General features: G+C 40.7%; 47 protein-coding genes, 1 pseudogene and 1 other annotated feature (1 of these 49 cut by a window edge). Of the genes and pseudogenes, 28 read left to right on the forward strand and 20 right to left on the reverse strand.

The features are described 5' to 3' along the window. Positions 1–753, forward strand: the 3' portion of a protein-coding gene (locus tag PTET_RS07055; RefSeq protein WP_016899912.1) for a DMT family transporter. It extends 123 nt beyond the left edge of the window; only the last 753 of its 876 coding nucleotides appear in the window; its start codon lies beyond the left edge, outside the window; the stop codon is at positions 751–753. Here the strand turns inward: PTET_RS07055 and PTET_RS07060 are convergent. The 7 genes from PTET_RS07060 to PTET_RS07090 all read right to left on the reverse strand — a co-directional run bounded on the left by PTET_RS07060 (position 740) and on the right by PTET_RS07090 (position 7,392). After that, on the reverse strand, positions 740–1,435 hold the full coding sequence (locus tag PTET_RS07060) for a M15 family metallopeptidase (protein WP_016899913.1): 696 nt from the start codon (positions 1,433–1,435) through the stop codon (positions 740–742). The two genes, PTET_RS07055 and PTET_RS07060, sit on opposite strands and share 14 nt — an antisense overlap. Continuing rightward, on the reverse strand, positions 1,435–2,565 hold the full coding sequence (dapE, locus tag PTET_RS07065; protein WP_013464786.1) for a succinyl-diaminopimelate desuccinylase: 1,131 nt from the start codon (positions 2,563–2,565) through the stop codon (positions 1,435–1,437). Before dapE ends, PTET_RS07060 begins: the two co-directional genes overlap by 1 nt. Then, positions 2,565–2,909 (reverse strand): ArsC family reductase, encoded by a 345-nt coding sequence (locus tag PTET_RS07070; protein WP_013464787.1) that lies wholly within the window; start codon positions 2,907–2,909, stop codon positions 2,565–2,567. The genes dapE and PTET_RS07070 overlap by 1 nt, the downstream gene beginning before the upstream one ends. A gap of 4 nt (positions 2,910–2,913) precedes the next feature. Then, the gene (locus PTET_RS07075) at positions 2,914–3,411 is read right to left on the reverse strand and encodes a PTS glucose transporter subunit IIA (RefSeq protein ID WP_096038405.1); all 498 of its coding nucleotides are present in this window, start codon (positions 3,409–3,411) and stop codon (positions 2,914–2,916) included. 3 nt (positions 3,412–3,414) lie between these two features. Then, positions 3,415–3,801, reverse strand: a complete 387-nt coding sequence (locus tag PTET_RS07080) for an ACT domain-containing protein (protein WP_024602576.1) — start codon at positions 3,799–3,801, stop codon at positions 3,415–3,417. A 221-nt stretch (positions 3,802–4,022) separates the two neighbouring features. Next, complete coding sequence (pta, locus tag PTET_RS07085) at positions 4,023–6,176, reverse strand: phosphate acetyltransferase (RefSeq protein WP_016899915.1); 2,154 nt, start codon at positions 6,174–6,176, stop codon at positions 4,023–4,025. 1 nt (position 6,177) lies between these two features. Next, a complete protein-coding gene (locus PTET_RS07090; RefSeq protein ID WP_016899916.1) occupies positions 6,178–7,392 on the reverse strand; it encodes an acetate kinase in 1,215 nt (404 codons plus the stop codon). Positions 7,393–7,645: 253 nt separating this feature from the next. On the opposite strand from PTET_RS07090, the gene yfbV reads away from it, so the two are divergent. After that, a complete protein-coding gene (yfbV, locus tag PTET_RS07095; protein WP_016899917.1) occupies positions 7,646–8,092 on the forward strand; it encodes a terminus macrodomain insulation protein YfbV in 447 nt (148 codons plus the stop codon). Here the strand turns inward: yfbV and rlmA are convergent. From rlmA to xthA, 3 genes are read right to left on the reverse strand one after another with little or no spacing between them, the layout of a single operon-like run. Further along, entirely contained in the window at positions 8,076–8,879 is an 804-nt protein-coding gene (rlmA, locus tag PTET_RS07100; protein ID WP_013464793.1) for a 23S rRNA (guanine(745)-N(1))-methyltransferase, read from the reverse strand. The genes yfbV and rlmA overlap by 17 nt on opposite strands. Then, entirely contained in the window at positions 8,876–9,523 is a 648-nt protein-coding gene (locus tag PTET_RS07105; protein ID WP_016899918.1) for an energy-coupling factor ABC transporter permease, read from the reverse strand. The genes rlmA and PTET_RS07105 overlap by 4 nt, the downstream gene beginning before the upstream one ends. 5 nt (positions 9,524–9,528) lie before the next feature. After that, on the reverse strand, positions 9,529–10,335 hold the full coding sequence (gene xthA, locus PTET_RS07110) for an exodeoxyribonuclease III (protein WP_013464795.1): 807 nt from the start codon (positions 10,333–10,335) through the stop codon (positions 9,529–9,531). Positions 10,336–10,575: 240 nt separating this feature from the next. Here xthA and PTET_RS07115 point away from each other — a divergent pair, with 240 nt between their 5' ends. The 4 genes from PTET_RS07115 (at position 10,576) to rluB (ending at position 13,340) form a co-directional block, all read left to right on the forward strand. Beyond that, the gene (locus PTET_RS07115; RefSeq protein ID WP_013464796.1) at positions 10,576–11,007 is read left to right on the forward strand and encodes a hypothetical protein; all 432 of its coding nucleotides are present in this window, start codon (positions 10,576–10,578) and stop codon (positions 11,005–11,007) included. A gap of 203 nt (positions 11,008–11,210) precedes the next feature. Continuing rightward, entirely contained in the window at positions 11,211–11,732 is a 522-nt protein-coding gene (locus tag PTET_RS07120) for an EF-hand domain-containing protein (RefSeq protein ID WP_013464797.1), read from the forward strand. 151 nt (positions 11,733–11,883) lie between these two features. Then, complete coding sequence (gene scpB, locus PTET_RS07125; RefSeq protein WP_013464798.1) at positions 11,884–12,474, forward strand: SMC-Scp complex subunit ScpB; 591 nt, start codon at positions 11,884–11,886, stop codon at positions 12,472–12,474. After that, the gene (gene rluB / locus PTET_RS07130) at positions 12,471–13,340 is read left to right on the forward strand and encodes a 23S rRNA pseudouridine(2605) synthase RluB (RefSeq protein WP_008110001.1); all 870 of its coding nucleotides are present in this window, start codon (positions 12,471–12,473) and stop codon (positions 13,338–13,340) included. Before scpB ends, rluB begins: the two co-directional genes overlap by 4 nt. A gap of 61 nt (positions 13,341–13,401) precedes the next feature. Here the strand turns inward: rluB and PTET_RS07135 are convergent, their stop codons facing one another. Further along, positions 13,402–14,148 carry a YciK family oxidoreductase gene (locus tag PTET_RS07135; RefSeq protein WP_016899536.1) on the reverse strand — a complete coding sequence of 249 codons (747 nt, stop codon included), beginning with the start codon at positions 14,146–14,148 and terminating at the stop codon, positions 13,402–13,404. Between the two features lie 207 nt (positions 14,149–14,355). Between PTET_RS07135 and PTET_RS07140 the strand changes: the two genes are divergently transcribed. Further along, positions 14,356–16,791 (forward strand): VolA/Pla-1 family phospholipase, encoded by a 2,436-nt coding sequence (locus tag PTET_RS07140; protein ID WP_096038406.1) that lies wholly within the window; start codon positions 14,356–14,358, stop codon positions 16,789–16,791. 100 nt (positions 16,792–16,891) lie between these two features. Then, entirely contained in the window at positions 16,892–17,908 is a 1,017-nt protein-coding gene (gene sohB, locus PTET_RS07145; RefSeq protein ID WP_016899535.1) for a protease SohB, read from the forward strand. Between the two features lie 201 nt (positions 17,909–18,109). On the opposite strand, the gene PTET_RS07150 is transcribed toward sohB, so the two are convergent. Both PTET_RS07150 and PTET_RS07155 read right to left on the reverse strand, forming a co-directional pair. After that, a protein-coding gene (locus PTET_RS07150) for an IS3 family transposase (RefSeq protein WP_236613520.1) occupies positions 18,110–19,329 on the reverse strand; the annotation gives its coding sequence in 2 pieces (ribosomal slippage) (positions 18,110–19,041 and positions 19,041–19,329; 1,221 coding nt in all). Beyond that, positions 18,935–19,051 (reverse strand) — a sequence feature (AL1L pseudoknot). Its footprint overlaps the gene before it by 117 nt. Then, positions 19,292–20,635 carry a dicarboxylate/amino acid:cation symporter gene (locus PTET_RS07155; RefSeq protein ID WP_244186380.1) on the reverse strand — a complete coding sequence of 448 codons (1,344 nt, stop codon included), beginning with the start codon at positions 20,633–20,635 and terminating at the stop codon, positions 19,292–19,294. The genes PTET_RS07150 and PTET_RS07155 overlap by 38 nt, the downstream gene beginning before the upstream one ends. 185 nt (positions 20,636–20,820) lie before the next feature. Between PTET_RS07155 and PTET_RS07160 the strand changes: the two genes are divergently transcribed. Both PTET_RS07160 and topA read left to right on the forward strand, forming a co-directional pair. Then, positions 20,821–23,532: an Ig-like domain-containing protein gene (locus PTET_RS07160; protein WP_016899534.1), complete on the forward strand. Its 2,712-nt coding sequence runs from the start codon at positions 20,821–20,823 to the stop codon at positions 23,530–23,532. Between the two features lie 253 nt (positions 23,533–23,785). After that, on the forward strand, positions 23,786–26,494 hold the full coding sequence (gene topA / locus PTET_RS07165; protein WP_016899533.1) for a type I DNA topoisomerase: 2,709 nt from the start codon (positions 23,786–23,788) through the stop codon (positions 26,492–26,494). A gap of 166 nt (positions 26,495–26,660) precedes the next feature. On the opposite strand, the gene PTET_RS07170 is transcribed toward topA, so the two are convergent. Further along, complete coding sequence (locus tag PTET_RS07170) at positions 26,661–26,903, reverse strand: hypothetical protein (protein ID WP_016899532.1); 243 nt, start codon at positions 26,901–26,903, stop codon at positions 26,661–26,663. A 243-nt stretch (positions 26,904–27,146) separates the two neighbouring features. Between PTET_RS07170 and PTET_RS07175 the strand changes: the two genes are divergently transcribed. Then, positions 27,147–27,701: a TIGR00645 family protein gene (locus PTET_RS07175; protein WP_016899531.1), complete on the forward strand. Its 555-nt coding sequence runs from the start codon at positions 27,147–27,149 to the stop codon at positions 27,699–27,701. 53 nt (positions 27,702–27,754) lie between these two features. Here PTET_RS07175 and PTET_RS07180 read toward each other — a convergent pair whose 3' ends face one another. Continuing rightward, complete coding sequence (locus PTET_RS07180; protein ID WP_016899530.1) at positions 27,755–29,395, reverse strand: alpha-glucosidase family protein; 1,641 nt, start codon at positions 29,393–29,395, stop codon at positions 27,755–27,757. A 658-nt stretch (positions 29,396–30,053) separates the two neighbouring features. Here PTET_RS07180 and PTET_RS07185 point away from each other — a divergent pair. The 8 genes from PTET_RS07185 to PTET_RS07225 all read left to right on the forward strand — a co-directional run bounded on the left by PTET_RS07185 (position 30,054) and on the right by PTET_RS07225 (position 43,278). Beyond that, entirely contained in the window at positions 30,054–32,846 is a 2,793-nt protein-coding gene (locus PTET_RS07185; protein WP_016899528.1) for a TonB-dependent receptor, read from the forward strand. 118 nt (positions 32,847–32,964) lie between these two features. Then, on the forward strand, positions 32,965–34,458 hold the full coding sequence (locus PTET_RS07190) for a tryptophan halogenase family protein (RefSeq protein ID WP_016899527.1): 1,494 nt from the start codon (positions 32,965–32,967) through the stop codon (positions 34,456–34,458). 149 nt (positions 34,459–34,607) lie between these two features. Further along, positions 34,608–36,470, forward strand: coding sequence for an alpha-amylase family protein (locus tag PTET_RS07195; RefSeq protein ID WP_029609931.1), 1,863 nt, complete (start codon positions 34,608–34,610; stop codon positions 36,468–36,470). Continuing rightward, positions 36,460–37,947: an MFS transporter gene (locus PTET_RS07200; RefSeq protein WP_096038407.1), complete on the forward strand. Its 1,488-nt coding sequence runs from the start codon at positions 36,460–36,462 to the stop codon at positions 37,945–37,947. Before PTET_RS07195 ends, PTET_RS07200 begins: the two co-directional genes overlap by 11 nt. 14 nt (positions 37,948–37,961) lie before the next feature. Further along, entirely contained in the window at positions 37,962–40,367 is a 2,406-nt protein-coding gene (locus PTET_RS07205) for a glycoside hydrolase family 15 protein (protein WP_016899525.1), read from the forward strand. Positions 40,368–40,453: 86 nt separating this feature from the next. Continuing rightward, positions 40,454–42,166: an alpha-amylase family glycosyl hydrolase gene (locus PTET_RS07210; RefSeq protein WP_013464813.1), complete on the forward strand. Its 1,713-nt coding sequence runs from the start codon at positions 40,454–40,456 to the stop codon at positions 42,164–42,166. A 495-nt stretch (positions 42,167–42,661) separates the two neighbouring features. After that, a complete protein-coding gene (locus tag PTET_RS07220) occupies positions 42,662–42,898 on the forward strand; it encodes a hypothetical protein (protein ID WP_013464814.1) in 237 nt (78 codons plus the stop codon). A 113-nt stretch (positions 42,899–43,011) separates the two neighbouring features. Beyond that, positions 43,012–43,278: a DUF4177 domain-containing protein gene (locus PTET_RS07225; protein ID WP_013464815.1), complete on the forward strand. Its 267-nt coding sequence runs from the start codon at positions 43,012–43,014 to the stop codon at positions 43,276–43,278. Between the two features lie 37 nt (positions 43,279–43,315). Here the strand turns inward: PTET_RS07225 and PTET_RS07230 are convergent. Beyond that, a pseudogene (locus PTET_RS07230) lies at positions 43,316–44,269 on the reverse strand (IS110 family RNA-guided transposase). Positions 44,270–44,674: 405 nt separating this feature from the next. On the opposite strand from PTET_RS07230, the gene PTET_RS07235 reads away from it, so the two are divergent. From PTET_RS07235 to PTET_RS07245, 3 genes are all read left to right on the forward strand, one after another. Further along, on the forward strand, positions 44,675–45,325 hold the full coding sequence (locus PTET_RS07235; protein WP_013464816.1) for a YidC/Oxa1 family membrane protein insertase: 651 nt from the start codon (positions 44,675–44,677) through the stop codon (positions 45,323–45,325). Positions 45,326–45,352: 27 nt separating this feature from the next. Continuing rightward, on the forward strand, positions 45,353–45,778 hold the full coding sequence (locus PTET_RS07240; protein ID WP_013464817.1) for a GNAT family N-acetyltransferase: 426 nt from the start codon (positions 45,353–45,355) through the stop codon (positions 45,776–45,778). Between the two features lie 109 nt (positions 45,779–45,887). Then, on the forward strand, positions 45,888–46,127 hold the full coding sequence (locus tag PTET_RS07245) for a DUF3955 domain-containing protein (protein WP_013464818.1): 240 nt from the start codon (positions 45,888–45,890) through the stop codon (positions 46,125–46,127). Positions 46,128–46,139: 12 nt separating this feature from the next. Here the strand turns inward: PTET_RS07245 and PTET_RS07250 are convergent, their stop codons facing one another. Together PTET_RS07250 and PTET_RS07255 are read right to left on the reverse strand one after the other, a co-directional pair. Then, positions 46,140–46,769 carry a trimeric intracellular cation channel family protein gene (locus PTET_RS07250; RefSeq protein ID WP_013464819.1) on the reverse strand — a complete coding sequence of 210 codons (630 nt, stop codon included), beginning with the start codon at positions 46,767–46,769 and terminating at the stop codon, positions 46,140–46,142. A gap of 291 nt (positions 46,770–47,060) precedes the next feature. Beyond that, a complete protein-coding gene (locus PTET_RS07255) occupies positions 47,061–48,077 on the reverse strand; it encodes a LacI family DNA-binding transcriptional regulator (RefSeq protein ID WP_013464820.1) in 1,017 nt (338 codons plus the stop codon). 291 nt (positions 48,078–48,368) lie between these two features. Here PTET_RS07255 and glk point away from each other — a divergent pair, with 291 nt between their 5' ends. The 6 genes from glk (at position 48,369) to PTET_RS07285 (ending at position 55,527) form a co-directional block, all read left to right on the forward strand. Beyond that, positions 48,369–49,367: a glucokinase gene (gene glk / locus PTET_RS07260; RefSeq protein WP_013464821.1), complete on the forward strand. Its 999-nt coding sequence runs from the start codon at positions 48,369–48,371 to the stop codon at positions 49,365–49,367. Positions 49,368–49,396: 29 nt separating this feature from the next. Beyond that, positions 49,397–50,410 (forward strand): LacI family DNA-binding transcriptional regulator, encoded by a 1,014-nt coding sequence (locus PTET_RS07265; protein ID WP_008110549.1) that lies wholly within the window; start codon positions 49,397–49,399, stop codon positions 50,408–50,410. Positions 50,411–50,750: 340 nt separating this feature from the next. After that, complete coding sequence (gene edd / locus PTET_RS07270) at positions 50,751–52,601, forward strand: phosphogluconate dehydratase (RefSeq protein ID WP_013464822.1); 1,851 nt, start codon at positions 50,751–50,753, stop codon at positions 52,599–52,601. 33 nt (positions 52,602–52,634) lie between these two features. Further along, positions 52,635–53,267, forward strand: a complete 633-nt coding sequence (eda, locus tag PTET_RS07275; RefSeq protein WP_013464823.1) for a bifunctional 4-hydroxy-2-oxoglutarate aldolase/2-dehydro-3-deoxy-phosphogluconate aldolase — start codon at positions 52,635–52,637, stop codon at positions 53,265–53,267. Continuing rightward, positions 53,264–54,268 (forward strand): type I glyceraldehyde-3-phosphate dehydrogenase, encoded by a 1,005-nt coding sequence (gene gap / locus PTET_RS07280; protein ID WP_013464824.1) that lies wholly within the window; start codon positions 53,264–53,266, stop codon positions 54,266–54,268. Before eda ends, gap begins: the two co-directional genes overlap by 4 nt. A gap of 134 nt (positions 54,269–54,402) precedes the next feature. Beyond that, the gene (locus PTET_RS07285) at positions 54,403–55,527 is read left to right on the forward strand and encodes a sterol desaturase family protein (RefSeq protein ID WP_013464825.1); all 1,125 of its coding nucleotides are present in this window, start codon (positions 54,403–54,405) and stop codon (positions 55,525–55,527) included. 46 nt (positions 55,528–55,573) lie between these two features. Here the strand turns inward: PTET_RS07285 and PTET_RS07290 are convergent, their stop codons facing one another. Next, positions 55,574–56,851 (reverse strand): protein kinase, encoded by a 1,278-nt coding sequence (locus PTET_RS07290; RefSeq protein WP_013464826.1) that lies wholly within the window; start codon positions 56,849–56,851, stop codon positions 55,574–55,576. A 73-nt stretch (positions 56,852–56,924) separates the two neighbouring features. Further along, the gene (locus PTET_RS07295) at positions 56,925–57,638 is read right to left on the reverse strand and encodes a YebC/PmpR family DNA-binding transcriptional regulator (protein WP_013464827.1); all 714 of its coding nucleotides are present in this window, start codon (positions 57,636–57,638) and stop codon (positions 56,925–56,927) included. Positions 57,639–57,671 lie beyond the last annotated feature (33 nt).

The raw sequence follows: 57,671 nt of genomic DNA on the forward strand, positions 1-57,671 counted from the left end.
AGCGGGGCAGTGTGTTTGACCATTATTATGCTGCTCTATACTAGGCAGTTAAATAAAAAAGCGCAGTTAAGTAATCCTATTATTAACGATACTGGCAGTTGGCGAAGCAGTGCTAGCTTATTGATATATGCGCTGTGTTTTTCTGTTGCTTATATCGAGCTTGATACCGGCATGGGGGCGCTTATTTTATTCTCGGCGGTGCAATTTACAATGATTGGCTGGGGCATATATAAACAAGAGCGTTTAAGTGCTGTGCAATGGCTTGCATTTATAGTGGCGTTTGCGGCATTTGTTTACTTAATGCTGCCCTCACAGACAGCACCACCGCTGATGGCTGCATTATTAATGAGTATAAGTGGCATTGCGTGGGGAATTTACAGTATTCGTGGCAAGGCGTGTGTGTCGCCGCTAAGAGCCACTACCTTTAATTTTATTCGTAGTTTATTAGTGCTACCTATTTTAATTGTGGTGGGAATGAGCCAGCTTAAAAATATACGTATCGAAGGGGCGTTACTTGCAATAGCCTCAGGTGCCATCGCATCTGGCGTAGGGTACAGTATTTGGTATATGGCTATGCCACTATTAAAGAGCACGCATGCAGCCATAGTGCAGTTATGCGTACCCGTTTTGGCGGCTATTGCAGGGGCAGTGTTTTTATCAGAGACATTAACTGTACAATTTATGCTCCCCAGCAGTATCATTTTACTAGCGGTATTAGTTTTTACTTTAAATAAAAAGACTAAAACTGCCTAGCTGGTGGACTTACATTGATCACAAAGCGTTCATACAATGCAGGTAAGTGGGTTAAAATAGCGTCTTTACCTAATAAATCACTGTTTTTAATGCAGTCGTGCAACACTTCTGGCGTAAGGTGGCGAATAAGCTGCGCTGATTGCGCTATGTGGCTAATATGCCAAAGCTCAGGAGCTACCCCGCCCAAGTCATACTGGTAAGGTCGATAAAACCCAAATTCTGCTAGATGAGTGTCTAGCCATTGGCTTAGTTTAGCAAAAGGCCCACCTTGCTGATATTCAGTAGGGCTCAATTGCAAAACATAATCGTCACTCACTGCGCCTTTATCGTAAATATCTAAATCAGTCCCTAAATGATGGCGACTCGCCCCCGGTAGCGCAGAATAAAGCATGATGGCAATGCATTTATCAATATCACTGAGCGAATTAATATCAACGTGTTGCTGCGCTTTGTTTAATACCGGCCGCTTAGCGGAAAATTTAGCGTTCCAAATAGCTGATTGACGGTTAAAATCCCGAAAACTTGATGCAATACATAAATCAAAGCCTGCTGATGAAGCCGCTGTTTGCAGTGCAATAAAGTCATTTACAATATCGGCATGCAAAGAGTGATTTTGTATGGCAACTAAATGTGCATCACTTTGGCCAGTGATGCATTGTATGAGTTCTTTATTTGCAGTCATTAAGTTAACAGGTGCTCTAATATTTGTTCGTAAATATCGGCCAGGGCGATTAGGTCGTCGGTGCTAACACACTCGTCCACTTTATGAATAGTGGCATTACGTGGCCCTAATTCAATAACTTTAGCACCCGTTTGTGCGATAAAACGGCCATCTGAGGTGCCACCTGTTGTTTCTAAGTTAGTGGTTAACCCCGTTACCGATTTAATGGCGGCTACGGTGGCATCAACCAATGGGCCGTGATCGGTTAAAAACGGCAAGCCATTCACAATCCAATTGAGTTCATAATTTAAATTGTGTTTTTGTAAAATGGCATTTACTTTTTGTTGTAGTTGTTGATGAGTAACTTCGGTACTAAATCTAAAATTAAATTGTACCTCTAGCTCCCCAGGGATCACATTGCCTGCGCCCGTACCGCCATTAATATTAGAGATTTGAAAGCTGGTGGCTGGAAAAAAGTCATTACCCATATCCCACACAGTTTGGCTTAACTCGGTTAAAGCTGGCGTGGCTAAATGAATTGGGTTTTGTGCTAAATGTGGATAGGCCACATGACCTTGCACGCCTTTTATAGTTAAAAACCCCGTGAGTGAACCACGGCGGCCATTTTTAACCACATCACCGAGTACATCGCGAGAAGAGGGTTCACCTACAAGGCACATGTCTATTTTTTCACCGCGCTCCTCTAAAGTATCAATAACGCGGGTAGTGCCGTTAATAAACGGGCCTTCTTCATCTGAGGTAATTAAAAACGAAATGGAGCCTTTGTGATCTGGATGCTTAGTCACAAAGCGTTCGGTTGCCACAATCATCGCTGCTAATGAGCCTTTCATGTCGGCAGCGCCACGGCCATGCAATAAGCCGTCTTCAATTAGGCCTGCAAAAGGCGGGTGCTGCCAGTTTTTTTCGGGCCCAGTGGGCACCACATCAGTATGACCGGCAAAACAAAAATGCGGTGATTGGGTCCCTTTACGTGCCCATGTGTTTAGGGTATCGGTAAAAAATAGCGATTCAATATCAAAGCCAATGGCGCTTAGGCGTTCATTCATCATATGTTGGCACCCGGCATCTTCAGGTGTAACCGACTCTCGCTGAATTAAGGCTTGGGCTAGGGTAATTACTGGATGGGTCATTATTTAAAAATCTCATCGTATTGTGCTGCTTTAAAGCCTAAGTGATATTGCCCGTTATTAACAAGAACAGGGCGTTTGATCATCGCCGGTTGTTCAACGAGTAAATCTATAGCGGTTTGTTTAGTCAAGCTTTGTTTTTGCTCATCAGTGAGCGCTCTGTACGTTGTGCCACGCTTATTAACCAATTGTTCCCAATCAATATGTTCAGCAAAGTCGCTTACCATGTCGTTATTAACGCCGTCTTTGCGATAGTCGTGGAAAGTGAATGCAATGTCGTTATCGCTTAAGTATTTTTTTGCTTTTTTAATTGTATCGCAGTTGCTAATGCCATAGAGAGTGATCATAAATCTACTTCTTTTTAATAATAGTTAATAAGGTATCTACACCGGCATTAACTTGCGGGTGAGAATAATGAAAAGTGCCTAAATTATGGCCATTGAGAATTATGAGGCTGGCTAAAATAGGCGAGTCGAGCTCACGTAAATCAAAATAGGCAAGGCGTTGGCCTTTGGTTATTTTGCTGTCGTTAAGCTGAGCAATATGAGTATGCGTAAGTGTTTGTGAATCGGGCACCGCTAGGTTTATTAATACTTTTAAGCCGTTGTTGGCTTTTAAAATAAATTCACAACCGGCACTTTTTACCTGCAGTAAGGTGCCATTGAAGGGCGCTAATACTTTATGACTCGATAAACTAACAACAATACCTGGGCCGAGTGTGCCAAAACGAAAAAAGGGTTGTGGATGCTCTTCCATTGGCATCACTTTACCACTGAACGGACTCGTGATTTGTATCGCGTTTCGGCCAATTTTATTTTTAGTTAAATAGCTAACGTCTTCAGATTTCATTATTTATTCAGTTACCACGTTGTAGCCATCGGCTTTAAGGGCTGTAATTGCTTTGGTGACCGTTTGTTTTTTTACTAAAATATAGTCGGTATCATATGTGGATATCGAAAAAATGGACACGCCAGCTCTGGCTAATACGCCTGACAGATTTGCCATAATGCCAGTTAACGAAAACCCTAAAGGACCTATTACTTCCAGTGCTTGCCAATTAGATTCAGTGTCTTGGCTATCAATAATAAAGTCGACAGGGCAAACAACTGACAGTTCATCATGCGTTTTTGAGATAAAAAATAACGGTTGCTTTAACAGCGCAGGCGGTATGTCAGCATCAAGGGCTAAACTATGAATAGATAACACGGTGCTGTGTAATTGTAATGTTTGTTTTGACATTAAACGTATCGCCAGCAGCAAAATAATAGCTTTATAGTATAGAGTATTGAAGCTAAATTAAAGGCTCAAGTTTAGGCAGTGCTATATTTTTATTAGCTAAAAAATAATTGTCCACAATTTCTGTGGATAAGCTTGGGGGTTGTGAGGTATAAATAGCCTAACCAGTTAATTATTAAATAAAAAATGGCTAGGCTATAAAAAGGGCATGTTAATTACAGGCCTTAATTAAGCGCTTCTACTTGCGCCGCCTGAATGGCTGTTAAAGCAATGGTATACACAATATCGTCAACTAATGCGCCACGGCTTAAGTCGTTAACAGGTTTGCGCATCCCTTGTAACATAGGACCAATACTGATCAAATCGGCACTTCGTTGCACTGCTTTGTAGGTGGTATTACCCGTATTTAAATCAGGGAAAATAAACACGGTTGCTTTACCGGCAACCGGGCTATCTGGCGCTTTTTTAATAGCTACACTTTCCATAATGGCCGCATCGTATTGCAATGGCCCATCGATAATGAGATCTGGGCGCTTTTGTTGGGCAATTTTTGTTGCTTCGCGGACTTTTTCTACATCAGCGCCACTGCCCGAATTACCCGTGCTGTAACTTATCATTGCTACACGAGGTTCTATGCCAAATGCGGCAGCAGAATCGGCAGATTGAATTGCAATATCGGCTAGTTGTTCAGCATTAGGATCAGGGTTAATAGCACAGTCACCATAAACAAGCACTTGATCAGGCAATAACATAAAAAATACCGACGAGACTAATGATGAACCCGGTGCGGTTTTAATCAGCTGTAAAGGCGGGCGAATGGTATTGGCCGTGGTATTGACTGCCCCTGAAACCAGCCCATCGACTTTCCCTTGTTCTAGCATCATGGTGCCCAGTACCACGTTATCTTGCAGTTGTTCCTTTGCAATAACGTCAGTTAAGCCTTTGTTTTTACGAATTTCGACCATAGGTGCTACGTAGTCATTAATAATACTACTTGGCTCTATTACAGTCACATGCTCGTTCAGTTCAATCCCTTGTTGCTCCGCGATTCGAAATATTTCATCGCGATCGCCAAGTAAAATTGTTTTAGCTATGCCGCGCTGGCCACAAATAGCAGCGGCTTTAATGGTTCTAGGCTCGTTACCCTCAGGCAACACAATCGTTTTATCCGCTTTACGGGCTTTATCGGTTAATAAATACCTAAAGGCAGGGGGGGATAACTTGCGGGTTTTTCCCACACTTTTTGCTAATGTGTCCAGCCAATCAGAATCGATATGTGCAGCGTTATGATCTTTTACTTTTTCTATGCGTTGTTCATCGTCGCTAGGCACTTCTAGGTTAAAGTTATGCAGCAATAAAGAAGTGCGCCAGGTATCGCCCTCGGTTGCCAAAATTGGCAGACCAGTTTGCATAGCTTGTTCGCATAGCGCCATAATGCGCGGCTCAGGTTCAAAACCACCGGTAAGTAAAATTGCACCTAGTTTTGTGCCATTCATGGCCGATAAGCAAGCTGCAACGAGTATATCTGAGCGATCGCCAGGGGTAACCAATAACGCACCTGGCGTAAAATAGTTTAAAATATTGGATACGGTGCGGGCACAAAATGTAATTCGTCTGAGTCGGCGGTGTACCATATCGCCTTCGTTGATAATAGTGGCTTTTAAATAGGCACTTAAATCTTTAACACGTGGGGCAACCAGTTCAAAATCCCACGGAATAGCGCCGAGTAACATAAACGGGTTTTTTCTAAAAATAGGTAAAGAAGCTAAGCGGTTTAATTCGTTATCAAGCGCTTCTGGCTTATAGGTATCGACTAAATCGGCGCGAGCTCGACCTTCCTCATCAAGGGGGGCGTTTACTTTATTAAAAATACAGCCAAGCACGCGAGGGTGGTCAATGCCACCATAGTTGCCAGCGGCTATTTCAAGTCGGTCTTCAATTTGAGTAATGTTGTAATTGCCAGGGGTAAGTACAAAAACGATATCGGCCCCTAAAGTTTGTGCGATTTCGCGATTTACTCTCCCCGCATATGGTTGGCGACGGGTAGGCACCATGCCTTCAATAATAGCCACTTCATCATCGTTAATTTTACTTTGAAAACGCTCTACAATTTCTTCTAGCAGGTCATCGCCTTTGCCATCGCCAATCATTTGCTCGGCGTAATCCAGCGCAAATGACGTGGGTGGATCAATAGGCGAGCCTTGGGTAACAATTTGTGTTGACTTTTCTGGGCCTGTTTCACCCGCGCGTGGTTGGGCTATAGGTTTAAAAAAATTAACTTTAACAGTTTTTTGTTCCAGCGCCCTTACCAAACCCACCGATACTGAGGTTAAACCAACCCCAGTAGAAACGGGGATCAACATAATACGACGAGCCATATTATAACTCCTTGGTGATGTTTGCGGCATCAAGTGCAATCACCCATTCTTCGTTAGTGGGCATAACAACCGCTTTGCTACGTGAATCAGCTGTACTAATTAACCCAGCTTGGCCAAAACGTGCATCAAGGTTTGCTTGTGGGTCTAAATTAATACCTAAAAAGGCCAATTGTTTAAGTACTTTATCACGGATAATATCGGAATTTTCGCCAATACCGCCGGTAAAAATAACTGCGTCTAGCTGTTGCAGCGGAACCATGTAAGCGGCTATTTGTTTTGCGAGGCGGTAACAAAACATATTAAGTGCCAGCATAGCTTGCTGGTTGCCTGCAATAGCGGCTTCTTCTATGGTGCGACAATCGTTAGACAACTCGCTTATGCCTAATAAACCACTTTTTTGATTGAGTAAGTCATCAATTTGCTGAGCAGTGTAATCGAGTTGCGTGGTTAAAAAGTTAAATATGCCCGGATCAATGTCGCCACAGCGCGTACCCATAACAAGCCCTTCAAGCGGGGTTAACCCCATACTGGTATCAACACTTTTGCCATTTTTAATCGCACACACTGAACAGCCGTTGCCTAAGTGAGCGCTAATAAAGTTACTGTTTTCAATAGGAAGTGCCAACAACTTCGCAGTTTGCCCTGCCACATAAAAATGGCTGGTGCCATGAAAACCATAGCGCCTAACACCAAAGTCTTTATAAAGCTGATAAGGAAGGGCATAAAGATAAGCGACTTCATCCATCGTTTGATGAAATGCCGTGTCGAACACGGCTACTTGCGGTAAATTTTTAAATGATGCTTGCGCTGATGAAATACCCAGTAAGTTAGCGTGGCCATGCAAAGGTGCTAGCGTAGCTGCTTGCGTGATACCTGCAATAACGCGTTCGTCAATTAATACTGATTGGGTAAAATGCTCACCACCATGCACAACACGATGACCAACAGCAACTAGTTGCTCATCAAGATTGTGATCTTTTATTAAATCAACCAGCGTATCAATGGCATGCGCGTGTGCCTGATTAGCAGCAAGTTTAATGGTGGTCTTTTCTCCCTTAAATTTATATTTTATTGAGGGAGCATCTGCACCTAGGCGCTCAGCTAAACCTGAAATAATGTCTTTTCCTGTGTTTGCATCAATAATTGCAAACTTTAAACTTGAGCTTCCACAATTAAGTACCAAAACATGGTTTGGTTTTTTTGGGAGAGTTGGCATAGATTCATTTTCCATTTAAATATTAATCAGTACACTTGGTTGATATATAAGCATTGTAAGCTTAAATGGGTATAGACTAAAGTGTAGTTGACTTTATTAAAAGGGCTTTGTGGAATTCTTTCGATAATTTATGCTTTTTGTGAGTTTTACTAATGAAATTAAGCATTTTTACCGATAAAGTGAGAGTTGTGTTACACTTTTATAAGCAAGATGCTTTTACAAGTGTTAAATGCCGTGATTGTGAGGATTTATAATGCAAAAAAGTGTGATATCACAAGTTCAATTAGGGCGCGCTTATGCTAAAACATGGCCTATGCGTAAAGAGGTCGCGCCATTATTTGCCGAGTTTAAAGTGATCAGAGCAACCGAGCTTGCGATTACAGTAATGCCTATTTTAGCCATGTTAACTTTGTTTTTTCAGCTTAATTATTTAGGCCCTGATTTTTTACCTCAAGCTATTGCCAGTAGTCTATTTTTTATCTCCTTGCCGTTACAGGGGCTTTTATGGCTAGGTAAACGTGCGCAAACAGAATTAGAACCCGCTATGCTGCAATGGTACAACGAGTTGTTTGCAAAAATGATCGCCAACGGTTACGACGCACAAATGGGGAAAAACAAGCCCCGCTATTTGGAGCTTGCTGAATTGTTAAAAGACATGTTTGATAAAATGGATAAAACCTTTACTAAAGAGCAGTTTTAACAAACTGGCTAATATAAAATGACAAGGTAACCTTATGATGCTGTTTTTGTTCAAGTGCCTGCCAATGCTCGGGTCTGAACTTCCATGCAAAGGGTGTCATCATTATTAAATTTCTTACGTCGCTAAATGTGAGTGACACTTGCTCTGTAATGAGCTGTTGCGATGATTGTTTAAAGCCTGTTGGCGTAGCAACTTCAGTATGTTCATTTACCGTATTATAGATATATTTTTTCAACTCTTTGAGGTGCATAGGCCCAGGGCTTGCCACCACTAAACAGCCATCCTCTTTCACAAGGCGAGAAAGTTCATCGTCAAACAAAGGGGCAAACACGCTAATTAACACATCAGCAAGGTGATCATTAAAGGGCGCGTGGCTTATTGATGCCACGCTAAATTGACATTGTTTGTATCGTTTTGCTGCGTATTTTACCGCCGACTTAGATATATCAACACCATACACAGTAGCTTGCGTGTTATTTGCTATAGCATGAGTGTAAAACCCCTCGCCACACCCTAAATCAATCACTATATTTGCATTGAGCGGTTTGACTAAATTAGCTAAGGCTGTCTGTAAAAATGCATAATGGCCTTGCTCTAAAAAAGAACGCCTTGCTTGTACCATTTCTAAAGAGTCACCGGGCTGTTTAGAGTTTTTATTTTGCACGGGGAGTAAGTTTACATAGCCTTCTTTGGCAAAATCAAAGCTGTGGTTATTATCACAGCGTAATGTTTTTTCATTAAGTGCCAATGGAAGTTTGCAAATAGGGCAATGGTAATGAAGACTCATGAGCCTAAATAGTCCTTATCAAAAAAAGTTTTTACCCAGTGCGGGCGATAGGTGATCATAACAGTTATTGCCATACCGTTTAGCATTGCTTCAGGAAACGCTAAAATAGGACTGAGATAAATGTAGTTTTCTGTTAGCTGATGCCAATTATATTCGCCAATTGCGTAATAAAAAACACCCCCGAGTATAATGTTAACGCAAGCAACGACACCAGCCGTTAAAAAGCTACAAACAAATATATAGATAAAAAAGTGCCGCGCTAAGTAGTGGTAACAAAGCATAAATACAAAGTAGCTTAATAATACTGGAATAAACGCACTTATTAGTAATTTTACCGCAATCAGCTCGAATGCTATTTGTCCAAATGCAGTTAGCAGGGCTGTTGTTAATACACAACTTAAAATAGCCAGACGCCAGCCTAAAATCAGCGTAACAGCAGTAATGCCCAATATATGAAGATCAAGCCCAGGTAAAATACCGGCTTTTATACGCCATAGTAAAGCGAGCACCAGCGCGCAGGCAAACACGCCAGTTTGCCTAGCTGGCGTATTAAATAAATTGGCGTATGTTGATTTATTAACACTTAAAAAGCCAATAACAATAACACCAATCCACAGTAATGCCTGTAATTGCACACTTAGCATAATCGTTAATTAAACTCAGACCAAATAGGCGCATGATCTGAAGGCTTGTCGATAGCACGTAATTCGTAATCTATACCGGTGTCGATACAGCGAGCTGCTAAGTCATGCGTTGCCAAAACCACATCAATCCTTAGTCCACGATTATCAACAAAACCCTTAGAGCGGTAGTCAAACCATGAGTATTGATCGTTAGTTTCTGGGTTTTGCTCCCTAAAGGTGTCTTTAAAGCCCCAGTTTAATAACGTTGCTAGCCATTCACGCTCAACGGGTTGAAATGAACATTTTCCGGTTTTTAACCAGCGTTTTGCGTTTACCTCACCAATACCAATATCTAAATCGGTTGGAGAGATATTAATATCGCCCATTACAATTACATCTTGATCAGGCGTGTAATGACTATTTAGGTGAGTCATTAAGTCTTGATAAAATTGACGTTTATAAGGGAATTTAGTTTCGTGGTTGATGTTATCGCCTTGCGGGAAGTAGCCATTCATGACATGCAGGTCACGGCCATTTTCTTGCTCTACGGTAACGCTGATCATTCGCTTTTGCGACTCATCTGTGTCGGTGGAAAAGCCTTTTAATACCGACTTAGGCTCTTTTTTGCATAACATTGCCACACCGTAATGCGCTTTTTGTCCATGAAAATAAACGTGGTAACCCATTTTTTGTACATCGTCTAGCGGAAATGCTTCATCGTGCACTTTTATCTCTTGAAGACCAATAATATCTGGCTGGTGTTTATCAATAATAGCTTGTAACTGATGTAGGCGAGCACGCAGACCATTGATATTAAAAGAAATCACTTTCATAAAGTTTACCTTCAAATTTATTTTCATTGTTAGCCAAATTGTATCAGTATTTGGAGCGACATAACATGATTGAAACGAGAAAATAGCTGCACAAATGTTGATCAATTTTTGCTTAATGTTTAAACATTGTAAATGCAATATTAAATAATAAAATAAATAAAATATTCAATTGATATGTTAAAAGTTGTCTATATAATGCGCAAAAATCGTTTATTTAACTCGTTCAAATAGGACCACCTGATGAAAACTCAATTACTTTTAGCCGCCTCTCTTTTTGTTTCTGTAACTGCTACTGCGCAAAGCAATACGTATTACAGCCAAGACAACAAATTAGAGTCTAATTTATGTGTTGTAAGCGCCAATGAGGGGTTTTCGGCTGCTCGTAAAATGGCAGCAAAGCACGGTGTATATTTATCGCGTTATTCAAAAAGTATCCTATGTAACGGTCAAGACATCCGTGACATTGCAAAAAAAGAAGCAGCAACGCAATCAGTTGTGTCTAAAGTAGAAGTATTTGCAAAAGATTCACACCAAGAAACACAGTTATGTATGACTGCATTAAAGCAAGGCCTACAACCAGTACGTAAGCAAATTGGTAACTTAAATTCATTAAAGTGTAATGGCCAAAGCGTTACTGATTTTGTTAAGCGTTACCAAAACGCTGCAATCTAAATTACCGTATTAGATATAAATAGCTCGGTTCTTACCGAGCTTTTTTTTTTGCAAAAATTACCAGAGTAGCTTGCAAAAATTGCATTATTAAATATCGTAATAGAAGTTGTTCTTGGTTAATTGTTTGATTTTAATGGTTTATTTTTTTTGGCATCGTATTTGTATTACTAGATTTGAAATTTATTAATACAAGGATACGTCTGATGAAAAAATTAACGATAGCTTCTACTGTTTTAGCCGCATTGAGTTTAGCCGCTTGTTCTTCAAATCAAGGTTTAGAAAAAATCGACAGTGATTTTGCAAGCTTAGATAACGACAGCGATGGCTTTATTTCTAAAACAGAAGCCGACGATGATAGTATTTGGCAGCACTTTTCAAATATAGATACAAATATGGATAATCAAATAAGCCGTAATGAATATGATGCTTATATGCAGCTAAATGCTGGGAAAGTTGCTACAGATAGTGAAGTGAGTGAGTCTGCATTTAAGGCTGATATTGCGAAGTTTGATAAAATAGAAAATGACTTTAAAAGCTTAGATAATGATAGCAACGGCTTTATTTCAGTTTCTGAAGCTGACGATGATGATATTTCAAATCATTTTGGTTACATGGACAGCAATAAAGATAAACGAGTAAGTAAAAAAGAGTTTAATAGCTATATCCAAAAACATGGTGATTCTGTTGCAGAGGACGATGCACTTGAGCAATTTAAAAATAGCTAAATTACATTATTAAATACACTTGATACCAAGCCAGTGTTTTTCACTGGCTTTTTTATACCTATAAAATGTTATTTTATTAATATGTTTTCCTAGTTTGCCGTTGTTCTGTCATAATAGATGGCTGTGTGTTTTTATTAACTTTAGAGTGATTATGGTTGGTCGGCGAATTAGTGATGAACAATTAATTGAAATCATTGAAGCGGCGATTTTTGTGGCAGGCAAGCCCGTATCAAAACGTCATCTTAAGGACACGGTTTTAAACGACTTAGCAATTTCTATGGCGCGCATTAATGATGCTGTAGAGGCCATTCAAGTTCACTATCAGACGCGTGGAATACGTTTAGTTGAGGTAGGCAGTGGCTATCGTTTTCAAGCGTGCAGTAGTTTAAGCCCATGGTTGAGTAATTTATGGCAAGAACGTGCCCCTAAATACTCTAGAGCTTTACTCGAAACCCTGTCGTTAATTGCATACAAGCAACCCATTACCCGTGGTGAAATTGAGCAAGTGCGGGGTGTAGCAACTGGCTCAAATATTATTAAAACTCTGCTTGAAAGAGAGTGGATTAAAGTAGTTGGGCATAAAGAAGTACCCGGTAAACCGGCACTTTATGCAACGACTAAACAATTTTTAGATTATTTTTCGATAACGGGACTTCATGATTTACCCGCATTGCCAGAGCAACAGCAAAGTAAAATTACCCAGTTATTAAGTGATCCTTCTGTGAGAGAACCATCCGAATGAGTATACAAGGTGAAAAGTTACAAAAAGTCCTAGCCCGTGCAGGTGTAGGCTCACGCCGTGAAATGGAAAAATACATTGATGCAAATCGTGTGAGTGTAAATGGTAAAGTAGCTAAGTTAGGCGACAGGGTTGAAGAAACCGATTTAATTCGTGTTGACGGCCATACCGTTAAAATAGAAGAAAAAGCAGACAGAATTTGTCGTGTAATTATGTATAACAAACCAGAGGGTGAGTTAAGTACGCGTAAAGACCCTGAAGGCCGTAGAACCGTTTTTGACCGCTTACCTCGTATTGATGGCGATCGCTGGATAGCAGTAGGCCGATTAGACGTGAATACCTCAGGCCTAATGCTGTTTACCAATGACGGTGAATTGGCAAACCGCTTAATGCACCCAAGCTATGAAGTTGAACGCGAATATTCAGCACGTGTATTTGGTGAAGTCACTGACGAAACAATGAAAAACTTACTGCGTGGCGTAGAACTTGAAGATGGCCCCGCAAAGTTCACTGGTATCAAGCCTATGGGCGGTGAAGGTATTAATCGTTGGTATAATGTAACGCTTAATGAAGGTCGTAACCGTGAAGTGCGTCGTTTATGGCAATCACAAGATGTGGAAGTATCACGTCTTATTCGTATTCGTTACGGTAAATTAGAGCTTGATAAGCGTGTACCGCAAGGTGGCTGGATTGAGTATGATTTAGATACGGTTAACTATTTACGTAAAACAGTAAAGCTTGGCAAAGAAACACAAACTAAGCTGTCGGTTATTCCTGAAAAGCGTAAAGACAAGCGCGCTAAAATAAACCAAATTCGCAAGGCGGTTAAAAAGCACAATCAACGTGTAAAACCGACTAAACGTAAGTAATTAAAGCATAAAACAACAAAGCCGCTTTTTATAGCGGCTTTTTTACGTTTAAAACTAAATATTACTTTTTAGCTTGTGCGTCTAACGATTGGCCATTGATATCTTTTGAGTCATCACTCATTAAATACAGGTAAGTTGGCATTAAATCTTCAGGTGTTGCTAGTAAATCACGATCTTCACCTGGGAATGCACTTGCACGCATTGATGTACGTGTTGCGCCTGGATTGATGCAGTTAACACGGATTGGCGTTTTTTCAACTTCACACGCCCATGTTTGCATCATACCCTCTACCGCAAACTTAGAAATAGCGTAAGGTCCCCAAAATTCTCTTCCTTTACGACCTACACCCGATGAGGTAAATACCACTGAAGCACTTTTTGACTTACGCATTACAGGGAACAACGCTTTGGTGATCATCGCTTGTGCTGTTACGTTTACTTTCATTACATTTTCGAATGTTGATGAACAAAAGTGCTCCAACGGCCCTAAAGTACCTAAAATACCAGCGTTATTTAATAGTCCATCAAGGCGGCCAAATTGACTTTCGATTGTTGCGGCTAAATCACGATAGTTCTGTTTAGTTGCACCTTTTAAGTCCATAGGCACAATCGCTGGCTGTGGGTAGCCTGCATTGACGATTTCGTCATACACACATTCTAGTTTATTAGTTGTTTTTCCTAATAAAATAACGGTTGCACCATGTTTAGCATAAGTAATTGCTGCAATACGGCCGATACCATCACCTGCGCCTGTTATCAAAATTACTTTGTCTTTAAGTGCGTTTTCAGTTGCTTGATAGGTATGCATAAAAGTACCAATGTTTAAATTTTTTTTGATTTTAACATAGCAAATCGACAAGTAATCGAATTTATTACAAATTTAGGTGGCGAAACTAGAAAGTTTACGTTAAGTTTAACTGGTCTAATGTCTCATTAATATACTAGCTACATTATTTTAACTTAATTACACTGACTATAAACACACTATAAAAATAAGATTTGTGCGGAGAACACTATGAAAAAAATGCTACTCTCGCTCTCAGTTGCAGCTGCATTAGCAGGCTGTGGCGGCGGAGAAACGTTAGAAGATGTTAAAAACGATTCAGTTACAGTTATTCCAAAAGCTACGGTAAAATTTGACCCTGCAAATGGTGTAATTTCGGTTCCTAATGATTTATTGATGAGCGGTACGCGCGATGGCACATTAAACATTCCTGGTGAGCTAAATGACGAAAATGTTTCTATCCCTCGCGCTGCGTATGCAGATCCGCAACTTGCACTAGGGGCACTTGATGGCTGGTCTACGCAAGTTCCTTTTAAAATAGATTTAACGTTTCCACCGGGCATTAGTCTAGATGAAACGTCTGCAGCTTCACCAGGCTCAGTACGTATTTTTGAAGTGATCATGGGTGCAAGCCTAACAGATGCCGAATGCTCACAAGCACCAGCCGGTGCTGCATGTAAATTAGTGGGCGAATTAACCTTTGGTGTCGACTTTGTTACACAAGGCTCTGGAGACGCGGTTGCTATTATTCCACTTAAGCCATTTAAGGCCGGTAGCTCATACATTAACGTATTAACGACGGGGCTTAAAGATTCAGAAGGTCGTTCAATTGAGCCATCATCAACATATGCGACTGTTAAACAAGAAGCGCCGTTAGTAACGCCATCACAACTTGCGCTGCAAGGGGCTGTTAACAGCTACGAAAACGTAGTGGTAAGCTCAGGAAATATCACCAAAGACGATATTATTTACTCAGCTGCCATGACAATGCAATCAGCAGGTCCTGTGCTTGGCACAATCAAAAAGATTTTAGCAGCAAGCTTAACAGAGCCAACAATTCCAACGCCTGCGTTGCAAATTCCAACACAGCCTATGGCTAATGTACAACAAGCGTTTGCAATACAAGGTGTAACGGTGCCTGACGTATTCCAAGTAGCACAGTACCAAAAGGGCAGTATTCAGTTACCTATGTATTTAGGTACGCCGAAGGGTAAAGAAATCAGTGATTTAAATGATACTTACTGGCAAGGTATGTGTGATAACGCAGTGGCTATCATGGGTTATAAAGCGCAAGCGGGTGAAGCGTTCCCAACTGATCCTATTAGCGTTAACGATGCAACATGTGCAGCGTTAAGTGATGGACAGCTTCGTGATTTAGGTTTAGATAGCACGCGTCATTTAACCAAGTATAATGTTATTCCTAAAATGCAAAGTATGGCGACTGTGCCAGTACAAATTACTAAGCCTATTTTACCGGTTGTGAATGCATACCGTGCAGGCTTAGGTTTAGAGCCTTTTGCTGCTATGCCAGAAAATGGCTGGCCAGTAGTTATTATGCAACACGGTATTACCACACAAAAAGAAAGCATGTTGACACTAACAGCACAGCTTTCACTTCAAGGCTTTGCAACGGTTGCAATTGACCATCCTCGTCATGGCGAGCGTGGAATAGATGTTGATGTTGATGGCACAGATGACTTTAACGCAACATCAGGCTCTGTACTTAGTTACATGAACCTAAGCTCGTTATTGGTCGCCAGAGACAGCTTACGCCAGTCAAGTGCCGACTTACTTGGTTTACGTTTAGGCTTAAACTTCAGTGGTGATAGTTCACTCAATTCTAGAGATGTATCTTATATTGGCCATTCACTGGGCTCAATTGTAGCGCCTGCATTTATTGCACAAGCGAATAGCCCATTGGCTGATCAAGTAGACCCATTCTTTAAAGTTAATGCTGTTGCATTGGCAAGTGGCGGTGGCGGTATTGCTAGCTTCTTATTAGAGTCAGCCGCGTTTGGTCCATTTATTCAAGGCTCTGTACTTTCTCAAGCTGGAACTGCTGAAGCTGACGAGTTTAATGCATTCTTAAATGCTGGTGCGTTATCAAACTGTGGTGCCTTGTTACCAGACATGCAGGACTTCTTAAGCTGTGGCTTTAATGAATTTGCAGCATCGCTAACTATGGCGGGAGAAGCTGATAAACTGGCTAACATCAAGGGTGTGATGACGCAGTTTGTATTTGCAGCACAAACTGCATTAGATAGCGGCGATCCGACTAACTACGCAGCAACGGTTAAAGCACTAGAAACACCTGTGTATATGAATGTTGTTGTTGGTGATGGCACTGATAGTAACAAGCCAGACCAAGTTATTCCGCCGATGACTGCTAACAATCCAATTGCAGGTACACTGCCTCTAGCTAACTTTATGGGGTTAGAAACAGTGAGTACAACTCAAGCACCAACAGAGATGGGCGCTAGCTATTTAGTTAAATTTAACACAGGTCATCATGGCTCGGTATTGACACCGGCGCAAGATGAAAGACAGTCGTCTACAGCAGCGGGCAGCGCAGCAGCTAATGCAGAAATGCAATTGCAAATTGCAACTTATCTAGCATCGCGTGGACGTTTATTATCTGTATCAGATACTGATATTGTGACTAATTAATAATCAACCACTCAATTAAGTCTAAAAAGCCACTGTATAGTGGCTTTTTTTTATTTTAAAGCATGCTAAATTGGCTGAAATTTATAAACGGAGAACACAGTTGGAATTTTTATACGAGTACGGCTTATTTTTTGCAAAAACCATTACCTTTGTTATTGCTATTGCTGTGATTTTAACCTTAATTGTAAGCTCGGCTGTTAAGCCAAAAGCGAAAAAAGGTGAGATTGAAATTGATGACCTATCAGAGCAGCTGACCAATATAAAAGAAAGCTTTTTAAATAATACGCTAGGTAAAAAAGAGTTAAAAGCCTATCAAAAACAACAAAAAGCAGAGCAAAAAAAAGCGGACAAAGAAGCGCCTAAATCACGACTCTATGTTATTGACTTTAATGGCAGTATGGACGCACATGAAGTAGAAAGCTTGCGCGAAGAAGTGACCGCGATAATTTCGATAGCGGATGCAAAAAAAGATAAAGTGTTAGTTCGCCTTGAAAGTGGTGGTGGTGTGGTACATGGCTATGGTTTAGCCGCATCACAATTACAACGTTTAAAGTCAGCCGGTATTGAGTTGACTGTATCAATAGATAAAGTCGCCGCCAGTGGTGGTTACATGATGGCTTGTGTGGCTGATCATATTATTGCAGCACCGTTTGCAATTGTTGGCTCTATTGGTGTTATTGCACAAATTCCAAATTTTAATAAAATTTTAAAGAAAAATGATGTCGAGTTTGAGCAAATTACGGCGGGTGAATTTAAACGCACGTTAACTTTATTTGGTGAAAATACCGATAAAGCTCGTGAAAAGTTCCGCGAAGAGATAGAGCAAACTCATGTATTGTTTAAAACTTTTGTGAGCACTCAGCGCCCAAGTTTAAATATGGATTTAGTGGCAACGGGTGAACATTGGTTTGCAACCCAAGCAATTGAAAAAGGGTTAGTCGATACTATTAAAACCAGCGATGATGCGTTGTTAGAGCAACAACAGCAATATCAAATTTATAAAGTGCAATACAAGATTAAAAAAGGATTAAGTGACAAGCTGGCAATGGGTTTGAGCCATGGTGTGAATAAAGCGGGTGTAAGTTTAATGTCAAAGTTTAAGGCGTTAAACCCTTAATAATTTAATCACTTAAACCCAACAAAAAAGCCTTGTTACTTAACGAAGTAGCAAGGCTTTTTTTATGACTATTGTCAGAAATACTAATCAATAGATTTGTGGTAGTCCTCTAAATCTTTTGCTGCATTTGGGTCGTTAAAGATACTTTCATCTAGTTCACCTTGAATCGCCCCGAGTTCATCGGAGACCAGTTTGTTTAAGTCAGGCCACTTTACCTGACTCGTTTAAATTATCATAGTAGTCTGTTTCATATTGAGCTGGTGAAATATACCCAATTGAAGATAATAAGCGTTGATTATTAAACCAATTGACCCACTCTAACGTTGCGTATTCAACAGCATCAACATTCTTCCACGGGCCATTTCTGCGAATAATCTCTGTTTTAAATAATCCATTTATTGTTTCAGCCAATGCATTGTCATAAGAGTCACCCACACTGCCTATAGACGCTTGAATTCCAGCTTCAGCAAGTCGCTCAGTGTATCGTATAGACAAATATTGGCTGCCTCTGTCGCTGTGGTGAATTAACCCTTCGGGGTTGCCACGATGCCAAATAGCTTGCTCTAACGCATCAAGAATAAGCTCTGTGTGCATTGTCGTTGATACACGCCAACCTACAATGTATCGTGAAAAAACATCTATCACGAAAGCGACATAAACAAACCCACTCCATGTGGCAACATAGGTGATGTCAGCTACCCAAAGTTGATTTGGCTGCTCAGCAGTAAATTGACGATTAACTAAATCAAGTGGCTTATCTTGTTGCTCGTCAGGTATCGTTGTCTTATGTGCTTTACCCCGACGAACACCTTGAATTCCCATAACTCGCATCAATCGTTCGACTGTACAGCGGGCGACTTGATGGTCGTCAAGCTGTAGCTGCTTCCATATTTTTCTTGCACCATAAACTGACATATTATCCTCCCACACTTCGCGAATGAGTATTATCAGCTCAGCATCACGCTTTTTGCGGTTAGACAGTCGCTCAGGCTCTCTTTGTATCTGTTTATGAGAATAATACGTTGATGGTGCAATCGGCAATTCCTTGCAAATTGACTCGACACCGTAATGCTCTCTGCAAGCATCAATAAAATCCACTATTACTTCTGTTTGCGGTCGAGCTCCGCTTGGGCGAAAAAAGCGGCAGCTTGCCTCAGGATATCATTCGTTCGCTTGAGCTCTTTATTCTCGCGCTCTAAGACGGCAAGGCGTTCTTCAGTTGATTGCGTATTAGAAGAGGGTTTAGACGGTTGAGCTTGAGATTTCTTGACCCATGCTCTAAGTGTTTCTGGGGTACATCCCAGTTTATCTGAAATCGATACTAGCGCAGCCCAAAGAGAAGGGTATTCATGCTGTTGTGTGGTAACAAGCCTAATTGCACGTTCACGAAATTCTGATGTATAGCGATTTGATTTTTTCATAGTTCCAGTTTCTCAAGTTATTGAGTCTCTGGCAAACACGGGGCGATTCACCTTCGCTTTTAGCGACGACACACGTAACCATACAGTCACCCGTTACGTTTACTGCTGTACGGGTCATATCAAGCAATCTGTCTACACCAATAATAATGGCGATGCCCTCAACAGGTAAGCCAACTTGGTTAAGTACCATGGCTAGCATAATTAAACCAACACCAGGTACACCCGCCGTACCAACAGAGGCAAGCGTTGCAGTTAGTATCACCATTAAGTAATCAGAAATAGTTAAGTCAACACTAAATACCTGAGCGATAAATACCGTAGCCACACCTTGCATAATTGCGGTGCCATCCATGTTAATGGTTGCACCAAGCGGAATAGTAAACGAAGCGACCGAATTATTAGCGCCAAGCTTTTTAGTTGCCGTTTCAAGTGTAATAGGCATAGTCGCGCTTGAACTTGAGGTACTAAAAGCAAATAAACAAGTGTGCTTCATTTTAGCCAAGAAAGTGAGCGGGTTTAGACCCGTGAGTATTTTTAGCAGTAGGGTGTAGTTTACAAATGCGTGTAGTAATAAGGCTAATACAACCACGCCAAAGTACTTAGCTAAACTCACAATTAAGTTTAGTTCAATGGTAGTGAACAATTTAGCCATTAAGAAAAATACGCCGTAAGGGGCAATGTTCATTAGCAAAGTAACCAGTTTTAAGATAACGGTGTTTAAGTCTTCAAATACAGTAGCGACACGTTTACCTGCTTTTCCGCTAAGTGCCATTGCAATACCGAATAATAGAGCAAACACAATTACTTGTAACATGTTGCCCTTTGCCATTGCTTCAAAAGGGTTGGTAGGGAACATATCAATAATTACGCGAGCTAAAGTAGGCGCTTCTTTGGCATCATAACTTGCTTGAGAGGGTAACCCAATGCCTTCACCTGGGTTAAATAGTAACGCTAAGGTAATCGCGACTGTAATCGCTATTGCCGTTGTAACTAAGTATAAACCAATTGATTTACCGCCTAAACGGCCTAGTTTCTTCGGATCGCTTAAACTGCAGGTACCACATACCAGCGATACAAATACTAAAGGCACAACCAGCATTTTCAAACTGGCTATAAATATTTGCCCACCTACATGGAAAAGGCCATCAACAAAAAAGGCTTTAATTGGCAAAGAGAATAACCCAAGAGGAATTAGGTAATCGTCTTCACCAGCTAATATAGCCTGAAATATAAAGCCTACTGCAACACCAAGCACCATACCAATCATGATGCGAGTAGTTAAACTCATTGAACGGATTTTAGACATATTTCCAATCTATTTTTTATAAATTTGGCATAGACTAACAGCATGTAATTTTTTTTACAGAAAAAACGTCAACTTTTTAAAAATTTTTATCAAAAAAAGGAGTAAAAAACTGAGATTTTAGACTAAGTTATAGGTTAACATTAAGTAAATAAGTTTAACTTAGTAATAGCGCAACGGAGAAACCTATGCCTTTAACTCGTTTGCTCAGCATTATATGGCTCAGCACATTACTCATAGCCTGTGGCGGTGGTGGCTCACTGGAAAAAGAAAGTGGAACCGTTGGTGGTGATACTGGAGGCACCGGTGGAGACGTTGTCGAACAAGCAATTCAAGTTGAACTTGATTTTGAAGATAGAATTGTTACTGCTGATAACCCGCTAGAGGTGGTTGCAACGGTAACCGGAAGTGATGGTCAACCTGTTGTGCGTCAAGAGGTAAGCTTTACCACAACACTGGGTTCTTTTATACCGGCTACAGGTAGCGCTTTAACAAATTCCAGCGGTGTTGCAACTATCGAGCTTAGCGCGGGTAGTGTTGAAGGAGCAGGAACCATTGTTGCAAGTTACGAAGATGCCACAAGTAAACTTGGCTTTTACACGGCAGGTGATGAGCCTCAATCGAATGACTCAACCGCAAATATTGACATTAAAATTTTACAAAACTGCCCTGATAGCTGGTTAAATATAGACAGAGATTCTATAGAGCTTGATCCATCTGAATGTTCTCAAAATAGTAATTTACTCGGGCAACAAGCTATTGTATACGCAAAAATCACCAAACCTGGCAGTAATACGCCAGCAAGTAATGTACTTGTTCAAGCGACAACAACGCTAGGTATTTTATTACCTGAAAGCTTAACGGCTAAAACGGATGCGTTTGGTGTTGCTATTTTGAATTTATTGCCTGGCAGCAGCTCAGGTGTTGGCCAAGTTGAGTTAACCGCTCAGGGCGGCGTTGCGAGTGCTTTATTTGAAATTAACGCTGTTCAAGTAAATGTCAATTTAAGCGCGGGTATTGCAACTGGTGATGTGTTGTCTGCAGGTTCTACTACTATTATTACCGCTCAGATTGTAGATGGCAGCAATAACTTATTCACCACTCCACTTGAAGTACAATTTAACTCGGCATGTGCAGAAGAATCTACTCCTAGAGCCACTATCGATAGTGTGGTAACTAGCATTGGCGGCACGGCAAGCGCAACTTATAAAGCGGATGGTTGTAATGGTATAGATACGATTACAGCAACCGTGGTTACCGGTGGCAACGTTGCCACTAAAACAATTAATATTAATGTAGCTGCCGCTCAAACGGGTTCAATCGCGTTTATGGGTGTGACCAATCAAGTGTTAGCTATTAAAGGAGCTGGCGGTCAGACTCTCACTGAAAACTCAGAGCTTACCTTTAAACTTTTAGATATTAATGGTAACCCTGTTGGTCAAAAGCAGATTGATTTTGCTCTTTCGCAAAACCCCGGCGGCGCGTTGCTAGACAGTGCATTTCAGTTTACCAATAACGAAGGTTTAGTAACTGTAAATGTCCGCTCAGGAAGAGCCGCAGGAGTTTTATCTGTTATTGCATCACATCAAGTTGTGAGTGGCGATACATCACAAAATAATGTGATTTCTATTGTGTCAAATGACATAACCATTACCACTGGTGTGCCAGATCAAGACAGTTTTACGCTTGCAGTGCAAACATTTAATACCGAGTCATTAAATGAAGCCGGGGTGACAACAGACTTAACTGTATTTGCAGCCGATCACTTTAATAATTTTGTTCCTGATAACACGGCAATTTATATAGCCAGCGAAGGTGGTGCAGTAGGCACAATAGATGATCAACAATTTACACCTTTATTACTTTGTCGCACCATAGATGGTGTGTGTAAAGCGCAGTGGCGTAGCCAAAACCCAATTCCTTATCATTACAGCATTTATAAAAACTCTGTGGCTGATAAGTGTGACCGTTACTTTGGTCAAGCAGCACCTTGTACATTAGGTATCAGAGAGTCACAACTAGACACAAACGGCAATCTACTTACCTATCTTGATAGTAGTGGTAACCCGATATCACTTGCGGATGCGCCAAGTAATGCGCCAATAGATTATCCATTAGGTGGTCGTGTAAGCTTGCTAGCATACTCAGTGGGTGAAGAATCATTTAATGATGTATCTGCTAACGGTGAATTTAATCAAAACGAGTTTGATTCTACATTACAAGATTTACCTGAAGCATTTATAGATTTTAATGAAAACGGTATTTTTGACGGAAATTTACCCGCACCTGCGAACCCTGTAAATTCTAATGGCGGTGAGGATGAGTGGTATGTGGAGCGCTCTGGTGCACTAAATAATGGTCAGTTTGATTCCGGCGATGGCATTTACAATGGCTTGTTATGTAGTGACGAGGCGCTTGCTGCAAATGCATGTACGCGTGAAACAGTAAATGTACGCGATCGTTCAGAGTTAGTGATGTCTGGAAGTATACCTTACATTAGAGCTGTAACGGCTTTAGATGACTGTAGTTTAAGTGATGGTATTCGCTTAGAAGCTTCCGATATGGCGGGTATGTGTGACATAAACCTTATTGATATTAGCAATTCCACACCTTACAGCGCGATTTCAGTGACTATCTTCTTCAGTGATATTCATAATAATCCATTGCCTGCAGGTACTACAGTTACTGTCACTGCCGACAATGGTGTGTTAAGAGGGTTAACAGATTACACCGTTGTGAATACTGCTCAACAAGTGCCTATCTCTGTTTCAGTAAATATTACAAAAGAGGCTGAGCCAAATGATGTTGATTCTGGCTTTTTATACATCGAATTTGTGACCCCTGGTGGAGTGAAAACTCAATATACCGTGATGTCGATTTTAGACGAGCCTAAGGTTTAAAATTAATAAAGCATAGAAAATGCCAACCAATAAGGTTGGCATTTTTGTTTCTATTCTATATATTCCACATCAATTATTCAAAAAGCACTGGTTTGATTAAATTTACAACAGAAATTGTTTGTTTATTCAGTAAATACTGAAAAGTTTGTATTAAAAGCTTGTAAGAACTAGTGTTTGTAGATATACCTATAAATATTCGCGCCGCATGAGTCGGCTAAACACATTTAAAAAACTAGGTTAGAAATAGGCAACTATGGGCAAATCGCTAGTAATTGTAGAGTCACCTGCTAAGGCTAAAACAATTAATAAATACTTAGGTAATGATTTTATCGTTAAGTCCAGTATTGGACACGTACGAGATTTACCTACTTCAGGTTCTGGCAAAAACAAAGCACCAGCAAGCAAAACGCCTGCTGAGGTGCGTAAAATGCCACCTGATGAGAAAGCAGCGTATAAACAGCAACGTGACTATACTAACTTAGTCGCGCGAATGGGCATCGATCCTGAAAAAGGATGGGAGCCACATTACGAAATATTGCCGGGTAAAGAAAAGGTTGTTCAAGAATTACAAAAGCTTGCCCAAAATGCTGATCAAATCTATCTCGCAACGGATTTGGATAGAGAAGGGGAAGCTATTGCTTGGCACCTTCAAGAAATTATTGGTGGCGAGCCAGAAAAATATAAGCGTGTTGTTTTTAACGAAATCACTAAAAATGCAATACAACAAGCATTCGAAACCCCAGGTGAGTTAAACACCGACATGGTTTATGCACAGCAGACCCGTCGCTTCTTAGACCGTGTTGTTGGCTTTATGGTATCGCCCCTATTGTGGGCTAAAGTAGCGCGTGGTTTATCAGCGGGTCGAGTTCAATCTGTTGCAGTGCGTTTATTAGTTGAACGCGAACGTGAAATTAAAGCATTTATTCCTGAAGAATTTTGGGATATTCATGCCGATGTTAAAAATAGCGAGTCTGACCTACGTTTAGAAGTCACTAAACAAGCAGACAAGCCATTTAAGCCAGTAAATGAAGCTCAGGCTAGTGCAGCAGTTAAAAGCCTTGAGAATGCCGAATATAAAGTTGTCAGCGTTGAAGAGAAACCAAGTAAGAGCCGTCCAAGTGCGCCATTTATTACTTCAACAATGCAACAAGCAGCAAGTACCCGATTAGGTTATGGCGTTAAAAAGACCATGATGCTTGCCCAGCGTTTATACGAGGGGGGTTATATTACTTATATGCGTACCGATTCAACTAACTTATCGAAAGATGCGGTTGAAATGTGTCGCGAATACGTAACCAATGAGTTTGGTGCCAAGTATTTACCTGCTGATCCGATTAACTATAGCTCTAAAGGTAATGCACAAGAGGCGCACGAAGCGATTCGTCCTTCTAGCGTATCAGTGCTTTCTGGGCATGTTGAAGGTGTGGATGCCGATGCGAAAAAGCTTTATGAGCTTATTTGGCGTCAGTTTGTGGCCTGTCAAATGGTGCCAGCTGAGTACGATTTAACCACCTTAACGGTCGCTGCCAACGATTTTACATTGAAAGCAAAAGGACGTGTTTTACGTTTTGATGGTTGGACTAAAGTGCAACCGGCAGTACGTAAAAAGAATGAAGAAGATCAATCGCTGCCTGCTGTTAAGCAAGGCGAGGTGCTCACGTTAGTTGAGCTTGATCCTAAGCAGCACTTTACTAAGCCACCGGCTCGTTTTAGTGAAGCAAGCTTAGTTAAAGAGCTCGAGAAACGTGGGATTGGTCGTCCATCTACGTATGCCTCTATTATATCAACGATACAAGACCGTGGTTATGTACGAGTAGAAAATCGTCGCTTTTTCGCTGAAAAAATGGGGGAGATTGTCACCGATCGCCTTGTTGAAAACTTTACCGATTTAATGAACTTCGATTTTACCGCTAAAATGGAAGGCCGTTTAGATGATATCGCCGAAGGTGAGCGTGTTTGGACGCAAGTTCTCGATAAGTTTTACGCTGATTTTTCAACGCAATTGAATATTGCCAAAGGTGAACCCGATGAAGGCGGTATGCGTCTTAATCAAATGGTAGAAACCGACATTGACTGTCCAACGTGTGGCAGAAAAATGGGTATTCGTACTGCTTCTACGGGCGTATTCTTAGGATGTACTGGTTATAACTTGCCACCTAAAGAGCGCTGTACTACCACTATGAACTTAGTGTCGGGTGATGAAGCGGTTGCAGCTGATGTTGAAGACGTTGAAACAGAAACATTAATGCAAATGAAGCGCTGTCCAATTTGTGAAACAGCGATGGATTCATACCTTATCGATGAAACCCGTAAACTACACGTGTGTGGTAATAACCCAGCGTGTCATGGGCATGTGGTTGAAGAGGGTACGTTTAAAATTAAAGGTTACGACGGCCCTATTATTGAATGTGATAAATGTGGCGCTGATATGGAATTAAAATCAGGTCGATTTGGTAAGTATTTTGGCTGTAACAATGACGAGTGTAAAAATACCCGTAAGTTATTAAAAAATGGCGAAGCCGCGCCACCAAAAGAAGATCCCGTTCATATTCCTGAATTAGAATGTGAAAAGTCTGAAGCCTATTTTGTATTACGTGATGGTGCTGCAGGTATTTTCTTAGCAGCAAATACGTTTCCTAAATCACGAGAAACACGCGCCCCCAAAGTAGAAGAGTTACAGCGTTTTAGAGATCGTATTTCGCCTAAGTTTTACTACTTAGCTGATGCACCAGCTAAAGATCCTGATGGTAATCTTGCTATTGTGCGTTACAGTCGTAAGAATAAATCACAGTATGTAATGACTGAGGTTGATGGCAAAGCAACTGGTTGGACGGCACACTACGAAGGTGGTAAATGGGTAGAAGAGGCAAAGAAAAAAGCCGCGCCTAAAAAGAAAGCCGCCGCTAAAAAAGCGCCTGCTAAAAGTAAAGCGAAAGCAAAAGTAAAAAAAGACGATGAATAATTAATTATTCACCGCTTTAAGTAATAAAAAACCGGAATGCACAGCCTGGACAGTTCCGGTTTTTTTTGTCAAATCAAACCTATCGCAATGGCATTTCTAATCTGTTTTTTTACTTTACAGGATTAAAAAATGTAACCAATTTAGGTTCAATTCACTCAATTATTCATTAAATTTTAACAGCAGTGACTTTGTTATAGCCTTCAGATGTTAGTTCATCATTCACACACTTTAAAACATAGTTATAAAGCTCTTCATTGCTTACGTCGTCTTCTTTAGCCCAACTAACACACATTTCTGTGAATTCTTGAATCGTCTCAGCTGAAGCGTCTGTAGCATCGTTTGCCACTGCATTAGCAGCAGATAAAACGAAAAATGGTGCAACGATTAACGCGAGTAATGCTTTATTCATTTTCTTATTCCTAAAAATGGAGTAACAATCGAGTTATGCATTCATACAATGCCTACATAAAACAAGTGTAACCAAGCCAGAACATCTCTGTTGGTATATTGATTTTTAATCGAATATAAAATAAAGGGAAACGAAATATTTTTATCGTCAAGATGAGCGTATCGCGTAAAAGTGTTTAACCTTAACTAATTGTGTTACAGCTAAATTTAGGCTAATGTCGCGTTTTAATTTTTAGGTGTTCTTATGTCAGAGCCAGATACAAATAATATAAATAAAAAAATACAACCTGTTCATAAAGTAGAGCATGCTCTTGAGTCGTTTATATTCAAAGGACGCTGGTTATTAGCCCCATTTTTTGTCGGTTTACTATTTGCTGTGGTTTTATTACTAATAAAATTTTTTAAACAGCTGTATTTGATGGGGATCGCAACGTTTACTGCCAGTAATCAAGAGTTGTTGGTGGGTATATTAACTTTGGTTGATACCGCTTTGTTAGCTGGACTTTTATTAATTATTATATTCAGTGGCTACGAAAACTTTGTCTCTAAGCTTAATATAGAAAATCATGAGGACCGTCCCGTATGGATGGGAAAAGTAGGGTTTTCTGGTTTAAAAATGAAACTGATTAGTGCAATAGTCGCCATTTCAGCCGTTGAGCTACTAAAGGTGTTTATAAGCTCTGCATCTCATTCAAGTGATGAATTACTCTGGAAAGTGCTTATACACGTTACCTTTGTTGTGTCGGGTGTACTGTTTGCATTTACTGATTACTTAAATAGTAAAACAATTAGCCATTAAAAAATGCTAAAAAAACCCGAGCAGTGCTCGGGTTTTTTATAATAATATAAATATTAACTGCAGTGGGCGTAATAACAACCAAATGGCTCAACTGTCAGTGTTTCATTATCAAGCTTTGCGTTGTGATGAGAAAGGTCGCTATGTTCATTTTCAACACTTGCATTAATAGTAAGTTTTGCTTGTGAAGCACTCAAATTGAATACACACAACATTTTTTCATCGTTTAGAGTACGGTAAAACGCTAAGATTGGCTCTTTGGTTTGTAAAAACTCAATATCACCTTCAAGTAATACCGGCTGGTTTTTACGCCATGCCATAAATTCACGGTACGCATTTAATATTGAGTTTGAATCATTCTCTTGTTCAGCAACTGCTTGCAGTCTATGTTGTTGATCAACAGGTAACCACGGTTTTACTTCACTAAAGCCCGCATTGTGAGCATTGGCATGTGAGCTATCAAGGTTTTCCCAAGGCATTGGGGTACGACAACCATCACGGCCTTTAAAGTTTGGCCAAAACGTAATGCCGTATGGGTCTTGTAAATCTTCAAACGCAACACTGGCTTCACCTAGCCCGAGTTCTTCACCTTGATACATACACACGCTACCACGTAACGAGGCCAATAGGGCGGTTAACATCTTACATTGCGCAGGGTTTACTTCACCCGTTTCGCTCCAACGACTTGCAACGCGCTCTACGTCATGGTTACTAAATGCCCAGCAAGGCCAGCCTTCAGTCATACGTTGTTCAAGTGTAGTAACGGTGTTTCTTATATATTCACTCGAGTAGTCATCAGTTAGTAGCTCAAAGCTGTAACCCATGTGCAGTTTATCGCCGCCTTGGGTGTATTCTGCCATGGTGGCTAATGAATCTTCAGATGAAATTTCACCTAGTGACACGGTTCCTGGGTATTTATTGAGCAAGGTGCGAATATCACGCATAAACTCAATGTTTTCTGGCTGTGTGTTGTTGTAGTAGTGATACTGAAAAGCATACGGATTATCTTCACTAAAACCACGGCCCTGACGCTTTTCTTTTGGTTTTGCAGGGTTATCACGAAGCTGTGCGTCATGGTAGCAAAAGTTAATTGCATCTAACCTAAAACCATCAACGCCTTTTTTAAGCCAAAACTCAACATTATCTAATACAGCTTGGCGAACATCAGGGTTATGAAAGTTAAGATCTGGCTGTTCCGTGAAAAAGTTATGTAAGTAGTATTGTCCACGACGCGGCTCCCATTGCCATGCACCGCCACCAAAAATTGATAACCAGTTGTTTGGTGCTGTTCCGTCTTCTTTAGCATCGGCCCATACATACCAATCAGCTTTATCGTTGGTTAAATCTTCACGGCTATCAATAAACCATTGGTGTTGATCTGAGGTGTGACTAAGCACTTGGTCTATAATAATTTTAATATCGCGTTGATGTGCTTGCGCAATGAGCTCATCAAAATCATCTAAGTTACCAAAAAGGGGGTCGATATCGCGATAGTCGCTAATATCATAACCAAAATCTTTCATAGGTGATTTAAAGAAAGGTGAGATCCAGATAGCATCCACCCCTAAGCTTTTAATGTAATCAATGCGATTAATTATCCCTTTTAAGTCACCAATGCCATCGTTGTTGCTATCTTGAAAGCTACGCGGATAAACCTGATAAATAACCGCACCTTTATACCATTGCTTTTGGGCCATGCCTTTCTCCGTTTTCACACTGTCTTTGTGTTGTTCTTTTTTAGAGGTGTTAATCCTCGTTTATTTGAAAAAGCATACTTGAAGCCCGTCATACTGTAAAAAGTCTGCATACGTATGCACCGTTTTAAGGCCATTAAAAGAGGTTAAATCAATCGCTTATTTCATCGATTTTAACGCCGGTTTATTGAATATCTCTTTACCAATTTGGTTTGTTAAATTGTTAATTTATTGTTTGCATTATTTAGGTGCTTAAAAATAAGGGGGTGCACTAAATTGGTGATTATTAATATTGGTCTTACCAATTGTACATAAATAAATGTTCTCCATAATAATAAATTAGAAAATAAAATAGCGTCGTGTCACTTTATTTATGTTTAATGACACACTTATTTTATCAAAAAATAAATAATGACTATCATTAAAGCTATAAATGCTAATTGCACTAAAATAACTCATAATAAAACAGTCACTTATAAAATAGTGTGTAAATTTAATGTTAACTTAATGCGTGTGGTGTAACTTTGAATACGTATGCATAAAGTTGTTAATAAAATAATACGAGCGTTAATATTCATCCTGACAACAAAATAAGCTCGCAGGCTTAACTATCACTTAAGCAAGTAAGCGGGTATCACATTATGGGTAACGGGAAAACATTATGGCTATGTTCAAACCAAGTATACTAACGCTAGCATTAACTGCTGCCGGACTATCAAGCTTTGCCACCACTGCGGCACAAGAAGAAACAATAAAAAATGATGATGTAGAAATCATCGAAGTAAAAGGTTTTCGCGGTAGTGTTGTTGAATCAATTAATACTAAGCGTTTTTCAACACAGGTGGTTGAGTCAATTTCTGCAGAAGACATTGGTAAACTTCCAGATACATCTATTGCTGAGTCAATTGCACGCTTACCTGGTTTAACAGCCCAGCGTCTTGATGGCCGTGCTAGTCGTGTAAGTGTTCGTGGTTTTAGCGAAAACGAAAGCGCAACCACATTTAATGGTCGTGAGCAAGTATCGATTGGTGACAACCGTGGTGTTGAGTTTGACCTTTACCCATCAGAAATAATGAGCGGCGTAACCGTTTATAAAACACCAAGTGCTAGCATTGAAGCAGAAGGTATTGCCGGTGTAATCGACATGCAAACGGTAAAGCCTTTAAGTAAAGGCGAGCGCGTGATCATGTTTAATGGTCAGTTAGAGCAGTCAGGTTTTGATAAGCTAAACCCTGATGGTGATGATAAAGGCTTTCGTGGCACGGTTTCATACATTGATCAGTTTGCAGATGACACTATAGGTGTTGCATTTGCTTACAACACAATGAGCTCACCAAATCAAGAAAAACGCTGGAATTCTTGGGGATACCCTGAATTCGACGTTGATGGACAGAATTATTCAATCTTAGGCGGCGCTAAACCATTCGTACGTTCATCAACACTTGAACGTGATTCAGCGATGCTAGTAGTGGAAGCTGCACCAAATGATCGTCTAAACATGACGTTTGATGCGTTATATGTAGATTTTAACGATGAAAAAATCTTACGTGGTATTGAAGTACCTTTCGCCTGGGGTCAAGGTAGCATCGACCCGAATAGTGTTACTGTAGATGAACAGTCTGGCTTTATCACCAGTGCAACAACGCAAGGTCAACGCGTTGTAGTTCGCAATGATGTTGAAGAACGTGATGCTGAATTAACGCAATTTGGATTTAATACTAAATATGACATTGACGATTCATGGTCGGTAGAGTTTGATGCGAGCTTATCTGAAGTTGAGCGTAAGGACTGGAGCTTACAAAGTTATTCTGGCACAGGCCGTGGCGATGCAAACGGTATTGCTGACAACATTGGTTACTCACTTGATGGCGGCAATACCGGCGCCAAATTTAGCCACGAGTTAGATTATAGTGATTATGCTTTAATTCAGTTAGGTGGTCCTTTGTCATGGGGAACCAGCTCAGCGCTAAATAATAAGTACGGCTTAAATGATACGGCTTATCAAAACACCGCACAAGATGGCTTTATTAATGCACCTGAAGTTAATGATGAACTACATACTTTAAAACTAGCAGCAAGCAAGCTATTAGAAAACGATTACTTAAGCAAAGTAAGTTTTGGTATGTCATATCGCGACCGCGAGAAGAGTAAAAAGTCTGAAGGGTATTACTTAACATTAAGCGATTTCTCATTAGATAATCCTGGTACGCTTGTCGTTCCAGATCAATATCGCCTCGGAACAGCTAGCTTAGGCTTTATCGGTATGGGGGATATGATTGCCTATGATACCCGTGCACTAGTTGACGATGGATATTATGACTCAATTCAAGAAAGTTTAACGGATATAAAACACACTACGCAGTCGTACACAGTTCAAGAAAAAGTTACGGCGTTTTTTGTTCAAGCTGATATTAATGCTGAAGTAGGTGAACTACCATTAACAGGTAACTTTGGTGTTCGCTATGTTAGAACTGAGCAATCTTCGCAAGGTTTTGCGGCTGTGCCGAATGACGTGACTGGTCTAGTTGACGCCGTTCCTAACAATGTGTCACACGATTATAGTCATGTTTTACCTAGTCTTAATTTATCTTTAGCGCTAGATGAAAATCAAACTGTGCGTTTTGGTGCCGCTAAAACTATCTCACGAGCCCGCCTAGATGAAATGAATGCTTCTGTTAATGCGAGCTACAATTCTGAGCGTCCTGATGAGAATGGCAACTATTGGTCAGTATCTGGTGGTAATCCTACACTTGAACCAAAAGAAGCAACGGGTTTTGATTTTACTTATGAAAACTACTTTAGTGCAGAAGGATACTTCTCAGCGGCTGTATTTTATAAAGACTTAAGCCAATGGATATTTGATGGTGTATACGAAGTTGATATGTCAGGAGTTGCTAACCCTTCAACGGGTGAGATACCAGAGAATAGTACCGGTACTGGATCAGGTAAAGTGAATGGCGGTGGTGGAGATCTTTGGGGCTATGAATTGTCTCTTGCTCTACCGTTTAATATTTTTAGTGATTCATTAGAAGGTTTTGGTTTAATTGCCAGCCATACAGGTATTGAACAAGATATTGAAGATCAAAACGGTAATGAATACGAATTACCTGGTTTGTCGGATAAAATTGAAAGCATAACTTTTTATTATGAAAACTATGGCTTCCAAGCACGTACTAGTATGCGTAAGCGTAGCGACTTTAAAGGTGATATTTACAACGCAGGTTATGAAACTCAGCAAGTGAATATCTTAGGTGAAACAATTTGGGACGTACAAGTTGGTTACGATTTTGGCGAAGCAGGTGTTGAGAGCTTAGATGGCTTAAATGTGACATTCCAAGTACAAAATATCACTGAAGAACCATTTACAACACTAAGTGGTGATAATGCTTTACAAGTGCGTGATTACCAAGATTATGGGCGTAACTTTATTCTTGGATTTAGCTACAAGCTTTAACTGAAATTTAGTTAAGTTATTAGCCCTTGTAATTAGTTTTACAAGGGCTTTTTTATAACTACCTTACCTAAGTTTTATCAAACTTTTTAAATTCTGATTTAAAAAAGTGAGCAATAATATGAAGCCAATAAAACACGTCGTCATTGCAGGCGGTGGTACAGCTGGATGGATAGCCGCTGCACTGTTAAATAAAGTATTAGGTAAAGTAATTAATATTACCCTAATAGAATCAACTCACATTGGCACAGTGGGCGTAGGGGAAGCCACTATACCCCCTATAATGCAGCTAAATAATGCATTGGGTATCAATGAACAACACTTTATAAATGCCACTAACGCGACGATTAAGCTTGGTATTGAGTTTGAAAACTGGAAAAGCTCAGCACACAGTTATATGCATGCGTTTGGCACTTTGGGTAAAAACTTCCCTTTTTGTGACTTTTATAATTTTTGGCTTAAAGGCCAAACGCAAGGGTGCAAAGATGATTTTTGGGATTTTTCATTAAATTATCAGGCTGCGAAAAACAATAAATTTGCTCCACTGAATACCATTTCTAATACGTCGTTGCCAGGATTAAGCTACGCGTATCATTTTGACGCCAGTTTGTATGCTGAGTTTTTAAAGCACTTAGCCACAGAGCGGGGGGTAAAACATCTAGATGCTAAAATTAATGAGGTCATGCAGTGCCCAACCAGTGGCAATATTCAGAGCCTAACCCTTGATGATGGCAGCAGTATCAGTGGCGATTTATTTTTAGATTGTACGGGTCTGCGTGCCTTACTGATTGAGCAAACACTCAATACTGGATATGTAGATTGGTCGCACTACTTACCCTGCGATAGCGCCATTGCAGTACAAACAGCATCAAATGATGAATTAAAACCTTATACACGTTCAATTGCGCACAGTGCCGGTTGGCAGTGGCAAATTCCATTACAGCACAGAATGGGGAATGGCTTAGTATATTGTAGCCGCCATATATCTGATGACGACGCAAAACAATTATTACTCAATAATCTTCCTGCAGAGCCTATTACTGAACCCCGATTAATTAAGTTTAAAACGGGTCGTCGTTTAAAACAGTGGCATAAAAACGTCGTTGCCATTGGCTTATCGAGTGGGTTTTTAGAGCCACTTGAATCAACCAGTATTCACCTAATACAAAGTGCTGTGACGCGTTTAATTAAGTTATTTCCTCGCCATGGGGTTAGTGATGCGTTAGTAACAGAATTTAATAAGCAAAGCATCACCGAAATCGAGCATATTCGTGACTTCATTATTTTGCACTATAAGCTAACTGAGCGGGAAGATACTCCATTTTGGCGTCAATGTAAGCAAATGGAAATTCCGCAATCGTTAGCGCATAAAATGGATTTATTTAAACAAACAGGCAAAGTAGTGCGCGAAAACGACGAGTTATTTGCCGAAGTGGCATGGCAACAAGTCATGATAGGTCAAGGCCTATTACCCGATGATTACGGTGCACTAGCAGATTCATTAACCAATGAGCAATTAGCCGAGTTATTTAGTAATTTAAAAACATTAATAAATTCAACGGTAGAGCAACTGCCAAGTCACACCGTATTTTTAAGTAGTTTAAAACCAAAGTAAGCCCCAAAAAAAGTTTCATGCTGGCAGTTTAATTTTTGGGTTAACAGGGTCTGAATATAGCTGTGAATACGTATGCAGCAACTGTAACCAAACTACAGTTAGCTTTAGTATAAACCAATGACAACACTGAAATAAAAATGACACACACAATGAAAAAAAGATTTTACATACCCTTGCTGCTATTAAGCACATTAGTTGTGCAAGGCTGCAGTGATGATAATGAAAGCACGCAAGCAAAAACGGTTGTAAATAAGACAGAGCCTGTAAAGCCAGTTGTTTATCAAGTGTTTACTCGTTTATTTGGTAATACGCAAACAGCTAATATTCCGTGGGGTACTAAAGAGCAAAATGGCGTGGGTAAGTTTGCTGATTTTAACGATGCTGCACTTAAAGGTATTAAAGAGTTGGGTACTACGCATGTGTGGTATACCGGCGTTTTACATCATGCCTTAGTGGGTGATTACACCGAATATGGTATTAGTCAGGATGATCCAGATGTGGTTAAAGGGCGTGCAGGCTCGCCCTATGCAATTAAAGATTATTACGATGTAAATCCTGATTTGGCGGTAAATGTAACGAACAGAATCGAAGAGTTTAGCGCGCTTATTGAACGTACCCACGATCATGATATGAAAGTGATAATAGACATTGTGCCCAATCACGTTGCACGTGATTACCACTCAACGGCTAAGCCTAATGGCGTTAAAGACTTTGGTGAACAAGACGATACCAGCAAAGACTATGATGTTAATAATAACTTTTATTATGTACCTGGTGAGTCATTTCAAGTGCCTTCGAGCGACAGTTATCAAGTGCTTGGCGGAAATTCTCATCCCTTAGCTGATGGTAAATTTAATGAAACACCGGCTAAATGGACAGGAAACGGTGCACGCTCTCCACAGCCTGATATAAACGACTGGTACGAAACAGTAAAAGTAAACTACGGCGTTAAACCCGATGGTAGCCTAGATTTTCCAACTTTACCTAAGGCGCTAGAACACCAAGACTACCGCGCTCATTACGCCTTTTGGCAAGATAAAGAGTTACCTAATAGCTGGTATAAATTTAGAAATATTGCGCTTTATTGGTTAGATAAAGGCGTGGATGGCTTTCGCTATGATATGGCTGAAATGGTGCCGGTTGAATTTTGGAGCTTTTTAAATTCATCGATAAAAATGCATAAACCCGATGCGTTTTTACTTGCAGAAGTGTACAACCCATTGATGTACCGAACTTATATTCACCAAGGTAAAATGGATTACTTGTATGACAAAGTAGGCTTTTACGACACCTTAAAAGCCATAATGCAAGGCAAGCAAGCCGCAAGTAGTATTTTTAATGCTCAGCAAAAAGTGGCTGACATAGAGCAACATATGCTGCACTTTTTAGAAAACCATGACGAGCAACGTATCGCAAGTCCTGATTTTGCCGGCGATGCCGCATTGGGCAAGCCAGCAATGCTGGTCTCTCACCTAATCAGTCGCTCGCCAAGCTTGCTTTATTTTGGTCAAGATGTCGGTGAAGATGGCTCAGAAAACGCGGGGTTTGGTAGCCCGACTCGCACCAGTATTTTTGACTATATTGGTGTTCCTGCTCACCAAGCGTGGATGAACAACGGTAAATTTGATGGCGGTCAGTTAACAACTGAACAAGCGCAATTACGCCAATATTACATTTCAATTATGGCACTTAACGATTTACCAGCGATTGTTGCCGGCGATATGGCACCCTTGTTGGTAACAGGCAGTAATAGAGTGGTAGGTTTTGTACGCACCCTAGGACAGCAATCATTATGGGTGCTGAGTAACTTTAGTCAGCAAGCGCAAACAGTCACTATTACGCTCACGCCCAATCAAGCAACAATGCTCAAACCAAACTCAACGCTTTACGATCTATTAGAGTCGCATAACGGTATTTTGGTGAGCGATGAGAAACAAAATACAACCTTTACGCTGACCCTTGATGCACTCAGTAGTGCCGTTTTAACAAATAAGGCTGACCATGAATTATAATAACAAACCAACCTTAAGCTTTTGGCAAATATGGAACATGTGCTTTGGCTTTTTAGGCATTCAATTTGGCTTTGCACTGCAAAACGGTAACGTAAGTCGGATTTTTCAAACCCTTGGGGCGAATGTAGACGATATTCCTATTTTGTGGGTAGCAGCACCACTTACCGGTTTAATTGTACAGCCAATTATTGGTTATTGGAGTGATAAGACGTGGGGCAAATTAGGTCGCCGTCGTCCGTTTTTTTTATACGGCGCTATTTTAACCACATTATCGTTATTTATTATGCCAAACTCACCAACACTTTGGATTGCAGCGGGCATGTTATGGATCATGGATGCATCGATTAACGTCACCATGGAACCATTTCGCGCCCTTGTAGGCGATAACCTACCAAACAAACAGCGTGCTACTGGCTATGCAATGCAAAGCTTTTTTATAGGCGTAGGCGCCGTGGTTGCTTCTGCACTCCCTTGGATGATGACGAACTGGTTTGATATTGCCAACACCGCCGCTGCAGGGCAAATTCCTGATTCAGTAAAGTACTCATTTTACTTTGGTGCAGTTGTATTGCTGGTCGCAGTAGGCTGGACAATTATAACCACCAAAGAATATTCACCTGAAGAATTGGCCGCATTTAATCAACAAGAGCAAGCTAAAGTCGAACAGACGGTTTGTGCACAAATTAACTTTAGTAAAGGCGGCAGTGTATTTACCGTGTTAGGGCTTGCAGTACTTGGTTTAGTCACGGGATTAAACCTAGAAAAAGAGCTGTACCTATTAGCAGCTGGCTTAGTGAGTTTTGGCGTTATTCAATTTATTGCAGCCGCACTACAGGCAAAAAACCACACCAGCGGTGGCTTTTACCAAGTCGTTAACGATGTATTCACCATGCCAGAGGCGATGAAACAACTTGCTTGGGTACAGTTTTTTAGCTGGTTTGCCTTATTTGCCATGTGGATTTACACCACCTCAGCGGTAACCAGTTTTCATTATGGTAGCAGTGACACAAGTTCAGCGGCGTATAACAATGGTGCAGACTGGGTGGGTATTTTATTTGCGGCTTACAACGGTTTTGCTGCATTGGCGGCTTTATGTATCCCGATCATCGTTAAGCGTGTTGGTTTAAAACTAGCGCATGCACTTAACCTTATTTTAGGTGCCTTAGGTTTAGCGAGCTTTATGTTTATAAAAGATCCGAGCTTACTTATTTGGCCAATGATAGGTATTGGTTTTGCGTGGGCGTCTATATTGTCGTTGCCTTACGCCATGTTAAGTACCTCAGTACCGAGTCATAAAATGGGTGTGTATATGGGAATATTTAACTTTTTTATTGTGATCCCACAATTATTAGCCGCCAGTGTACTTGGCCTGATACTCCGTCACTTTTTCCAAAATCAACCTATTTACGCATTGATGCTAGGTGCTGTGTCTTTTGTACTTGCAGCGGTTGCTGTACTGCGTGTTAAACAGTCTTAATTTAAGGGGCTAAAATGAAAAAATATAATCTAATTACCGCGACAATATTGGCCGCAGGCCTTGTAGGTTGTGGTGTGCAAAATACGCAAACCAGTGCAGTAGCGCAAACATCAGTGAGTGCGCCAGGCGCACCAGGCGAAGCCCCATTTTGGGCATACGCAGGCAAAACTGGGATAGGCACGTCTTTTGAGCAATACCAAAATGGCCATTACAGTGACGAAGCACCTACAGGTAAAGTGTCAAAAGTATGGTTTTCGATTGCCAAAGGGATGATCACCGAAACCATGTTCGGGCTTATTCATCAAGCGCAGATTAAAGACATGCAATTTGTTGTAGTCGGAAAAGATTTTACAGTCACCGAAGCTGACGATTTAGACGTTACCATTGATTACTTATACAAAGACGATAAAGGCCGCCCGTTATCATTAGCATACAAAGTAGTAAGCAAAGATAAGCAAGGTCGCTTTAGCCTCGAAAAACATATATTTACCGACCCAGACGGTCAAAGCTTATTTGTACGCAGTATTTTTAATACCCAGCTTGACGGTGTAAAAGCATATGTAACAGTTAACCCGTATATAAACAACAACGGCTTAGATGACTTTGCAAAAACCATCGAGCAAGGATTGGTAGCGTGGCAGGGCGATAATTACTTGTCATTGCAAGGTGCACAGCCATTTAAACAAACAAGTGTTGGTTTTACAGGTGTGAGCGATGGTTTAAGCCAGCTTAAAACAACTCAGCAGCTTACCCGAGTTTATAAAACTACCGGTGAACAATCGGGTAATGTTAGCCTACTTGCAGAGCTGGGTGAAATTGGTAAAAACAGCCAGTTCGATTTAACCCTAAGCTTTGGTAACAACCAGCAATCAAGCTTTAAACAAGGGCAAGCTACGCTAGCCAAAGGTTACCAAGCTGTGCTTGATAATTACAACGGTAAAGGCGAAGCGCTTGGTTGGCAAGACTACCTGCAAAGCCTTGCACCGCTAAACAACATGAGCGAACAAACCGCTGATAACGGCAAGTTACTTTACACCAGTGCTATGGTGTTAAAAGCGCAAGAAGACAAAACTCATGCTGGGGCACTTATTGCCTCTTTATCTAACCCATGGGGTGAAACCGTATCGGCGAAAACCGGCTCTACCGGTTACAAAGCGGTATGGGTGCGCGACTTTTATCAAGTTGCCATGGCATTTATGGCACTAGGCGATACCGCAACAGCCAAAACCGCATTTGAATACCTTGAAAAAGTACAAGTAAACAGCAAAACCCCGGGCAACAAAGGCGACACAGGGTGGTTTTTACAAAAAACACACGTAGATGGCGAACTTGAATGGGTAGGCGTACAGCTAGACCAAACCGCTATGCCTATTATGCTAGCGTGGAAGCTTCATCAGGCAGATGTGTTAAGTGGTGCTGAGCTAACTGATTGGTATACCCGCATGTTAAAACCGGCCGCTGACCTTTTGGTAGACGGTGGGCGCGCTAAAATCCTATGGAACGACATGCAAATAACCCCACCTGCGACTCAACAAGAGCGTTGGGAAGAGCAAGAAGGGTATTCGCCATCAACCACCGCTGCTGTTATTGCCGGTTTAATTACCGCCGCTGATATTGCAAAAATGGCAGGTGATGAGGTAAATGCTAAACGCTACCTTGCAACAGCAAAAAGTTACAACGCCGATATAGAAAGCATGATGTTTACCACCGCAGGAAATTTAGAATCAAACGCATCAGACGGCGAGTATTTTATACGTATTGGTCAAGACAAAGACGCCAATTCAAATACTAAAATTAACGCCAATAATGGCCGTGACGGGTTTAATAAAAAGCAAATTCTCGATGGTGGATTTTTAGAGCTCGTTCGCTATGGTGTACGTGATGCACTAGCGCCTAGCATAGTAAAAACACTCCCAGAATATGATGACGAAACCCTAACCGATAACCTACAAGTTAAATACAGCTTTGAGTTTACTGATGGCAGCGGCACATTTGCAGGATACCGCCGCTATGGTAACGACGGGTACGGTGAAGATGAAGTAACTGGCGCTAACTATGCGCAAGGTGGAAAAAATAGCCCAGGGCAACGTGGGCGAGTTTGGCCATTTTTTACCGGTGAACGGGGCCATTATGAAATTGCCGCCGCAAATGCTAATAATACCTTAGATGCAACAAAACAGCAGGCTATTAAAAATAGCTATGTAAAAGGGCTAGAGCAATTTGCTAACGAAGGTATGATGCTACCAGAACAAGTATGGGATGGCGTAGGCGTAAATAAAGCAGGATACACGTTAGGCGAGGGTACAAACTCGGCCACACCACTGGCGTGGACGCATGCTGAATACGTGAAGCTAGTGCGCTCACTAAGCGACAAACAAGTATGGGATCATTATCCGGTGGTAACTAAAGCACTAAAATAACCACAAACTATCCGCAGTTCAGGTTAATTAACATAGCCGTAGTAAAATACGGCTATGTTATTTATTACAATAATAACGAGGCTGAAATGAAAACATTTACCTTGAGCGCATTAGCATTAGCAATCATGCTAACAGGCTGCCAAAGCGCACCATCATTAAATAACAACACGAATAACACCGAAACATCGCAATTAAATACTAAACAACAAGCAAGCCCGTGGTGGGAAAGCGCCATTTTTTACCAAATTTGGCCACGCAGCTTTTACGATAGCGATGCTGATGGTCATGGCGACTTTAACGGTATGACCCAAAAGCTCCCGTATTTACAAGAGCTCGGCGTAAATGCACTGTGGTTAACCCCCATGTTTGAAGCACCGTCGTATCATGGCTATGATTTTACTGAATTTTACCAAGTAGAAAACGACTACGGCAGCATGGCCGAGTTTGAAGCCTTTATAAAAGCCGCTGATGATAAAGGCATGAAAGTCATACTTGATTTAGTTATAAACCATATATCAAGTAACCATGAATGGTTTCAGCGTTCAGCAAAACAAGAAGCCCCTTATGCAGATTACTTTATTTGGCGCGACGATATGCCAAAAGCCGGAAGTGGTTGGGGGCATGCATGGAGTAATAACGACCAACCCGATGTCGTATGGCATTGGAATGAAACACGCCAGCAGTATTACTATGGTGCGTTTGGAGCAAGCCAACCTGATTTAAATTTACGCCACCCAGATGTTATTGCTGAAATGGAAAAAATGGCTAAGTTTTGGCTTGATAAAGGCGTTGCTGGTTTTAGGTTAGACGCAGTTCGCTTTGCCATGGAAAGCGGCGGCAATGCGCAGGCCGACACAGACGAAACCATAGCTTACTGGCAGCACTTTAATCAGTATGTAAAAAGTGTAAACCCTGAGGCCTATTTAGTCGGTGAAGCCTGGGCAGATATTCCTGTGGCGGCAAAATACTTTGGCGAAGGTAAAGGGCTTGATCAAGGCTTTGATTTTGAAGTGGGCTATAAAATACTGGGCTTATTAAAACCCGACGCCAGTGGTGAAGCGCAATTTGGCACCATGCAATCTAATCAACAAGTGAATACAGTTGATGCCAATGTGCTCAAACAAAATTTACAGCAACGTATTGACTCAGTCGCACCGCTTGATTTTTTTGCACCGTTTTTAACTAACCACGACCAAGAGCGTGTGGCTTATCAACTTGCTGAACACGACGATAAAGCAAAACTTGCTGCCGCTATGTTATTTAGCTCTCCTGGCACGCCGTATATTTATTACGGTGAAGAGATAGGCTTAACACAAGGTGGCACAGGTCACGATGTGTATAAACGTGCGCCTATGCAATGGGACAACAGCAATCAAGCCGGTTTTACTCAAGCTCAAACAAGTTGGGTTGAGCAGGCTGAACTGTTTGGTGACAACTACACCCAGTGGTGGCCTGAATTTTTAGCACAGCAAATTAATGCTGCTGATCGCAATGTAAAAACGCAACAAGCGCAATCTAATTCAATTTGGCGTTTATATCAGCACTTAATCGCACTAAAAAAACAGCGCCCAGAACTGGGTATTAAAGGTCGTTATGAATTAACACAGCATAACAACGGCCTTGTCGAAATAACCCGCGAGTTAAACGGCAGTAAAAGTATGTTTGTACTTAACTTAACCGCTAACCCGCAAAGCATCAGCGGTATAAAACGTCAGGGGTTAACGCCTAGCTGGCAACACGACCTCAATGGCGAACAACTCGCTGGCTATGGTTTGTTGTTACTGAATAACACACTATAAATAAAATACACATAAAAGGGGCTAACATACGTTAGCCCCTTTTATGTACATGCTTTAATTGCATTACCCCCAAGTTATAGCGCATTTTAATGAATCATAAGTCGCTTAACTTCTTCTGGCGTCATGGCACTTATCATGAAAATGAATATGAGATGCAATCCACCTCAGGTAGGTGTCCACGGTACGTAATGAATACTGATGTACCAACATATATTCAGCAATGTAATTTAAAAATGGGGAACGCGTTTTCATATCATCATCAATATTGAAGGCTGTATAAATATACAGTCTAGTTGTTTTGCTCCCATATTCAAGAAAATGAGCGCTGAGCGCACTTTCTTATTATATTTAGTAGCAAGAAAAAATTTTAGCTGGCAATGAGTTAAGTTATTTGTTAAAAAAGTAATTAATAAATATATTAGCGTGACGTTGGCAGAAATATACGCGACGAGCGCACTATAAAATTGTTAGGTGTTTCTCAGGTTTGGAGTTCAAATGGGATTTAAGTTTTGGTTCGTTAGAGCATTAAAAGTATTTCTTGGAGTAGCAGCCTTACTTTTTATAGTTGAGTTGCTTAAACAGCACTCAGTTCAAGAAGCATTAATTTTTGCTTGTACTTGGTCATTGATTACAACAGCATTGTTTATATGTTCAAGACTATATCAATCACGTAAAGGTGTAGAGTGTGCTTTGTGCAATGATATTCCAGACAAAAGTGATAAAAACACCTAACAAGAATTTAAAGCGGGACTGCTAACAGTTTGCTCGGTTTCGCTACGCTACACATTTTAGCAAACAATTAACAGCCCCTTAAATGGGCGTTATGTTACTAGATAAGGATATTTATGAAATTAAGCATCGGAGCTTTATTAACACTCTTTCTAATCTCAGGCTGTACAAGTACATCAATTAAGCCGTTGAAATGGGAATACAAAACTATAAATGTAAATCCATTTAAAAATGGGCTTATTGGTAGAGAGCTAAGAGAAATCGAAAAGGAATATTCTAATACGCAAAAAGAGCTTCTTTCAAAATATGGTGAAGATGGCTGGGAATTGGTTCATATTGAGGGTAAAAACTATATTTTTAAAAGGCCAGTTCAGGTTAATTAAGTAACATAACAAGTGACTATGGTGTCAATTCCTAATTTTAAACCATTTTAGGATCCCACATGGCACCATCCCTCACCATAGAATTTATGATCACTACCAGTTTTCGTATGCACGCAATAATGGCTACCTTTTTAGGCTTTCCTGCTTTGACCATGCGTTGATAAAGGTCTTTAAATTTAGAGTTGCACTGAATGGCTGACATCATCGCCATGTACATGGCAGTTCTTATTTTAGGTCGGCCGCCACGTATCATTCGCTTACCTTGATACACGCCACTTTCACGATTAAATGGGGCTACACCCATTAAAGAAACGGCCTCTTTGTTGTTCACATAACCTAACTCAGGCATATCACTAAGCAAGTTAAATGCGACCACATTGCCAACACCTAGCACACTTTGGATAATGGCATTTTTTGCTTTGTATTCGTCTCATTCTTCAATCAGTTTTTGAAGTTTTAAATCGACTTTATCTATTTGGTTTTTCAGTGCAGTTAAGATAGGTTTTATGAGTGACGATAGTGTTTTTGGCATTATTTGAGAGCGATTTTTCTCCATCGTTTGCATATCCATTAACTGACGTCTTCTCGAGAGTAAATCGCTCATCAAGCGCATTTGCTCTGGCTTTAAAGATGATAAAGGCGGTTTAATCGCTTCACCAAAGTGAGCAATAAGTTGTGCATCAAGTTTATCCGTTTTTGCTTTTTGGCCGATAGCGCCTGCGAAGCGTTTTATGTTCACGGGATTAGCAATAACGAATGGAATATTCGCCTCAGCGCAGGCTATGATAAAAGGCTGTTCAAGACGTCCACTTGCCTCAATAGTAACGCGTGTTACTGGGTGTTTTTTTAAGATTTGAATGGCGTGTTTAATGCCACTTTGATTATTTTCTACAGTAAAGTAAATGTCTAAAGGCCTGATATAAATATCGAGTTGTGTTTTACCTGTATCGACACCGACGTTAATTTCATTTTGATTATTTATTGTATTCATAATAAGCTGACTCTGCCTTGCTATTCGGGCTCGAGGCCCCGTTGACTATCCGAGTTTAATGCTTGGAGTTTATACAGCGTTCTAACTTGTTACTGGTCTCTCAATAGAGGAGCCTACGCTCAATCGAACTACTGTATAAAAGGCTTTGGTTGCAGCCAAAGCTTGGGCCTCACATTACCCGAACTAGGTTAAAGTATTAATTTATGGGTTTATTATCCATACAAGTCGTTAAAGCAGGACACTGCTCCTCACCCGTTTTAGTGAACGACTCCACATAACATTAAGGAGCAACACAGCCTAATTGGCCCTTAAACATAGCGAGTTGATTTTAGTTTAAAAATAAACTGTTGACATAATATGTCATGGTGGTTACTTTTAATACATAATATTAAAAGGAAAACTAAAATGGAAATTTGGAATTTATTTACTGCTTTTATTGTGCAATTAATCACCTTTTTTACTCAAGAAGTGGGCGTAAGCCAAGCGGTTGCAATTATTTTGTTTACCGTTATTGGACGATTAGTTTTAATGCCGATTAACCTTGTTGCTATGGTTAACATGGTTAGAAATAAAAAAGCAATTGCCGCACTAAAACCTGAGCTAGATAGCATAAAGAGCAACTATAAAGACCAGCCCAGTGAAATCGCAAAATTAACTATGGCGCTGTATAAAAAGCACAACATTAAGTTTATTGATAAAAAAAGTGTGATTAATATGGCAAGCCAAGGGGTATTTGGCCTTGGAACTTTTCAAGCTCTGCAACAAATTGTATTGAATAGTAAATTTGCTTGGATTACCAGTATTGCAAAGCCTGATATTGCGATTTCGTTATTAGTGGGGGCTATTACATATTTATCTATGATGATGATGCCAGGTAGCGCAGAACAAACCAGCACCTTATTGTTCCTAATTCCCGCAATTATTTGTGTGGTTACTCTCGTTAATTTTCCTTCTGCAATTGGTTTGTACTGGGCTACATCCAGTAGTACTAGCTTGTTGCAGTCATTATTAGTAAATAAGTATTTTAAAAACCATCAGCCGCAGCATCCTTTATAAAGGTCGCTAAACAAAGGAATGACGATAATGAATATGTGTTATCAGCCCACAGCCGATTTGATGGCATCGGCATTGTTAACCTACACCAACATGCGTGAATATTATGAGCAGTATGGCGTTGATTGGCAGCAACATAAAATATATGAACAAATAGTAAACCTTGAAAATTGGGATATTGTGGTAAATGGCGATGTAGTGGGTGTAATGCGCTTGGCTTTCGATGATAAGGGTTGCTATATACGTGACTTACAAGTAGATGCTGCGTTTCAAAATATGGGTATTGGTGCAGCAGCAATTAATGAGTGTGCTCGTTTAGCAGTGCTCCGAGGTGCTATGCAACTTAGGCTTCGGGTTTTTAAAATAAGCCCTGCGCACAAGCTTTACACACGTTCAGGTTTCAGCATAGATAAAGAAGACGACAGATTTTATTATATGTCTAAAAGCTTAGTTTAATAACTGTGACTTTTATTTTAAAAATCAATGTTGCTCAGTCACTGTAGATTAATATTCGCTCATTCAAACTGCTATCCCGACAATTTAATAAAATAGTTATGGATAGATTATGCGCTTTTATACAAACAAAACAGCCACATTGAGTGTTTGCTTTTTATTGCTTGGCACAGGTTTTATGCTGATAGAAAACAGTGTGTATCAATATGTTGATCATAATGGTGTTCTACATGAAAGCTTGTTTATGCCCTTGAGCATACTGTGTTTTGCTGTGGGAGTTCTTTTTGTGGTTAGTTTGTTAGCCCGAAAAGTATTCGGGCTATTTAAAAGTGCTAGGGCAGATGGGCATTAACCGCTGCTGTTATTACTCATTATTTAAGTTAGCGGGTTCTAATAAGTTAAATGTCGGTAAGCGCCATTTAAAGCGTACCGACGCCATACGAATTAAATAGCCTACTACTAAACTTGCAACTACGCTGATATTGTCATCAATGTTGTAGTGGTGCAGTGCTAAGTATAAACAAGCAACAATAAGCGCTACGCTTGCGTAAAGTTCATGATGAAGTACTAATGGCGCTTGTCGACAAATTAAATCACGCAACAGTCCACCAAATACACCTGTTACTATAGCTGCGACAACACAAATTCCATAGTGCAAACCCATATTTAGCCCAACTTGGCAGCCAATTATACTAAACGCTGCAAGCCCTAAGGCATCTAGACGCATGAATATGCCTTTAAATTTAACCACCCATTTGGCCAACCAAGTGGTTACAATACCCGCCACGCATGTGATCAGTAAATATTCTGGGTGTTTAACCCACGTTAACGGGTAATTGCCAAGTAAAATATCGCGTACGCTGCCACCCCCAATGGCTGTGGCACTGGCTACTAGCATAACCCCAAACCAATCCATGTTTCTGCGCCCAGCGCTGAGTGCACCGGTCATGGCTTCTGCTGTAATTCCGATGATGTAAACAATAGTGAGTAGCATGAAATAGTCACTTAAACTTTTAAGAGCAAAAATAAAAGTGCGATTGTAGAGATAAAATAGTGCATTGACGAGTGAAAAATTACATTAAAAACAGCTGCTTTCAGATTAAAAAAACTAATGTGATAGCGAGGTGTGAATAGCCTGTTAATGTAACGAGAGCGCCGGCTTTAGTATTGAAAGCAAAAAGGACAAATGACCGTAAAAATGCAATAAAGCCTGAATTAATTTAAGGTAAAAGAGCGCTGTTGCCTTTAATTTTGTTGCTTCTTAAAAGCGGTTTTATTGAATGTATTAACTTGAGCCACGCGCAATTAAACGCGGGGGCAGTAGGGTGCTTTGTACTTGCTCACCACGAATTAATTTGAGTAAGTTTTCAACTAACATTTGCCCCGCTATAGTGGTGTTTTGCTCTATGGTTGTCAGCGGCGGATTAATGTAACTGGCAATAGAAATATTATCAAAGCCTATTACGGCTACATCTTTTGGCACGTTAATATTGGCTTCTTTTAATGCCCGTATTGCGCCTATAGCAATCAGATCGCTGGCAGCAAAAAGTGCATTAAAAGTAATGTTATTAGCAATTAAAGAGCGAGTAGCATGGTAGCCAGATTCTTCGGTAGAAATTGCATTGGCAATTTTACGATCATTTAAGGTGACACCGTTTTGCTGTAGTTCGTCTTTAAAGCCATTAAAACGGGCAAAAAACTCAGGGCTGTGATCAGAGGCATCGCCAATAAATGCACAATCAGTTCGGTTATGCGCCAGTAAATGCTCAGCGGCAAGTTTACCACCGCCATAATTATCGCAACTTATGGTTAAATCAGGGCGGTTATCAACGCTTGCTCCCCAGCAAACAAATTTAGTGTTTTGTTCAAGCAAGGTATTAAATTTTGGTTGAAAATCAATGTAGTCGCCATAGCCTAATAAGATTATTCCATCTGCTCGATGGCTGTCTTCGTAGTCTGCTTGCCAATCAGCGCTGGCTGATTGAAATGAAACAAGTAGATCATAACCTTCTTTTGCGCAGGCACGGGTAATACTGCCCAGCATGGCTAAAAAAAACGGATTGATTTGTGATTCATCTGAGGTCGGGTCTTCAAACAACAGCAATGCTAGGGTACTGCTTTGTTGAGTGCGAAGGTTACTGGCGTTTTTGTCTACTTTGTAATTAAGTTTTTTAGCAATATCGTGAACACGTCTTCGAGTTTCGTCATTTACCAGTGGACTATTTCGTAAAGCACGGGAAACTGTAGATTGAGACACCCCAGCATAATGGGCTATATCAAACGAGGTGGCTTTACCTTTCATCACGATTACTTACTTAAGAGGACAATAAGGGGATATTCTCGTTTATTAGTGATTTTTTTCAAGCTTATTTGTCAATAAAGGCATTTTTTTATTGATTTTTTCATGACACCGGTGTCACAATAAGGGCGTTTTATCATTTTGTTGTCAAAACGTATTAGCTACCTTTATTATTAAAGGTAGCATTTTTTTACAGTGATAGCTGCTTTGAGGTGATAGCTCAAAGTAAATAAGTATCAATGATACCCCATTAAAATAATAAGTACTCATTACTTAAACAAAAGAGATAACACTATGGGTTTACACTCTAGCACACACTTTGATCCTATTCTGGTTGCCGATATTGGCGGCACAAATGCTCGTTTTGCGTTGATCACTGGCTTCGACGAATCAAGTAATCAATTTACCATTGAGCATAATCATACGTTTCCCAGTGCTAACTATGGATCGCTCGAAAGTGCTACCGAGTACTACTTATCAACAGTGTCTCATATAACCCCTAAACGCGCATGCCTTGCAGTAGCAGGCCCTATAAATGCAGGGCAAGTTCATTTAACTAATTTAGGTTGGCACTTTAGCGTTAATGATTTTAAACACCACTTTGACCTTGCTCAATTAAGCGTTATAAATGACTTTGCTGCTTTTGCCTACGCAGCACCGTATTTAGACCCTTCACAAAATGTCACTGTTAAACCTGGTCAAGCGGATGAGTCTGCCAATATAGGTGTAATGGGCCCAGGCACTGGTTTTGGTGCAGCGTGCTTAGTGAGAACGGCACATTCGTGCGCGGTGATGAGTTCAGAAGGCGGGCATATTTCGTTAGCAGCCGTTAATCAACTCGACGGTCAACTTATTCAAGAACTCAAAAAAGATCACCCTCATGTATCGGTAGAAACGGTATTTTCGGGCCCTGGCATTGCTCATTTGTATAAAGCCATGGCTGCGGTTAAAGGGGTGGCGGCAAAAAATTTAGATGCCGCACAAATTAGCAGCTTAGCCAATAGCGGTGAATGTGAAGTGTGTGATGCAACGCTTAATCAATTTTGTGACTGGATTGGCAGTGTTGCGGGCGATTTAGCATTGGCCTACGGCGCTTTAGGCGGCCTTTATATTGGCGGTGGAATTTTACCACGCATGCAAGCTCGTTTACTTGAAAGTCGTTTTATTGAGCGCTTTTCGCAAAAAGGTATTATGTCGCAGTACACAGGTCAAATTCCGGTGACGTTAGTAACACAAGACAACATCCCATTAATTGGAGCTGCCGCGTGTTTGCATACGAGCCAACAGGATTAATCGCTTTGCATAGGTTTGGAAATAAATAGATGAAAAAAGTCACTATAAACAGCGTTGCCAGTCATGCAGGTGTTTCTAAAAAAACCGTATCGCGAGTACTCAATAATGAGCCTAATGTCAGTGCAGCTACACGCGAAAAAGTGTTAGCCGTATTTAAAGAGCTAGATTACACCCCAAACCCAATTGCACGCGGCCTTGCACAAAATCGCAGCTTTATCATTGGTTGCATTTACGATAACCCTAGTAAAAGTTATATCACCCGTGTGCAAACAGGCGCACTGGCTGCCTGCCAAGAGAACAACTATAACTTGCTTATTCATCCTTGTGAGCTCAGGGGCGATGCACTCATTAACAATATTGAGCAGTTATTGCAGTCATCACGCCTTGACGGTTTAGTATTAACCCCGCCATTTTGTGATTTTGGCGAGTTGGTAGATTTTTTAAAGTCGAAAAAAATCCCTTATGCTCGAGTCGCTTCTGCAATTTTAGATGATGATTCTATTTCTGTGACCAGTAATGACGAGCAGGGGGCGTTTGAAATTACCGAGCATTTAATAAATCTTGGACATACCTCCATAGCGTTTATTAAAGGTCACCCAGATCACAGTGCCACTGAGCAGCGTTTTAAAGGTTACAGGCGCGCATTAACAACTCATGGCATTGAATTTAACGAACGCTTAGTTGAAGAGGGTAACTTTAGTTACCATTCAGGAGTAGACAGTGCGCGTAGTATTTTAGATTTATCGCCACGTCCTACTGCTGTATTTGCATCAAACGACTACATGGCAGCGGCAGTGCTCAAATTAGCTACGCAGCGTAACTTACGTGTACCTGATGATATTTCTATCGCTGGGTTTGATAATGCACCAATAGCGCGCCACATTTGGCCTGGGCTGACCACCATAGCGCAACCTGTAGAAGAAATGACAAAACAAGCCGTTACGCAATTGATCACCCATATTATTGAGCCGCAAGAGTCGCCATATAAAGTGATTTTAGAAGCTAAATTAATCACGCGAGAGTCAACTGCAGCCGTAAAATAAAACCCTTTTTTCACAGTAGCCCGAGTATGAGTGACGCTTACTCGGGCTTTTTTTTGTCTGTACTTTTAATTTTCATTATTTGCTTGCTGGTATTTCACTAAAAATTCACGTTTATTTATTGTACATGTTAAAAAAATTGGCTATTTTTATGACTCAGGGTTGACACCGGTGTCAATGTCATGCGTTAATACCCTGACACCGGTGTCAGGGTTGTTGTGAGAGGCTCCCTGGTAGCGTACCTTTGAACGGGTAAGTCAAAGATGCTCAGTACAGTTATTTTCGTGGAGTCTATAATTGTTACTGAGCCTTTATCCTCTAACGAATAGAGATGAGTAAAATTATGTTGCACCCTCGAATTCAAGAAGTCACAGAACGCGTTATTGAGCGCAGTAAACAAACCCGTCAAGCCTATTTAGATCGTATTTCGCACGCAAAAAAACAAACAAGAGTTCGTGCTGGATTAGGCTGTGGCAATATTGCTCATGTAATGGCTGCGTGTAGCAGCGATGACAAAGCGCGTTTAAAAGCAGACGAGGTGCCAAACCTTGCAATTATCAATTCATATAACGACATGTTATCTGCACATGTGCCTTACAAAGAATACCCCGATTTAATTAAAAGCATTGCCACTAAATTTGACGCCACCGCGCAAGTTGCTGGCGGTGTACCTGCGATGTGTGATGGTGTTACGCAAGGGCGTGATGGCATGGAGCTATCGCTTTTTTCTCGTGACGTTATTGCTATGTCTACTGCGGTTTCGTTATCGCATGACGTGTTTGATGGTGTGTTTTGTTTAGGCGTATGTGACAAAATCGTCCCAGGCCTATTAATTGGTGCTTTATCATTTGGTCACTTACCTGTGTATTTTTTACCAGCAGGGCCTATGCAATCAGGTATTCCAAACAAAGACAAAGCACGTGTTCGTCAAAAGTTTGCACAAGGACTGGTATCTCGTGAAGAGCTACTAGAAGCTGAAAGCGCTTCTTACCACAGTGCGGGTACCTGTACGTTTTATGGTACCGCTAACTCAAATCAAATGCTGATGGAAATAATGGGCTTACACTTACCAGGTAGCTCGTTTATAAACCCATACACAGAACTGCGTGATGGCTTAACCGGTAATGCGGTTGAAACCATGCTTAAGCAGCTTACTGAAAACAAAGATGGCCCGTGTTTAGCGGATGTGATCAGCGAAAAAACCATTATTAACGGCTTAGTTGGCTTGTTATCAACAGGTGGCTCAACCAATCATGCAATCCATATTGTGGCGATTGCTAAAGCGGCCGGTATTCAAGTTACATGGAAAGACATGTCCGATTTATCAGCGGTTGTTCCATTACTGACGCGTATTTACCCTAATGGCTCTGCAGATGTTAATCACTTTCAAGCAGCCGGTGGAATGGGCTTCTTAATGCGTGAATTAGCAGGTGCTGGTTACCTTCATACAGACGTAACCACTATTTTAGGCGAAGGCCTTGCACCTTACATGTGTGAGCCACTACTCGATAAAGACGATAACCTAATTATGAGTGATGCGAACGGCCCAAGCAAAGTTAAGTGGGTAGCGTGTCCAGAAAACTCACATGATGAAGAAGTACTTCGCCCAGTAAGTAACCCATTTAGTAAGCAAGGTGGTTTACAGCTACTAACGGGTAACTTAGGTAAAGCGGTTATTAAAGTCTCTGCGGTTGCAGAGTCTCATCAAGTGGTGTCGGCACCGGCTAAAGTATTTAGCTCACAAGGTGAGTTACAAGATGCCTACAGCCGTGGCGAACTTAACCAAGATTTTATTGCTGTACTTAAAGAGCAAGGGCCAAAAGCCAAAGGCATGCCTGAGCTTCATAAGCTCACACCGGTAATGGCAACATTACAAGATCAGGGCTATAAAGTGGCTATTGTTACCGACGGTCGTATGTCGGGCGCATCAGGCAAAGTACCAGCGGCAATCCATTTAGCACCTGAAGCGGTTGAAGGTGGGATTATTGCTAAAATTCATGAAGGCGATATTGTTACTCTAGATGCGCCAAATGGTATTTTAAAACTGCATGTTAGCGATGAAGAGCTTGCTAAACGAGAGCCGCAAATTAGCCAAGCAAGCCAAACGTTTGGTACAGGTCGTGAATTATTTACTGGATTTAGAAACATAGTAAGCAGTGCCGATTTAGGTGCAAGTGCTTTTGGACTTGAATAATAATTAGCCATATTGGGTAATGAGGAACAAGTAATGAGTATTGAAAAAATCTTAGCATCGGCACCGGTAGTGCCAGTGGTGGTAATCGAAAAATTAGAAGATGCAGCACCACTTGCAAGAGCGTTATATAACGGTGGCCTAAAAGCACTTGAAATTACACTGCGTACACCCATTGCAGCTGAGGCTGTAAAACTAATGAAAGCAGAAGTGCCCGAAGCTTATGTTGGTACAGGTACTGTGGTTGATAAAGCAAGCTTTAACGCATCAGTAGAGGCGGGTGCTGACTTTATGGTAAGCCCAGGTGTTAGCGATGAGTTATTAGCGCTGGCAAAAGAGTCTACTATCCCATTTTTACCCGGTGCAGCGACCCCAAGCGAAGTGATGAACTTAGCTGCTCATGGTTTTAAGTTCTTAAAGTTTTTTCCTGCAGAAGCTGCAGGCGGTGCTGCCATGCTTAAATCTATTGGCGGCCCATTACCTGATATTACTTTTTGTCCAACCGGTGGCATTAGTTTAGCAACCGCACCTGATTACTTAGCACTTAACAATGTTATTTGTGTAGGTGGTACCTGGATGTTAGATAAGCAACTTATTGAAAATAAAGACTGGCAAGCTATTGAAACGCTTGCTCGCCAAGCATGTGAAGTTAATAGGAGTCAAAAATGATTAATGTAGCAATTAATGGCTACGGCCGAATTGGTCGTAATGTATTACGTGCACTGTATGAATCAGCGCAAAATAATGAAATTAAAATTGTGGCTATTAACGATTTAGCCCCAGCCAATGTAAATGCTCATCTGACTCAGTTTGACTCAGTACATGGTCGTTTTTCACAGCAAGTAACGCTTAAAGACAACACCATGTTAATTGGCGATGATGTGATCACCTTAACGCAAGAACGCGATCCTGCTAATTTACCGTGGAAAGCGTTAAACGTTGACATAGTACTTGAATGTACAGGGTTATTTACGTCACGCGAAGCGGCTAATAAGCATATTGAAGCCGGTGCTAAAAAAGTAGTGGTATCGGCACCTGGTACAGATATGGATGCTACCGTAGTGCACGGTGTAAATAGCGATGTAATTAATGCCGATAGCAATATCATCTCAAACGCGTCGTGTACAACTAACTGTTTAGCGCCAGTAGCCAAAGCAATAAACGATACGGTAGGGATTGAACAAGGTAGCATGACTACTATTCATGCTTATACCAACGATCAGAACTTATCTGACGTATACCACCCAGATTTATACCGCGCGCGTAGTGCGACTCAATCTATGATCCCAACTAAAACGGGCGCTGCAAAAGCGGTTGGTTTAGTACTGCCTGAACTTGCCGGTAAACTAGATGGCATGGCGGTACGTGTACCTACAATTAATGTGTCGTTAGTTGATTTAACGTTTATTGCTAAACGTGACACAAGCATTGAAGAAATTAACCAAGTGGTTAAAGCAGCCTCAGAAGGGCCAATGAAAGGTATTTTAGAGTACAACGAGCTGCCGCTTGTTTCTATCGACTTTAACCATAACCCAGCTTCATCTATTTTTGATGCAACGCAAACGCGTGCTGATGGTAAATTAGTTAAAGTAATGGCGTGGTACGACAACGAATGGGGTTTCTCAAACCGCATGTTAGATCAAGTTAAAGCGCTGGGTGCCTATTTATAAATTTTCCGTGTAGTTAATTTAGCTTTATCCAGCCAAGCCACGCATTGCGTGGCTTTTTTTGTGTTTTAGTTAGCCCAAAATTTGCTAGAATATGCGCACTAGAATAGGGACTGCATATTATATTAAGGAAAATAATGCTAAAACACGTCACTAAAAAAATATTTCGCACCAGTCACCTGCAAATTGGTGAGGGTAATATCAGCGGTTACATTGCTTGCTTTTTGGCGATATTAAGTTGCTTGGGAGTGCTTGCATTCCACTTCCCTGAATATTTAACGACTCCAGAATTGCGTAAAAGTTATAGCGTCGAGTTTTTACGTCAACTTATGTTTGTTGCCCTTATTATTTCAGGAAGCCTGGGTTTACTTAATTTTGTACGAAATACCAATAAGCGCTTGGGGGCGACTGCGTGGTTTTTTATTGTACTAGCAATTGGCTTTGGCGGCCCGAATGTTGAAGTGAATGACTTTGCCGATAACACCCCATATATTGGCTTAGACTGGTTTATATTAGACTTATTAGGCTCAACCTTAATTTTTATTTTAATTGAAAAACTGCTTCCGCATCGAAAAGAGCAAAAAATACTGCGTAGTGAATGGCGCGGGGATTTAAACCATTTCTTTGTCAATCATCTAATAGTGGGCTTTGTATTACTGGTTACTAATCATTTTGTTCATTATGGTTTTGGTTGGGCGGTGTCGAGCACATTACAAGGTTACATAGCGCAAATGCCGTTTATACTGCAGCTATTTTTAATTATTTTGGTGGCTGATTTAATGCAGTATTGGACACATCGTGCGTATCACGAAGTCCCCTTTTTATGGCGATTTCATGGTGTGCACCACAGTGCCAAAGAAATGGACTGGTTAGCAGGCTCTCGTCAGCATATTTTAGAAATACTGGTTACCCGTAGTTTAGTGTTAACGCCTATATTTGTGCTGGGTTTTTCACAGCAAATTATTAGTTTGTACGTGATTATTGTAGGCTTTCAAGCGGTATTTAATCACGCCAACGTAAATGTAAAATTTGGGTGGTTAAAGTATTTTATAGTTACACCGCAGTTTCATCATTGGCATCACGCATCCGATAAAGCCGCAATTGATAGAAATTATGCAGCCCATTTTTCGTTTTTAGATTACTTGTTTGGCTCTGCAGTAAAAGGGCAAGCAGAGTGGCCTAAAGAATATGGGGTTGTGGGTGATTACATGCCTGTAGGTATGCTAAAGCAACAAATTTACCCGTTTAAAAAACAAAAATAGTGTTCAATTTTAGCTTGTGGCCATAATATTAATGGCCGCATAACCACTATAAAAAGTCAGCTAATGCGCTAAGTGTTGGCCGCTGTGTGATATTTTCGCTCATGCATTGCTGCGCAATATGTTTTAAGTGCATGACTTCAGCGTTTTGCTCTTGGCAGGTTGTGAGTAAATCCTCGATTAAACACCCTAAAGCACGCACTTCTATTAACTGCATTTGTTGACGTTGATAGTCACTGAGCATAGTAAGATCAGTGGCCGCGCCAAAATCCCCAAACAGCACACGCGCGTGCGGGTCAACCATGGTATTGTGCGCATATATATCACCATGGCTTATATTGTGCTGGTGCAAGTGGGCCACAGTGCTAACCATTTGCTGCGCTATGGCATAAATTGCGTGGGTAGAGTAGTGGCAATCGCTTTCAAATGTATCTCTAGTACAGGTATCAAGGCTGGGCGGTAAGCCTAGATTTGTATAGCTTGTATCAATTAACTCCATCACTAAACCAAGCTGTTGCTGTTGTTCAATGTAAGCCAGTACTTTAATTAAGTTTGGATGCTCAAGCGCTTGCAAGCAACAATTAACTTCATCCAGCGGGTAACCATCGCTTGTAATAGTCCCTTTAAATAACTTAACAGCAACCGGCTCTTTATTCGTTGAATAAGCAAGATGGATAATCCCTGATGCGCCTTGGCCTATTACTTTACTGAGCGAGTAATCTGCCAGTGGTTTATTGGCTAAATTTGATTGGGTAAGGCACTGTGATTTATTAAAGCAATTACCTGCAAATGCAAGCCAAGTCAGTTTTGGTAGTTCAAATAGCCAATCATCAATTTGAGTTAACTGATTTGCAGAGAGCCTAACTAGTTCTAGGTTATGGCAGTTTGCCATGCTTATTGGTAGCTCACTGAGCTGATTACCTGCCAATGCCAGCTTTTTAAGCGCAGTGTATTGGCCAAATGTTGCAGGCAGCTTAGCTATTTTATTATCTGTAAGAATAAGCCATTCAATCGTTTTAGGTAGGCAGTGATCTGCAAATTCAGTGATGTGATTACCTTTAAATGCAACCATTGTCAGAGCAGGGCACTTAGCGAGTATTTTAGGTATATGTTTAAACTGATTAAACGATAAAAACAGTCGTTTTAATTTTGTTAGGCAGGCAAATTCATCAGGTAAATCAGATAAATTGTTATTAGATAAATCCAAGACTTCAAGGGTATCCGCGAGGGTAAAAATTTCCTCTGGAAAGTGGCTTAGCGCTTCAACTAATTGTAGGTGTTTTGCACCAAGTAATTGGCCGCTGCGAAGTTGTGAAAGGGTATTCAAAATTAATAATCCATTTTAAAATCAATAAAAAGGCCAACTAAGTTGGCCTTTAAACACGATTAAGCTTTAACGTTTAAAATTGTGCGTTGTGGTACACGTTTTGTACGTCGTCACAATCTTCAAGCATGGCTAAAAAGCGTTCCATCACTTCTACATCTTCGCCTTCAATAGGGGCTTCTACTTGGGGTACAAAGGCAATTAAGTCTTCGTCAAATTCTGTCACACCCATTTCTTCAAGTGCGGTACGCGTATTGTTGTATTCAGTGTGTGGAGCAAATACCGTCACTTTACCATTTTCTACTTCTACATCGGTTACATCAACGTCAGCCATCATTAGCGCTTCAAGTACGGTTTCATCGTCGTCACCGTCAAATACAAAAATAGCAAGGTGATCAAATAAGTGTGATACCGAGTTTTGTGCGCCAATTTTAGCGTTTGCTTTAGTAAAACACACACGTACATCAGCAAAGGTACGTTTGTTGTTGTCGGTTAAACAGTCAACAATAATCATGCAATTACCTGGGCCGTAACCTTCGTAGCGCGTAGCTGCATAGTCTTCACCGCCGCCGCCTTTGGCTTTATCAATGGCGCGTTCAATTACGTGAGCCGGTACTTGGTCTTTTTTAGCGCGTTCAATTAAACGACGCAGTGCTAGGTTACCGTCTGGATCAACACCGCCGTTTTTTGCACAAATATAAATTTCTTTACCGTATTTTGAATAAACTTTAGTTTTAGCACCCGCAGTTTTAGCCATTGAATCTTTTTTGTTTTGGTAAGCTCTTCCCATCTGCGTTTCGCCTTAATATGTATAAATAATTGA

This window comes from Pseudoalteromonas tetraodonis, assembly GCF_002310835.1.
Lineage (GTDB): Bacteria > Pseudomonadota > Gammaproteobacteria > Enterobacterales > Alteromonadaceae > Pseudoalteromonas > Pseudoalteromonas tetraodonis.

What these genes read in the sequence shown, in the direction of transcription:
- PTET_RS07060 (WP_016899913.1), bottom strand. Translation starts at nt 1,435, where the DNA reads ATGACTGCAAATAAAGAACTCATACAATGCATCACTGGCCAAAGTGAT.
- dapE (WP_013464786.1), bottom strand. Translation starts at nt 2,565, where the DNA reads ATGACCCATCCAGTAATTACCCTAGCCCAAGCCTTAATTCAGCGAGAG.
- PTET_RS07070 (WP_013464787.1), bottom strand. Translation starts at nt 2,909, where the DNA reads ATGATCACTCTCTATGGCATTAGCAACTGCGATACAATTAAAAAAGCA.
- PTET_RS07075 (WP_096038405.1), bottom strand. Translation starts at nt 3,411, where the DNA reads ATGAAATCTGAAGACGTTAGCTATTTAACTAAAAATAAAATTGGCCGA.
- PTET_RS07080 (WP_024602576.1), bottom strand. Translation starts at nt 3,801, where the DNA reads ATGTCAAAACAAACATTACAATTACACAGCACCGTGTTATCTATTCAT.
- pta (WP_016899915.1), bottom strand. Translation starts at nt 6,176, where the DNA reads ATGGCTCGTCGTATTATGTTGATCCCCGTTTCTACTGGGGTTGGTTTA.
- PTET_RS07090 (WP_016899916.1), bottom strand. Translation starts at nt 7,392, where the DNA reads ATGCCAACTCTCCCAAAAAAACCAAACCATGTTTTGGTACTTAATTGT.
- yfbV (WP_016899917.1), top strand. Translation starts at nt 7,646, where the DNA reads ATGCAAAAAAGTGTGATATCACAAGTTCAATTAGGGCGCGCTTATGCT.
- rlmA (WP_013464793.1), bottom strand. Translation starts at nt 8,879, where the DNA reads ATGAGTCTTCATTACCATTGCCCTATTTGCAAACTTCCATTGGCACTT.
- PTET_RS07105 (WP_016899918.1), bottom strand. Translation starts at nt 9,523, where the DNA reads ATGCTAAGTGTGCAATTACAGGCATTACTGTGGATTGGTGTTATTGTT.
- xthA (WP_013464795.1), bottom strand. Translation starts at nt 10,335, where the DNA reads ATGAAAGTGATTTCTTTTAATATCAATGGTCTGCGTGCTCGCCTACAT.
- PTET_RS07115 (WP_013464796.1), top strand. Translation starts at nt 10,576, where the DNA reads ATGAAAACTCAATTACTTTTAGCCGCCTCTCTTTTTGTTTCTGTAACT.
- PTET_RS07120 (WP_013464797.1), top strand. Translation starts at nt 11,211, where the DNA reads ATGAAAAAATTAACGATAGCTTCTACTGTTTTAGCCGCATTGAGTTTA.
- scpB (WP_013464798.1), top strand. Translation starts at nt 11,884, where the DNA reads ATGGTTGGTCGGCGAATTAGTGATGAACAATTAATTGAAATCATTGAA.
- rluB (WP_008110001.1), top strand. Translation starts at nt 12,471, where the DNA reads ATGAGTATACAAGGTGAAAAGTTACAAAAAGTCCTAGCCCGTGCAGGT.
- PTET_RS07135 (WP_016899536.1), bottom strand. Translation starts at nt 14,148, where the DNA reads ATGCATACCTATCAAGCAACTGAAAACGCACTTAAAGACAAAGTAATT.
- PTET_RS07140 (WP_096038406.1), top strand. Translation starts at nt 14,356, where the DNA reads ATGAAAAAAATGCTACTCTCGCTCTCAGTTGCAGCTGCATTAGCAGGC.
- PTET_RS07155 (WP_244186380.1), bottom strand. Translation starts at nt 20,635, where the DNA reads ATGTCTAAAATCCGTTCAATGAGTTTAACTACTCGCATCATGATTGGT.
- PTET_RS07160 (WP_016899534.1), top strand. Translation starts at nt 20,821, where the DNA reads ATGCCTTTAACTCGTTTGCTCAGCATTATATGGCTCAGCACATTACTC.
- topA (WP_016899533.1), top strand. Translation starts at nt 23,786, where the DNA reads ATGGGCAAATCGCTAGTAATTGTAGAGTCACCTGCTAAGGCTAAAACA.
- PTET_RS07170 (WP_016899532.1), bottom strand. Translation starts at nt 26,903, where the DNA reads ATGAATAAAGCATTACTCGCGTTAATCGTTGCACCATTTTTCGTTTTA.
- PTET_RS07175 (WP_016899531.1), top strand. Translation starts at nt 27,147, where the DNA reads ATGTCAGAGCCAGATACAAATAATATAAATAAAAAAATACAACCTGTT.
- PTET_RS07180 (WP_016899530.1), bottom strand. Translation starts at nt 29,395, where the DNA reads ATGGCCCAAAAGCAATGGTATAAAGGTGCGGTTATTTATCAGGTTTAT.
- PTET_RS07185 (WP_016899528.1), top strand. Translation starts at nt 30,054, where the DNA reads ATGGCTATGTTCAAACCAAGTATACTAACGCTAGCATTAACTGCTGCC.
- PTET_RS07190 (WP_016899527.1), top strand. Translation starts at nt 32,965, where the DNA reads ATGAAGCCAATAAAACACGTCGTCATTGCAGGCGGTGGTACAGCTGGA.
- PTET_RS07195 (WP_029609931.1), top strand. Translation starts at nt 34,608, where the DNA reads ATGAAAAAAAGATTTTACATACCCTTGCTGCTATTAAGCACATTAGTT.
- PTET_RS07200 (WP_096038407.1), top strand. Translation starts at nt 36,460, where the DNA reads ATGAATTATAATAACAAACCAACCTTAAGCTTTTGGCAAATATGGAAC.
- PTET_RS07205 (WP_016899525.1), top strand. Translation starts at nt 37,962, where the DNA reads ATGAAAAAATATAATCTAATTACCGCGACAATATTGGCCGCAGGCCTT.
- PTET_RS07210 (WP_013464813.1), top strand. Translation starts at nt 40,454, where the DNA reads ATGAAAACATTTACCTTGAGCGCATTAGCATTAGCAATCATGCTAACA.
- PTET_RS07220 (WP_013464814.1), top strand. Translation starts at nt 42,662, where the DNA reads ATGGGATTTAAGTTTTGGTTCGTTAGAGCATTAAAAGTATTTCTTGGA.
- PTET_RS07225 (WP_013464815.1), top strand. Translation starts at nt 43,012, where the DNA reads ATGAAATTAAGCATCGGAGCTTTATTAACACTCTTTCTAATCTCAGGC.
- PTET_RS07235 (WP_013464816.1), top strand. Translation starts at nt 44,675, where the DNA reads ATGGAAATTTGGAATTTATTTACTGCTTTTATTGTGCAATTAATCACC.
- PTET_RS07240 (WP_013464817.1), top strand. Translation starts at nt 45,353, where the DNA reads ATGAATATGTGTTATCAGCCCACAGCCGATTTGATGGCATCGGCATTG.
- PTET_RS07245 (WP_013464818.1), top strand. Translation starts at nt 45,888, where the DNA reads ATGCGCTTTTATACAAACAAAACAGCCACATTGAGTGTTTGCTTTTTA.
- PTET_RS07250 (WP_013464819.1), bottom strand. Translation starts at nt 46,769, where the DNA reads ATGCTACTCACTATTGTTTACATCATCGGAATTACAGCAGAAGCCATG.
- PTET_RS07255 (WP_013464820.1), bottom strand. Translation starts at nt 48,077, where the DNA reads ATGAAAGGTAAAGCCACCTCGTTTGATATAGCCCATTATGCTGGGGTG.
- glk (WP_013464821.1), top strand. Translation starts at nt 48,369, where the DNA reads ATGGGTTTACACTCTAGCACACACTTTGATCCTATTCTGGTTGCCGAT.
- PTET_RS07265 (WP_008110549.1), top strand. Translation starts at nt 49,397, where the DNA reads ATGAAAAAAGTCACTATAAACAGCGTTGCCAGTCATGCAGGTGTTTCT.
- edd (WP_013464822.1), top strand. Translation starts at nt 50,751, where the DNA reads ATGTTGCACCCTCGAATTCAAGAAGTCACAGAACGCGTTATTGAGCGC.
- eda (WP_013464823.1), top strand. Translation starts at nt 52,635, where the DNA reads ATGAGTATTGAAAAAATCTTAGCATCGGCACCGGTAGTGCCAGTGGTG.
- gap (WP_013464824.1), top strand. Translation starts at nt 53,264, where the DNA reads ATGATTAATGTAGCAATTAATGGCTACGGCCGAATTGGTCGTAATGTA.
- PTET_RS07285 (WP_013464825.1), top strand. Translation starts at nt 54,403, where the DNA reads ATGCTAAAACACGTCACTAAAAAAATATTTCGCACCAGTCACCTGCAA.
- PTET_RS07295 (WP_013464827.1), bottom strand. Translation starts at nt 57,638, where the DNA reads ATGGGAAGAGCTTACCAAAACAAAAAAGATTCAATGGCTAAAACTGCG.